Below are 56,585 nucleotides of genomic sequence, written 5' to 3' on the forward strand. Positions count from 1 at the left end.
GCCGATGCCCGCGACGATCGACGCCCGGTCGGCCACGGCCTCGCGGACGGCTGCGATCAGGGCCGACTTCTCGGCGTCCGTGGTGGTCGGTGACTCGCCCGTCGTGCCGGACAGGACGAGGCCGTCGCAGCCCTGGGCGACCAGGTGGGCGGCGAGGCGCTGGGCACCGTCGAGGTCCAGGGCGCCGGACGTCGTGAACGGGGTGATCATCGCGCACAGGGCGCGGCCGAAGGGGGGCGTCATGTGAGTAGTGTCGGCAGCGTGACTGTGTAGCTCCAGTTAATTCTGCTACCCGGTATTCGTAAGGGGTGCTTTCCGGTCGCGTCGGCTTCAGTGGTGGCACAGCAGGGGTGGCGCCGCAGGGCCGGCGCTGCAGGGCCGGCCCTGCAGGGGGAAGGGGTAGCGGGTGGCCGGCCGGGTACTCGGGGGTTCCTACGTCGAGAGGAGGCGGAACACCGTGACCGGGACCATCGATCATCGGGCCGTGCACGACGAGCGCCACTCCGTGGGCGAGCTCGTCTCACAGGCCGCGGAGCAGCTCTCCCGGCTCGTGCGGCAGGAAGTGGCTCTGGCGAAGGAGGAACTGGCCGAGAAGGGGCGGCGTGCGGGGCGCGGTGGTGGGCTGCTCGGTGCGGCGGGTGCCGTCGCCTACGCCGGGCTGCTCGCGCTGGCCGGGACGGGGGTCGCCGCCCTCTCGCTGGTGCTGCCCGTCTGGGCCGCTGCGCTCATCGTGACGGGGGTGCTGTTCGTGATCGCGGCCGTGCTGGGCGCTGCCGGCCGGGCGCAGTTGCGCCGGGCAACGCCTCCCACGCCCCAGGAGGCGCTCGGCAGTGTCAAGGCGGACGTGGAGGAGATCAGGGAAAGGGCGCATCGATGACGGACGCGACGGGCGCGACAGGCGCGACGGGCGGAGCCAAGGGGCCCGATGAGCTGCGGCAGCAGATCGAGCGGACCCGTGGTGAGCTCGGGAACACGGTGGAAGAGCTGGCGGGGAAGGCGGATGTGAAGGGGCGTGCGCGGGCGCGGGCGGCCGATCTCCGGGACAAGGCCGGGGCGATGACGGTGCAGTTGCGGAGCAGCGCCGCGCAGGCCGGTCACACGGTGCACGACAAGGCGACGCATCGCAAGCCGGTGTTGGTTGCCGGGGCGGCTGCGGGGACTGTGGGGGCCGTGGTGGTGACTGTCGGGGTGCTGCGACGCCGGCAGCAGGTTGCGCACGGACCTGTCTGGCGTCTCGTGCATCGCTGAGTGGGTGCGCGTAGCGCCTACTGGGATGCGGTGGGTCGGGGCCGCGCCGGGGGGTGTCCGTCCTCGGAACGGCGCGATGGGGTCCTACACCAACTAACTCCCGTTCACGCGCCAACCGCTGCGGGCGCCGTGGTTGCCTTGGCTGCGGGCAATCGTGCCTCCCCCATGCCTTAAGGGCCTGGGAGGTGCCCCCAGGCGGCACGGGTGGGCGCAGCGGCACCCCGCTTCGCCGGGCTGCGGACCCACCCGGCAGCGGCATCGACGCAGAGCACTTCCTGGAAGCGCACAGCTGCGCAGCAACCCGCTTGACCTCAAGCTTGGTCGAGGTTGAAAGGTGGGGTGTGCAGCAACCGGCGCATACGACTGGAGTGTTCCATGAGCCGTCGAACCGAGCAGCACCCCGACCCCACCGACCCCCGGATCGGTGCTCCCTTCTTCAGTACCTGGCGAGTCGGTACCCCGGAGCGGCAGCAGCAGACCGTGGAGGCGATCGCGCGGACGTGGGAGCGGCGGCCGTGGCCCGCCGGTGATCTGCTGGGGTACCACGTGTACGCGGGACACGACGGGTCCACGCTGATGCACTACTCGCAGTGGAGCGGCGAGCAGGCCTACGAGGCCTTCGTCAAGACGCATCGGCAGGAGCGGGTCGACGAGATCGACACCGCCGTGCCGGGGATCGAGCGGCTGGGGCTCGGGCGGTACCGGCGGTACCGCAGCCGGGAGCGGGCCATCGGGGATCTGCGGGTGCCGGAGCTGATCGTCACCGTGCGGATCGACTTCGAGGAAGAGGCCGGACAGCGGCGCGAGGAGTGGGTCGATCTCGTACTCAAGGCCCTGGCCGACGATCCGGAGGGGCACGCCGGGCTGATCTCCGCCCATTTCCATCTGAGTACCGACGGCGGGCACGTGCTGAACTACGCCGAGTGGGAGAGCGACCAGGCCTACGACAGGGCCTTGGCGGCGCCCGGGACCGACGCGTGGGAGCGGGTGCGGACGTACCCGGGGGTGCAGAAGGTGAGCGGGAGCCGGTATCGGCATGTCCTGGGGCTCATCCCCGGGTGAGGGGCCGGCTGGACCTTCGGGGCAGCCGGCCCCTGGCCGGGGTTACGGGCGGAAGCGCAGGACCTGCGGGTCGTGGTCGCTGATCTGGTCGTGGAACTCCGCGTTGACGTGCACGCTGTCGTACGCGAAGTCACAGTCGCGGCGGATCGACGGGCTGATCAGGATCTGGTCGAGGACCTGGCTGTTGCCCTGGTAGACGTACGAGTAACGCTCGCTCCTGGGCAGCGACTTGACCGCCGACCAGAGTTCGCCGCGGCCTTCGAGGACCTTCGTGGTCTGCGAGAACTCGAAGTCGTTGATGTCGCCCAGGGCGATGACGTCCGCGTTCTTCTGGGTGTCGAGGATGTCCTTGACGAAGGCGTTCACCAGCGTGGCTTGCCGGTGGCGCTGGGTCTCGGAGCTGCGGGCCGGCGGCTGGTACTGGGAGGTCAGGCCCTGGTCGCCGCCCTTGGAGTTGAAGTGGTTGGCGATCACGAAGACCGTGCGGCCGCGGAAGGCGAACTCGCCGGCCAGCGGCTTGCGGCTGTTCTTCCAGGCCTCGTCGGCGGGGGCGATCCGGCCGGGGCTGAGCGTCAGGTGCGCCTTGCCGCGGATCTTCGTCACGCCGGTCGCCGTCGTGGCGTCGCCGCCCGCGCGGTCCGCGAAGGAGACCCGCTCCGGGTTGAACAGGAACGCCTGGCGGATGTTGCCGCCGGGCTCACCGCCGTCCGTGTTGTCGGCCGGGTCGATCGAGCGCCAGTCGTACCTCGGGCCGCCGGCCGCGACGATCGCGTCGATCAGCTTGGTCATCGTCTGATCGGCGGCGACCGTACCGTCGTTCTTCGCGCCGTTGTTGTCCTGGATCTCCTCCAGGGACACGATGTCCGGCGACTTCAGGTTGTTCACGATCGCGGAGGCGTGCTCGGCGAAGGTGTCGTCGGCCGGGTCGAGGTTCTCGACGTTGTAGGTGGCGACCGCGAGTTCCGAGGAGCGCTGCTCGCGCGTCGTCTCGCGCTTCAGGCCCGCGGACTTGAGCGTGCCGAGTTCGCTCGCGACCAGGGTGTAGCCGCCGAACTGGTTGTAGTCCAGCGGGCCCGCCGTCGTGCCGGTGAGGGTGTCGCCGACGTTCGCCTTCGGGAAGTCCGCCGTAGCGCCGAGGGACTGGATCTGGAGGCGGCCGGAGTTCTGGGCGTCGTAGGAGCCGTAGACCGTGCCGCCGTGGCGGTTGCGGTTCTCGTGCGGCTTCACCGTCACCCAGAGTTCGGTGTACGGGTCGGTGGCGCCCACGACCCGGGTGTCGGTGACGCGGACGGTCATGCCCTCCAGCGCCTCGTAGTGGTCGAGGGCGTACGCCGAGGGCTTGAGGGGGAGGGCGTTGATCGAGCCGTTCGCCGTGGTGTCCCCGGCCGGCGCGTAGGCGGCGGGGACGGACTTCGCGTCGATCGTGGTGGCGGCGGGGAGCTGGTTGCCGCTGGAGACGACCGTGGTCGTCGGCTTGGTGATCTCCGTCAGGGACTGGTTGCCGGAGGCGGTGCCGCCGGGGACGTACTCCGAGACCGTGCCGCTGACCGTGACGGAGTCACCGACGGCGACCCCCTTCGGAGCGGAGCTGGTGAAGACGAAGACGCCCTCGCTGGTCGCCGGGTCGGCGTCCGGGTTCGGGTCCTGGATCCAGAAGCCGCGGGACGAGCCGTAGGTCCGGATGCCGGTGACGATTCCGGCCACGTCCGTGACCTGCTGGCCGGCGTACGGCGATATCCGGGTGCTGCCCTGGATGTCGTGGATGCGGACCGAGTCCGCGTGGGCGGGTGTGGTGAGGACGATCGTGGATGCCGCGGAACACACGGCGGCGACGGTGAGCGCGGCGAGGCGCGCGGACGACTTGCTCGGCAACGGGAATCCCTCCGGGGACGTGACAGGGCGCCGGGACGAGGGTGAAGCGTGGACTGTCTGCCGCTACCTGTGGGGCGGGCGGTGTGACGCGCGTAGAAGACGATGGACCGGCAGGCCTGTGGGGCTGGCCCGGTGAACAAGTGTCCGCAGACTTCTACGCGCGTCAATCTCCAGCCTGCTCAGGGCACTTGTCAAGGTTTCGGCCATGTACAACCCCTGACGGGGACATGAAGTAGGCGGCATGGGTGTAAATCCGTCTAGGCTGAGCGGCTGAGTCGTATGAGGCGCCGCTAGGAGAAACAGCCGATGTCAGACAGCTCCCCCCTGCCGCCGGTGCGGCTGACGTCCGAAGCGGAGCTGGCGCGCGACGCGCTGTCCACGCCGTTGCTGTCCCGTGCCGCCCGGCTGGCCCGCTGGGCCGGACCGCAGACCCGGGTCGACGCCGGAGGAGGGCTCGTCGACGAGCAGTTGCCCGCGGCCGCCGAGGTGCTCGGTCTGAGCGGGGACGACGCCGCCGCCGACGCCAGCGAGGCATGGCGGGTGGCCGTGGACACCGGGCTCGTCGAGATCGTCGACGAGGAGGAGGGCACCGTCACGGCGGGCGAGGACCTCGCGCTGCTCACCGGCGGTTCGCCGCAGGACGTGCTCGCGGTGTGGCTCGCGGCCCTGGAGACGGTGCTCGCCGACGCGAGCGTGCCCGACCTGGACGGTCTCGTGGCCGAGGACGGCGAGGTCGACCTCTCCGCCCTCGACTGGGATCCGGAGGCCGAGGCCGAGTTCCTCGACGGCGTGCTCGGCAACCTCTACGTGCTGACCGCCGGCGAGGACACGCCCGCCGAGGCGCCCGTGCCGCTGCCCGCGCTGGCCGCGTCGGTGATCGTGCCCAGCGACATGGGCGAGCCGACCAACGACGTCCTTGAGCAGGTGTCCGACGCGATGATGCGGCTGGACAACCAGTTCCGGATGCTGGAGCCGGTGGGCCTCGTGGCGTACCAGCCCGTCGACGAGGCGCTCATGGCCGAGGCCGACGAGGAGCCCGCGGCGCCCGTAGACGACACCGACGTCTCCCGGTACGGCATGGTCCGGCTCACCCCGCTCGGGCTGTACGGCCTGCGGGCCCGGCTGCTGGAGGCCGGGTTCGAGGCGCCGGCCGTCGGGGACCTCGCGGACAAGGGAGCCGACGCGCTGCTTGACGGCACGGCGGCGTTCCCGCCCGGTGCCGCGCAGGCCGAGACGGAGCAGTGGCTCCAGCGGCGGGAATCGCTCGACGCGGCCAGGGAGTTGCTGGCGGCGGCCCGGGGTTCGGACGCCGGGGCGCCGCTGCGGCGGTTGCGGTGTCAGCAGGCCTTGTCGCTGGTGGGTGCTTCGGCCGAACCGGCGTTGTGGGAGGTGCTCGATGACGCCGAGCTGGGCGGGCTCGCCCGGGTGTGGCTGACCGAGCACGGTGCGGTGGATGTGCCCGCGCCGTCGGAGGCGATGGTCTATTGGCTGACCATCGATACGGTGGCCGCGCAGCTGGCTGCCGAGGGGAACTCCGAGGAGTTGCGGGCGTTGGTCGAGGGGCTTGCTCGGCAGCACGGTGGGTTTTTCGAGGCTGTGTGGCGGGTCGAGCATCCCGCTACGGCTGATGTGCTGGAGGCGATGGGGCGGTTGCATCCGGACAAGAAGGTGGCGAAGGAGGCGCGGAAGGCCGCGTTCAAGGCGCGCTCGCAGCAGGGTGGTTGAGCCTGTTTTGCGCGTGCGGGGCTGTTGTGGCTTGTCGCGCCCGCGCGGCGGAGCCGCATATGAACACAGTCCCGCGCCCCTTAGGGCGGTGTTCAACCGGCGTTCATGGATGAGCGGGACGGTGGCCGTGATCGAGGTCCGCCACCCTCCACGGCATATCCACCGTCACAGGAGACACCCATGTCGCTCACCCGCAGGGACTTCGCCAGAAACTCCGCGATCACCGGTGCCGGTGTCGCGCTGGCGGGCAGTGTCGGCGCCCTCGCCACCGCGCCCAACGCCCTCGCGTCCTACGACACCGACAGTGCGGAGGGCGCGGCGGACGCCCGGCACGGGGTCGGCTACGGGCCGCTCGTACCGGACCCCGAGGGGATCCTCGCCCTGCCCGAGGGCTTCACCTACCGCATCATCACCCACAGCGGAAAGACCAAGCTGGAGTCCGGCGAGTTCACGCCGTCCAACCACGACGGCACCGCCACCTTCGACGGCCCCCGCGGCACCACCCTGCTCGTCAACAACCACGAGCTGAAGGGCCCGCGCGCCAACTGGAAGTACCCGGTGCCGCTCACCGAGGGCCTCGTCTACGACCCGGCCGCGGCGGGCGGTTGCACGGTCGTCGAGATACGCCCCGACGGACGGGTCGCCGAGTGGGTGGGCATCGCCGGTACCTCCACCAACTGCGCGGGCGGCCGCACGCCCTGGGGCACCTGGCTCACCTGTGAGGAGAACTCCGACAGGGCCGGCGTCAACGGCATGACCAAGGACCACGGCTACGTGCTCGAGGTCGACCCGAGCGACCGGCGCGCCAACCGGAACCCCAAGCCGCTGAAGTTCTTCGGCCGCTACGACCACGAGGCCGTGGTCATCGACCCCAAGCGCGGCCACGCCTACCTCACCGAGGACGCCGCCGGCCCCAACGGTCTCTTCTTCCGCTGGACCCCGCCCAAGGGATTCGCGTACGGCCCCGGAAAGTTCCGCGAGCTCGCCGACGACGCCGGTGTGCTCCAGGCGCCCAAGTGCTTCGACTCGGGCGGGAAGTTCGTCGACGACCTGTCCCGCGCCACCAAGACCGGCACCGTCTACGGCGTCGACTGGGTGGACGTGCCCGACCGTGACGCCCGTACCACCCCCGTGCGCAAGCAGTTCGCCGCCGACGAGGTCACCCGCGCCCGCAAGCTGGAGGGCATGTGGTGGGGCGACGGGGGCGCCTACATCGTCTCCTCGTACGCCCGTGAGGAGAGCCCCGTCCAGCATGACGGCCAGGTCTGGTTCTACGACCCCAAGCGCCGGACGCTGACCTTGAAGGTCCTGCTCGGTGTGAACCCCGACCCCTCGAAGGACGGCGCGTTCGACGGTCCCGACAACATCACCGTCTCCCCGTACGGCGGCCTCGTCATCGCCGAGGACGGGGAAGGGGTGCAGCACCTTTTCGGGGCCACCGACAGCGGCCGGACCTACCCGATCGCCCGCAACGAGCTGAACATCGGCACCGAAGAGGAGCCGGAGTACAGCGAGTTCGCCGGTGTCACCTTCTCGCCCGACGGCCGGACCCTCTTCGCCAGCATCCAGACGCCGGGCATCCTGCTCGCCATCACCGGCCCCTGGAAGCGGCAGAAGCGGTAGAAAACCGGGGTTCCCTCGTACGGGTGAGCCTGTGCGATTGCGAGGGATGGCTGACGATGCTGGACATACGGTTTCCATATGTCCAGCTCGTATAAGCGGTGTGGCACTGCGGCCTGGAAAGGCCTGGCCGAAGGAACCCCGATCTGGCTTCCGGATGGCACGGTTGCTCCTGTAGAAGATGTCGTGGCTGCGAGGCGCTCTGTTCTCGCGTACGACAAGGAGTGGGATCTCCGCGAAGCCAGGCCCGGACGCCCCTACCCCCCGAGAGACAGCGAGGTCGGCAATCTGGTAGCCATTCGGCCGGTGCGCTGGATCGATGGTGGTGTGCAACCAGTGTTCGCTGTGACCTTCGCATCCGGTCGCGTGATTGAAGCAACGGCCACCTCTCAGTGGGCCGTTCGAAGCCGTGAGGGCTCACGACGTCCGACTTGGAAGCCCACTGCCTGCCTGCTGCCGGGATGCGCGGCTCCTGCGCCGCTCACGGCTGGCCTCTTCGGAACGTTTGGTGATGAGTGGGATGGATGGTTCGTCGGGTCAATGCTCGGAGACGGCAACATGACCGGTCGTACCCCGACATGGGTTGGCCACGACGATGGAACGCTCCAACAGATCCGCGACTACGCGGCCAAGCATGGATGCCACGCCAACGTGGAGGACAACGGCACTTGGTTGCGTGTACGCCTCGTGGATCCGGAATGGCATTGCAACGCGCTTCGCGACCTGCTGATTGAGTATCGAGTGTGGGGGCTCAAAGGTGAAGGCAAGCGATTGGCTGCTCTTCCATACAGCCGTGAGTTTTCCTGTGGCCTAGTCGCGGGACTTATCGACAGTGACGGCTCGGTGGAGAGGCGGCAGGTGGAATTCGCCAACATTTCTGAGGAGCTTGTCCGCCAGCTTGGGGATGTCTTGCTGCGGCTCGGTATCCAGAGCAGTATCAGCAGCAAGAAGAACAATCAGAGTGACAAGCCGTTGTGGCGGCTTCGAGTGGCCGATGGCCGTTCAGTGACGCAGTTGTGTGAAGTGGTACGGCTTCGGGCAGATCACAAGGCGGCAGCGCTGGCTTCACTGGCCACGCGCAGCCTTGCTTCTCGCCGCTCCGCCGTTGGCCGCCGCGGATATGCGGAATCCATCGTGTGGGATCGCATTACTGCCATCGCGCCGGTCGGGGTCAAAAGGACCTACTGCGTCGATGTTGCGCCATCCCGCCTATGGGTCGCGAACGGTGTCGTGACCGGATGCGGTACCGCACCGTCCAAGGGACCATAGGTGTCCCGTGCGGCTGTGACCGCAAAGTGAACGGACGCGGTGCCGTCCTCCGCCTTGCCTGGCCCTCCATTGACATCTAACATTTTAGTTCATGGAGGCCATTCGGCCCGTGTCCCGGACCCTGCTCAGGGACCGGGCGTACGAGGCGATCCGGGACGCCATCGTGGCCGGGGAGATCGAACCCGGTGCGGTGGTGCGGGACGCCGAGCTCGCGGAGCGGCTGGGGCTGTCCCGGGCGCCGGTGCGGGAGGCGTTCTCCCGGCTCGTGGACGAGGGGCTGCTGGAGAGCAAGCCGCAGAGCTACACCCGGGTGACCCCGCTCGTGGCCTCCGACGTCAGGGACGCCGCCGCCGTGGTCGGCGCCATGCACGAGCTCGTGACGCGGATCGCCGTGCCCCGGCTGGGTGCCGCGGACATCGAGGCGATGCGCGCCGCCAACCAGCGGTTCGCCGCTGCAGTCGGCACCGCAGACGTGGACGGGGCCCTGCGCGCCGACGACGCGCTGCACGACGTCCTCGTCCGGGTGAGCGGCAACCGCGCCGCCGCCGCGACCGTCGCCCGCTACACCCCGCTCATCCGCCGTCTGGAGCGACAGCGCTTCGGCGAGGGCGGCAGCTGCCGTTCGGCCGGGCTGCACGAGCGGCTGATCGAGGCCTGCGCGGCCCGTGACGTGGCCGAGGCGGTCCGCGTCACGGCGGAGATCTGGCGCGGGCTCGAAGAGCTCGCCGACTGAGACCGATCGCCATCCCGTCCCGACCCCGGGAGGACCCATGTCCCTTTCGCCGTCCCCTTCTTCGTCTTCCTCGTCCCTCGCCTCGTACGAGCGTTACCCCCTGCTCTTCGGGCCCTCGCCCGTCCATCCCCTGGAGCGGCTGACCGCGCACCTCGGTGGCGCCGCCCTCTGGGCCAAGCGCGAGGACTGCAACTCCGGTGTCGCCTACGGCGGCAACAAGACCCGCAAGCTGGAGTACCTGGTCGCCGACGCGCTCTCGAAGGGCTGCGACACGCTCGTGTCGATCGGCGGAGTGCAGTCCAACCACACCCGGCAGGTCGCGGCGGTCGCCGCCCGGGCCGGGCTCAAGTGCGTGCTGGTGCAGGAGAGTTGGGTGGACTGGCCCGACGCCGTGTACGACAAGGTCGGCAACATCCTGCTCAGCCGCCTCGCCGGCGCCGACGTACGGCTGGTGAAGGCCGGGTTCGGGATCGGGTTCAAGGAGAGCTGGGAGCAGGCGCTCAGGGAGGTCGAGGAGGCGGGCGGCAAGCCGTACGCCATTCCGGCCGGCGCCTCCGACCATCCGCTCGGCGGCCTGGGTTTCGCCGGGTGGGCGTACGAGGTCGCCGAGCAGGAGCGTGAGCTGGGTGTCTTCTTCGACACCGTGGTCGTGTGCTCGGTGACCGGCTCCACCCAGGCCGGCATGGTCGCCGGGTTCGCCGCGCTGGAGGAGGCGGGCGGGCGGCCCCGGCGCGTGCTCGGCATCGACGCCTCGGCGAAACCCGCCGCGACCCGTGGCCAGGTCGCCCGGATCGCGCACAACACCGGGCGGCTCATCGGCCTCAAGCGTGAGGTGACGGAGTCCGACGTCGAACTCGACGAGCGGTACCACGCGGGCACATACGGCATCCCCGACGAGTCCACCCTGGCGGCGATGCGGCTCGCGGCCCGGACGGAGGGGATGGTCACCGACCCCGTCTACGAGGGGAAGTCCATGGCCGGGCTGATCGACCTGGTCTCCCGGGGCGAGATCGGTTGCGACTCCACGGTCCTCTATGCCCACCTGGGCGGACAGCCGGCGCTGAACGCGTACAGCGCGCTGTTCTGAGCAGTGACTGTGAGAACCCCGTCGTAGCGCTGCGCCGGGCTTCTCGTCTGCCGGGTCGCGGTGGTGGAAGGCTGCGGGTGCGTCGTGGTCGTTCGCGCAGTTCCCCGCGCCCCTGACGGGGCGCGGCCGGCCTCCTCCCGGCCGCGCGGGAATCACCCGGCCGGCACGTGGGTTGTCAGCGGTTGACCGAGCCCCCGGAGGAGCCTCCATGCCCGACGAACCAGCCGTGCGAGAACTCCGCCTGGTCGTGACCGCGGACGACTACGACGCCGCCCTGCACTTCTACCGGGACGTGCTCGGCCTGACCGAGCAGGGCGCGTTCGCCTCGGAGGACGGGCGGGTCACGATCCTGGAGGCCGGGCGGGCCACCCTGGAGCTGACCGACCCGAACCACGCCGCCTTCATCGACGAGGTGGAGGTGGGGCGGCGGGTGGCCGGACATGTCCGGGTCGCCTTCCAGGTGGACGACTCCGTCGCCGTCACGGCGAAGCTGGCCGCCGCCGGAGCCGAGGTGGTCGCCGAGCCCACCCGCACCCCCTGGAACTCCCTGAACTCCCGGCTGGAGGCCCCGGGCGCCCTCCAGCTGACGCTCTTCACCGAGCTCGACGACTGAGGGGCCCGCGCGGCCGCCCCTGCCGGGCGGGGTCCCCAGCCGGATAAAGTGCTCAGCATGTGGACCGACGATCAGCGGGCGGAGCCGGGTGCCGAGCGGCCCGAGGGCGCCCGGCGCCGGGCCACGATCCACGACGTCGCACGACTGGCCGGGGTGTCACGGCAGACGGTCTCCCGGGCGGTCAACGACAAGGGTGAGATCGACCCGGCCACCAAGGAACGGGTCCTGGAGGCGGCCCGGCTCCTGGACTACCGGCCCAGCCGTTTCGCGCGCGGACTCGTCCAGAAGGGCGCGGTGACGGCGGGCCTGGTCATCCCGGACCTGCGGAACCCCTTCTTCCCCGAGGTGGCCGCCGGGGTGCTGGAGGCGGCCGAGCAGCGCGGCTGGCAGGTGGTCGTCTGGGACTCCCGGATCGACGAGGCCAGGGAGCGGCAGGCGCTCGACGTGCTCTCCCACCAGGCGGACGCGGTCGTGGGCTACTTCAAGGACCCGGACGACGTCCTCACCAAGCACCTCGGAGGCGTGCCGCTGGTGCTGCTGGAGCGCGGCCCGCAGCAGACCCGGTTCGCGGCCGTGGGCATCGACGCCGCCACCGGAGTCGAGCAGGGCCTGAACCACCTGTTCCGCGCGGGGCACCGCAGGATCGGCATGCTGGACGGCGTGCACGGCCCCGGCCCGCGCAGGCTGGCCTTCCTGGAGCACGTGCGGCGGCTCGGACTGCCGGTCGACGAGGAGTGGGTCGTGGTGTGCCCGGAGCACAGCGTCGCCGGTGGCGAGGCCGGGATGGAACGGCTCCTGGCGGCGCGGCCCGGGATCACCGCGGTCTTCGGCTTCAACGACCTGATCGCGGTCGGGGCGATGCGCACCGCCCGCCGAAATGGCCGGAGCGTCCCGGACGATCTTGCGGTGCTGGGCTTCGACGGTCTCTCCCTGGGCGAGCTGGTGGAACCCGCCCTGACCACCCTGCACATCGACAAGCGGCAGCTGGGGCGGCTGGCCGTGGAACAGGTGGCCCGGCTGCGCGCGGAGGAGGAGCCGCTGCGGGGCGCGGACGCGTGGGTGGTGCCCGAGCTGGTGGTCCGCGCCTCCGCCTGACCCGTCACCCTCCAGGTCGCCTGGCAGATCTCAACGTCCTCTCCAACGGGCGGCGGGTGTGCGGACCTCCGGCCGCCTGCCGTTCTCGATAGGGTGCGGAGAGTGTCTCCGGTTCTTGAGTCCCCGGTTCGTGAGGAGTGGCTGCATGGCGCAGGTCAGGCCCATGCGGGCGGATGCTCGGCGCAACTACGAGCGGCTGCTGAAGGTGGCCGCCGAGGCCTTCGCCGAACACGGGGAGGGCGCGTCGCTCGACGACATCGCCAAGCGGGCCGGGGTCGGCTCGGGCACGCTGTACCGGCATTTCCCGACCCGGCACGCGCTGCTGGAGGCCGCGTACCTCGACCGCGTCGAGGCGATCGTGGCCCGGGCCGACGAACTGGCGGCCGAACTCCCGCCGGGCGAGGCGCTGGGGGAGTGGCTGTACGAACTCGGCGCCGGGATGGTCCAGATGCGCGGCCTGCGGGCGCTGCTCGGCCCGGCCGTCAAGCGGAGCGGCTCGAGGGTGGCCACGGCCTGCGGTGACTCCGTGAGGAACGCGGTGGGGCGTCTGGTCCGGGCGGCGCAGGAGGAGGGCACGCTCCGCCGAGACGTCGATCCGGTCGACGTCCTGCGACTGGCTCACGGCGTGTCGACGGCGGCGGAGCTGGCGGACGGGGAGGGCGGTCACCTCCGCCGCTATCTGACGCTGCTGATGGAGGGGCTGGGGACAGGGCGTCGCTGACCCGTCGGGTCGGACACCGGACGCCCCCCGAGCAGGGGGCGTCCGAGCCGGCGGTGCGTGCCTTACAGCGTCTGGGCCGCCGGCTTCACCATTCCCCTGACCGTGCGGGACTTCACGAAGTCGCCGATCGCCGTCATCTCCCACTCGCCGGAGAACTGGCGGATCAGCTTGGCCATCATCACGCCGGTCTGCGGCTCGGCGCTGGTGAGGTCGAAGCGGACCAGTTCCTCGCCGGTCGTGGCGTCCAGGAGGCGGCAGTAGGCCTTGGCGACCTCCGTGAACTTCTGGCCGGAGAAGGAGTTGACCGTGAAGACCAGGCCGGTGACCTCCTGCGGGAGGCGGCCGAGGTCGACCACGATCACCTCGTCGTCACCGCCGCCCTCACCCGTGAGGTTGTCGCCGGAGTGCTTGATCGCGCCGCCGACGATGGACAGCTTGCCGAAGTAGCAGCTGTCGATGTGGTTGCGCTGCGGGCCGTAGGCGATGACCGAGGCGTCCAGGTCGATGTCCTTGCCCCGGTACGCCGGCTCCCAGCCGAGGCCCATCTTGACCTGGGAGAGCAGGGGGCGGCCGCCCTTGATCAGGGAGACGGTCTGGTTCTTCTGGAGGCTGACGCGGCCCTTGTCGAGGTTGCTCTTCCCGGCGCCGGGGGCGGGCGGCGGAGGTGTGGCCGGAGCCGGGGGCGCCGCCGGCGTGGTGACGGGCGGGGCCGGGGGAGCCACCGGCGGCTGCATCGCCGCCGGCGGCGGGGTCGCCGGCTGGGCCGGGGCTGCCGCGGCCGGTTCCTCCACCGTGACTCCGAAGTCCGTGGCGATGCCCGCGAGGCCGTTGGCGTAGCCCTGGCCGACGGCCCGGGCCTTCCACTGGCCGTTGCGCAGGTAGATCTCCACGATCACCAGCGCCGTCTCGTCACCGAGCTGCGGGGGCGTGAAGGACGCCAGGACGGAGTTGTCGTCCGCGTTGCGGATCGTGGCCGTCGGTTCGATGCCCCGGAAGGTCTGGCCCGCGGCGTCCGGGCTGGCCGTGACGACGATCTTCTCGATGCCGGGCGGCACGGCCGCTGTGTCGACCACGATCGCGTCGGGCGCGGTACCGCCGCCCGAGCGGTACGTCACGCCCGCGCCCGAAGGCTGGTTGTAGAAGATGAAGTCGTCGTCGGAGCGCACCTTGCCGTCGGCGGTGAGCAGCAGGCCCGATACGTCGAGCCGCACCGGGGCGGCGACGTCCACCGTCACGCGGGCGGCGGACAGGGGGATGTTCGAGCCGGGGGTCATAGCTGTCATGCCGGGTGAACGAGCGAGGCGGTTTTGCCGTTCCCTTACCTTGCCGCCAATCGGGTCAGCGGCGATTGCGGGGGTGGTCCCGGGCCGTGCGTTCGTTGCCCCGCTTGTAGTTGCCGGTCCAGCGGGCCATGACGAGCTGCGGGTCGGAGGTCTCCACCTCGGCGAGGAACTGGGCGGCCCGGGGGCCGTTCAGGGTGGTGGCGGGGCGGCCGTGGTGGGTGATGCGGACGGTTCCGCCCGCGTGCTGCTCGTAAGCGAATCCGTGGGGTCGTGGCATGCCGTGAGCGTACGGGGGCGGGGGCAGGCGCCCCAGCGAATTTCGCCTGCCCCCGCCCGCAGCGGTCCGCCGCCCTACGGCACGACCACGATCTTGCGGCCGACCCCTGACGCGAACTGCTCCAGCGCCTGCGGGTACCGCTCCAGCGGGATGCGGTCGCTGATGAAGACGTCGGGGTCGAGGACACCGTTCGCGAAGAGTTCCGCCGCGCGCTCGAAGCTGTGCAGCACCGCCATCGAGCCGGTGATGGTGATCTCCTGGTTGTAGATGCGGTACGGGTCGATCGTCACGCGGGTCGCGTAGTCGGCCACGCCGAACTGGAGGAACGTGCCGGCCTTCGCCACCCGGTCCAGACCGTCCTGGATCGCCGCCGCGTTGCCCGTGGCGTCGACGACCAGGTCCCAGCCCTGCGGGCGGTCGAGTTCGTCCGGGCTCGCGGCCGACGCCGAGACGCCGAGGCGGCGGGCCGTCTCCAGGCGGGCCGGGTTCACGTCGACGACATCCACGCTCGCCGCGCCCGTGCGCTTGGCCAGCTCCAGCATCATCAGGCCCATCGTGCCGGAGCCGTAGATCAGGACGTGCGCGCCGAGGCGGGAGCGGAGCACGTCGTAGCCGCGTACCGCGCAGGACAGGGGCTCCACCAGGGCCGCGTCCTGGGTGCGGACGTGGTCGGGGAGCTTCACGCAGTTCGCCACCGGGGCGAGCGCGTACTTCGCCGCGCCTCCGGCCGTCGTGACGCCGATCGCCGCCCAGCGTTCGCAGAGGTTGTTGTGGCCGGTGCGGCAGTAGCGGCACTCGTAGCAGTAGAGGGAGGGGTCGACCGCGACCCTGTCGCCCACCGACAGTTCCGTGACCTGGGTGCCGACCCCGACCACCTCGCCCGCGAACTCGTGCCCGGGCACGATCGGCAGCTCGGGGGCGAACTCGCCCTGGAGGATGTGCAGGTCCGTGCCGCACAGCCCGCAGGCCGCGACCTCGACGACGACCTCGCGCGGCCCTGGCGTCGGGTCCGGGACCTCGGCGACGACGGCCTTGCCCACGGACTCGATGACGGCGGCCTTCATTTGACGGCTCCCAACGACAGGCCCTGGACCAGCTTGTCCTGGGCGGCGAACCCCGCGGCGAGCACCGGCAGGGAGATGACGAGCGACGCGGCGCACACCTTCGCCAGGAACAGGCCCTGGCTGGTGATGAAGCCGGTCAGGAAGACGGGGGCGGTCTCGGCGACCACACCCGTGAGCACCCGGGCGAACAGCAGCTCGTTCCAGCTGAAGATGAAGCAGATCAGGGCGGTGGCGGCGATGCCGGGGAGGGAGATCGGGGCGACCACGCGCGCGAGGATCGTGGGCAGCCGGGCCCCGTCCACCTTCGCCGCCTCGATCACCGCGACCGGGATCTCGGCGAGGAACGACTGCATCATCCACACCGCGATCGGCAGGTTCATGGAGGTGTAGAGGATGACCAGCAGCCAGATGTTGTCGAGCATCCCGGCGTTCTTGGCGAAGAGGTAGATCGGGAGCAGGCCCGCGACCGCCGGCAGCATCTTGGTGGAGAGGAAGAAGAACAGCACGTCCGTCCACTTGCGGACGCGGTTGATCGACAGCGCGTACGCCGCCGGGAAGGCCAGCAGCAGGACCAGCAGGGTCGAGGCCACGGACGCGACGGTGGAGTTGATCAGCGCCGGCCAGGGGCTCGCGCCGCCGCCCGCGCCGAAGAACTCGCGGTAGCCGTCCAGGGTCAGGGCGGCGGCGAAGGACGGCGGGTTGGTCGCCGCGTCCTGCTCGGAGTGGAAGGACGTCAGTGCCATCCACGCGATGGGCAGGAAGAAAGCGATGCCGAGCAGCCAGGCCAGCAGGCCGAGGCCCGCACCCTTGCCTCGGACACGGCTCACACGCAGGGCGTTCGTGCTCATGCGCCGGACACCTCCTCGCGGAACAGGGACGACACCACGCGCAGGGCGAAGGTCGCGATGATGATCGAGCCGATGACCACCAGGACGCCCGCGGCCGAGGCGAGGCCATTCTCGTGGGCCTGGTAGAAGCTCTGGTAGACGGTGTAGGGGAGGTTGGCGGTGCCCAGGCCGCCGGACGTGATCGTGAAGACGGCGTCGAAGTTCTGGACGATGTAGATCGAGCCCAGCAGGGCGCCCAGTTCGAGGTAGCGGCGCAGATGCGGGAGCGTCAGGTGGACGAAGATCTGCCAGTCGCTCGCGCCGTCGACCCGGGCCGCCTCGATCTGCTGGTGGTCACGGCTCTGCAGGCCGGCCAGCAGGATCAGCATCATGAACGGCGTCCACTGCCAGACGAGCGACGCCTCGACCGCGAGCAGCGGGGTGTTGGAGATCCAGTCGGGCTGTGGGCCGCCCACATAGTGCAACAACCCGTTGAACAGGCCGTATTCGGGGTTGTAGAGCACATGCTTCCAGAGCAGGGCCGCCGCGACCGGTACCACCAGGAAGGGTGCGATCAGCAGCGTCCGTACGATGCCCCGGCCGCGGAACTTCCGGTCCAGGAGCAGGGCGAGCACGAGTCCCAGCACCAGGCTGGCCAGGACCACCGCCACCGTCAGCAGGACGGTCGTCCACACCGACTGGCGCAGGTCCGCGTCGGTGAGGACCTCCTGGTAGTTGCCGAGGCCCGTGAAGTGCCGGGCGTCGGGATAGAGGGAGTTCCAGTCGAAGAAGGAGATCACCAGCGTGGCCACGAAGGGCAGCTGGGTGACGACGATCATGAAGATCAGGGCGGGGAGCAGCGGGGCGCGGGTGGCCCAGGCACGCAGGCGGGCGGAGGGCCGGCGGACCGGGGTGCGCGTCTCGGGAGCGGCCACGGGGGCCGTGGTCATGGCGGTCATCGTCCCTCGTACTCCTCGGAGATCTTCTCGGCGAGCGCCTGCGACTTCTTCAGGGCCGACTCGACTGACTGGCGTCCGGCGATGGCCGCGCTGATCTCCTGCGAGACCTTGGTGCCGAGGTCGGTGAACTCGGGGATGCCGACGAACTGGATGCCGGGCGCGGGCCGCGGCTGCACGCCGGGATCGTTCGGCCGGGCCCCCTCGATGGCCTCCTTGGTCATCTCCTGGAAGGCGGCGGCCTCCTTGCGGTAGTCGGCGTTGGCGTACGTCGACGCCCGCTTGCCGGCGGGCACGTTGGACCAGCCGATCTGGTCGCCGACCAGTTGCTCGTACTTCTTGCCGGACGCCCAGGAGACGAATTTCCAGGCGTCGTCGGAGTTGCGGGAGGCCTTCTGGATGCCCCAGGCCCAGGTGTAGAGCCAGCCGGAGGACTTCGTCTTCTCCACGGGGGCGGGGGCGTAGCCGACCTTGCCCTTGACCGGGGAGTTCGCCGTCTCCAGGGATCCGGCCGCGGAGGTGGCGTCGTACCACATGGCGACCTTGCCCTGGGTCATGTTGTTCAGGCACTCGGCGAAGCCGGACTGGGCGGCGCCGGACTCGCCGTGCTCGCGGACCAGGTCGACATAGAACTTCGTCGCCTTCTCGAACTCGGGGGAGTCGAGCCGCGCCTTCCAGTCCTTGTCGAACCAGGTGCCGCCGAAGGTGTTCACGACGGTGGTCAGGGGGGCCATCACCTCGCCCCAGCCGGGCAGTCCGCGCAGGCAGATGCCCTTCATGCCCGGTTCGGCGCCGTCCGCCTTCGCCGCGAGGTCCGCCACCTGCTGCCAGGTGGGGTGCGCGGGCATCGTCAGGCCCTTCTTCCGGAACACGTCCTTGCGGTACATCAGGAACGACGACTCGCCGTAGAAGGGCTGGCCGTAGAGCTTGCCGTCGTCGCCGGTGAGGGACTGGCGCATCGGCTTCAGGACGTCCTGCTCGTCGTAGGCCGGGTCCTTGGCCAGATAGCCGTTCATCTCGTGCAGCCAGCCGTTGCGGGCATAGATCGGGATCTCGTAGTTGGACAGCGTGGCGACGTCGTACTGGCCGGCCTGGTTGGCGAAGTCCTGGCTGATCTTGTCGCGGACGTCGTTCTCGGGCAGGACGGTGAAGTTGACCTTGATGCCGGTCTCTTTGGTGAAGTGGGCGCGGGTGAGCTTCTGGAGCTCGACCATCTGGGGGTTGTTGACCATCAGGACGTTGATGGCGTCACCGCCGGATCCGGCCCCGCCCGCGCCGACCCAGCAGCCGGAGAGCAGCGGGGCGAGCAGCGTCCCTGCGGCGGCCATGGCGAGCGTGGCTCGCGGTGGCCGTCGTCGGCTCTGGGTTCGCATGGATCGCTCCTGGATGTATGGGGAGATAAGGGGCATCGCAGGGCGTGAAGGTGCCCTGTGGGAACAAGGGGTGAAGGGGTGTAGGGGCGGTGGGTGGTCAGACCCGGATGACCTGCGGTCCGAGCAGGGAGTAGCGGTGGGCCTCGGCCGCGGGCAGCAGGGTGCTCGTCACGATCGTCTCCAGCGCGCCGACCTCGGCGAACCGGCAGAAGCTGACCGCTCCGAACTTGGTGTGCACCCCCGCGAAGACCGTGCGGCGGGCGGCCCGGATCGCCTGGGTCTTGACCTCGCTGACGGCCGGGTCGGGGGTGGTGAGGCCGTGCTCGCGGGAGATGCCGTTGGCGCCGATGTACGCGAGGTCGACCACGAAACCGGCCAGCATCTTCGTCGTCCAGTGGTCGACGGTGGCGAGGGTGCCGGAGCGGACCCGGCCGCCGAGCAGGAGGACGGACACGGTGTCGGTCCCGGCGAGGGCGCCGGCGACGGGGAGGGACGCGGTGACCACGGTCAGCGGCCGGTCCCGGGGGAGTGCCTCGGCGATGAGCTGGGGGGTGAAGCCCTCGTCGACGAAGACGGTCTCGGCGTCGCCGAGGAGTTCGGCGGCGGCGGTCGCGATGCGGCGTTTCTCGGGGACGTGGCTGGTGGCGCGGAAGGCGAGCGTCGTCTCGAAGCCGGCGCTCTCCACCGGGTAGGCGCCGCCATGGGTGCGGCGGAGCAGGCCGTGGTCCTCCAGGACACGCAGGTCCCGCCGTACGGTCTCCTTGGCCACGCCGAGTTCGGCGGCGAGGGCGGTGACATCGACCGAGCCGGCGCGCCGTGCGGCCAGCACGATCTCGCGCTGGCGTTCTTCCGCGGTTCTGGTCATGGCCGTCACCCGCCTTCCTGCTGTGCTGCCCGTTCGGGCCCTCGGTCGGGCCATGGGGGAAGTTCTACAGCGGGTGTTCCACGGCGACCAGGTCTGTTGCGGAAGTGTTCGTGCCCGTGTGTGCCCGTACGGTCCCGGACACGCGCCGCGTGCCGGAGGGGGCTCGTGGCCGTTCGCGGGTGCGTTGTGGCTGGTCGCGCAATTCCCCGCGCCCCTGAGGGAGCTGCCCGACCGTATCCGGGCCGTGCCCGGATGCCCGAGCGGGCGGGCCCGTTTCCTGCCCGCCCGCCCCTCTCGCGACGACTCTTTCCGGTCAGTACGGCCAGATCGGCGGGTCCGTCACGAAGTGGCCGCCGAGGTAGGCGTGCGCCTCGTTCTCCGGGTCCAGCTCGCCCTGCTCGGCGATGAGCTTCTCGGCCCACGGCTCGGAGTCGTCCTGCGGCTCGTAGCCGAGCGCCCGGGCGGTGGTGAGGTCCCACCACAGCCGGGTGTTGGCGGAGGAGCCGTGGACGACGGTGTGGCCGACGTGCTCGGCGGTCAGGGCCGCGTGGAAGAGGCGAGCACCGTCGGCGGGACTCATCCACACCGAGAGCATGCGCACGCTGGTCGGCTCGGGGAAGCAGGAGCCGATCCGCACCGAGACCGTCTCCAGGCCGTGCTTGTCCCAGTAGAGCTGCGCGAGGTCCTCGCCGAAGCACTTGGACAGGCCGTAGAAGGTGTCCGGGCGGCGGGGGGTGTCGACCGGGATCAGAGGGTCGTCGCCCTGGGGGCGCGGGGTGTAGCCGACGGCGTGGTTGGAGGAGGCGAAGACGATCCGGCCGACGCCCTCCTCGCGGGCGGCCTCGTAGAGGTGGTAGGTGCCCTCGATGTTCGCCTTGAGGATCTTCTCGAACGGGGCTTCCAGGGAGATGCCCGCGAGGTGGATGATCGCGTCGACGCCGCGGACCGCCTCGCGCACGGCGTCCTGGTCGGAGAGGTCGGCGGTGATCGCGTCCGGAGCGTCCTCGATCGGCCGCATGTCGAGCAGACGCAGCTCGTAGCCGTAGTCCGGGAGCAGGCCCCGCATCAGGGTGCCGAGGCCGCCGGCGGCGCCGGTGAGCAGGACGGTGCGGGGAGCGGGCATCCTCGGTCTCCTTGAATCTCCCGCCGTGCAGATCAGTGCACGGTACCCGTGCAGATGGGTGCACGGCATTCATATGCGTGGACACGCTAAGGATCTGGGGCGGAGCCCGTCAAGTATGCCGCGGAAAGAGCGAATCCGCTGGTGCGTGGCGGGTTCGCGCGCTTGACCGGCGTCGAGGGGGCGCTTTAGCGTGGGGTGGTTCAGAAATGTAGACGGCAATCATGAATATGGAACCGGGAGAGCTCGTGACGTCAGCCCCTCTCGCCGCTCGGCTCAACATCCCCAGCGGACCGCTGTTCTTCCCGGTCACCGCCTACGGCCCCGACGGCTCCGTGGACCTCGACACCTACCGCACGCACGTGCGCCGCGGCGTCGAGGCCGGAGCCGCCGCCGTGTTCGCCTGCTGCGGCACCGGCGAGTTCCACGCGCTCACGTCCGAGGAGTTCGAGGCCTGCGTACGGGCGGCCGTCGAGGCGGCTGAGGGGCGCGTGCCGGTCGTCGCGGGCGCCGGGTACGGCACCGCGCTCGCCGTGCGCTACGCCCGGCTCGCCGAATCGGCCGGGGCGGACGGGCTGCTCGCCATGCCGCCGTACCTCGTCGTCGCCGGGCAGGAGGGCCTGCTGCGGCACTATCGGGAGATCGCCGCCGCGACGCCCCTGCCGGTCATCGTCTACCAGCGGGACAACGCCGTCTTCACGCCGGAGACCGTCGTCGAACTGGCCCGTACCGACGGGATCATCGGCCTCAAGGACGGGCTCGGCGACCTCGACCTCATGCAGCGCGTCATCAGCGCCGTGCGCGGCGAGGTCCCCGGCGACTTCCTCTACTTCAACGGCCTGCCGACCGCCGAACAGACCCAGCTCGCCTACCGCGCCCTCGGCGTCACGCTCTACTCGTCCGCCGTGTTCTGCTTCGCACCGGAGATCGCCCTTGCCTTCCACCAGGCGCTCCGCGCCGGAGACGACAGCGTGGTGGAGAAGCTGCTGGACGGCTTCTACCGCCCCTTCGTCGAGCTGCGGGCCCAGGGCCGCGGCTACGCCGTCGCCCTCGTCAAGGCCGGCGTCCGGCTGCGCGGACTGGACGTGGGGGAGGTGCGGCCCCCGCTGCACGAGCCGACCGGGGATCATGTCAAGCAGCTCGCCGAAGTGATCGAGCGCGGCTACGCGCTGCTTGAGGAGGCCAAGTGAAGGCGTCGGCATTCGTCTACCCCTGGGACGTCAACGGGGACCCGGAGGCGCCCGCGCGGATCGCAGCGCTCGGAGTGGAGCAGGTGACGCTCGCCGCCGCCTACCACTCCACGCGCGCGCTCACGCCCCGCCATCCGCGCCACCGCATCGTCACCGCCGAGCACGCCGCCGTGCTCTACCCGGCGGGCGACCGCTGGGACGGGCGGGAGCTGCGCCCCTACCCGGCCGGTGACTGGGCCCCCGGGGACGCCTTCGGCCAGGCCGCCGCGGCGCTCACGGACGCAGGCCTCGAGGTGCACACCTGGGTCGTCCTCGCGCACAACTCCCGCCTGGGCGCCGAGCACCCGGACACCTCGGTCGTCAACGCCTACGGCGACCGCTACCCCTGGGCGCCCTGCATCGCGCAGCCCGCCACGCGCGCGTACCTGACCGACCTGGCGGCCGAGGCGGCCGTACGGCCCGGGGCGCGCGGCACCGAGCTGGAGTCCCTCGGCTGGTACGGCCTCCAGCATCTGCACGCCCACGACAAGACCGGCGGCGTCGGCCTCGGCGACGCCGGGCAGTACCTGATGGCGCTGTGCTTCTGCCCGTCCTGCCGGGAGGGTTACGGCCGGCACGGCCTGGACGCCGACGAGCTGGCCGCCGCCGTACGGACCGCGCTGGAGCCGGTGTGGCAGGGGGTGACGCCCTCCGACGGCGGCTGGACGGGCGTCGAGAAGCTCCTCGGCGAGACGCTCGCGAACACCACGCGCGCGTACCGGGACGAAACCGCCCGCACGCTCCAGGAAACGGCGGTCCGGGCCGTGCGCGATGCAGCACCCGACGGCTTCCAGGTGCTGCTGCACGCGGACCCGGTGTCCTACCACGTCGGTGCGAACCCGGGGGTCGACCCGGCGCACATCCTGTCCGTCGCGGACGGGGTGGTCGTGCCCTGCGCGGGCGGCACCGGCACGCTGACGCCGTTCGCCCGGCAGGGCAGGCAGGGCGCGGTCATCGCCGCCAACTTCACCGTGGTCTCCGGCATGGGCGGCAGCCCCGGCACCCTCGCCGCCGACGCGGCCGAGGCCCGGCGGCTCGGCGCCACGGAACTGCGGCTGTATCACGCCGGGTTGGCGTCCGACGGCGACCTGGACACCGTCCGCTCCGCTCTCGCCGGGCTCTGAGACAGCGGCACCGCCGTCACCAGCAGGGCCACGCCCAGGGCGACCAGCGTCAGCTGGTGGCTCGCCGGCTCGGTCAGGGCCCGTACCGGCGGCTCGGCGCAGGGCGACCAGCGTCATCCGGTGGCTCACCGGTTCGGACAGGGTCGCCCCGGCGGCTCGGCGCTACGGAACTGCGGCTGATCACGCCGGATCGGCGTCCGACGATGACCTGGAGATGGTCCGCTCAGTCCTCGCCGGGCACTGGAACAGAGGCACCGCCGTCACCAGCAGGGCCACGCCCAGGGCCACCAGTACCGGCCGGTGGCTCACCAGCTCGACCAGGGCCGCCCCGGCGGCCAGCCCGGCCACGTTCGGCGTGTACACGAGCGTGTGGGCGGTGGCGGTGACCCGGCCCAGCAGCGGGCCGGGTGTCTCGCGCTGCACGGACGTCAGCGTGGCGATCAGCACCGCGGGCAGCCCCGCGCCGATCGCCGCGCTGCACACCAGCGCCAGCGGGTCGGACGGCACCGCGCGCAGGGCCACCGCGAGAGCCAGCAGGGCGATGCCGTACGCCGCGAAGCGCCGCTCGCCCAGGCGGCGCAGGGCGGTGCCGGAGAGCAGGCCGACCGCGACCGACCCGGCGCCCTGTGCGGCGTACAGCACACCGGCGTACGCCGGGGAGCGCCCGAGGTCGTCGACGACGGCGTAGAGCATCGCGCCGTTCAGGCCGGCGCACAGCATGGTGGCGCCGCCCGCCAGCACCAGGGGGCGCAGCAGAGGGTGCGCCCATAGATGGCGGGCGCCCGCGGCGGTGCGCTCCCGGCGGCTGCCGGTGGGCGGCGCGGGCTTCTCCTCCCGCACCCGCAGCAGCGTGTACACGCCCGTGGCCAGGGCGAACGTCGCCGCGTCCAGGAGGACGACGCTCGCGCCGCCGTACGCCGCGTACAGGCCCGCACCCGCCGGCGGGGCCAGGAGTTTCATGCCCTCCATGGCCGTCATGCGCAGGCCGTTGAAGTCGCCGAGCAGGGCCGGGTCGACGGCGGTCGCGACCAGTGCCGACTCGGCCGCGTCGTGGACGACGCCCGCCGCGCCGTATACGAACAGCACGGCGTAGAGCAGCCAGAGATCACCCGGGGCGTCGACGGCCACGAGGGTGGGCAGGAGGGCGCCCAGGAGCAGGTTCACGCCGATCAGCAGGGGTTTGCGGCGGCCCCGGTCGGCGAGCGTGCCCAGCAGCGGTCCGGCCAGGGCCGGCAGCCACATGGCGAGCAGGCACAGGGCGGCCAAGCCGTCCGAGCCGGTGAGGTCCTTCACCCACACGCCGGACGCCAGCCACAGCGCCGAGGTGCCGAAGCCGGAGACCACCACGGCGGAGAGGCACAGCCCCGCGTCGCGGTCGCGCAGGACACGCACCACGGGCCAGGCCGTTCTGTTCGTCATGCCTGGTCATCGTGGTTCTAAGGCCCGCGAGCGGGGATCGGGCAAGTGTCGTGGAAAACGGGCGGCCGGGCGATGACTTCCGCGGTCGCCGTCGGTCTACCTCCCAGGAAACGAAACCAGGAGGAACAGCGGATGACCGACACCACCCCGACCCTCGACCTCGGCCCGCAGACGGCGGTCCTGGCCCGCCTGGCCGAAGGCGTCACCGACGAGCACCTGGCCGCCCCGACGCCCTGTCCTCAGTACGCGGTGCGCCACCTGCTGGGCCACCTGGTCGGGCTGACCGTCGCCTTCCGCGACGCCGGCCGCAAGGACCTGGGCGCCACGACCGACACCAGCCCCGACTCTGCACTCCCGGACCTCGGGCCCGGCTGGCGCGAGGCGCTGCCCAAGGTCCTCGCCGAACTGGCCGAGGCCTGGCGCGACCCGGCCGCGTGGACCGGCATGACCCGGGCCGGGGGCGTCGACCTGCCCGGCGAGATCGCGGGGCTCGTCGCCACCGACGAGCTGGTGATCCACGGCTGGGACCTGGCCCGCGCGACCGGCCAGGCGTACACCCCCGACCCGGCCGCGCTCCAGGTCTGCCACGACTTCCTCGCCGCGTCGGTCGACGACCCCAGCCGGGGCGAGATCTTCGGCCCCGTCGTCCCCGTCCGGCCGGACGCGCCCCTGCTGGACCGGGCGGTGGGGCTGAGCGGGCGGGATCCGGGGTGGACGCCCAGGTCGTAGAGGGGTGGAAACCCAGGTCGTAGAACGGTGGAAATCCAGGCCCTAGAAGGCTGGAAGCCCAGGCCGTAGAAAGCGATTGCTACTTCTTGCGTCAGAAGCATTGACGAAACAACCGCGCCCTCCTACCGTCATCGCGTCGTACTTCGTACGTCATATATGAGACGCGATACGCGAGATCCGATACGCGATCCCCACCGGGGACGCGAGATCCGAGAGGCGCGCATGACCTCTGTGCCCACGCCGATCCCCTCCCGCACGCAGTACGTGCTGGAAGGGATCAAACACCGCATCCTCACCGGGCAGTTGACGCCCGGCCAGGCGCTGGTCGAGACCGAGCTCGCCGCGCAGTTCGGGGTGTCGAAGACCCCGGTGCGCGAGGCGCTCAAGACCCTCGCCGGGACCGGACTGGTCGTGATGAACCAGTACAAGGGCGTCACGGTGCGCATGGTGGACGCGGACATGGCGCGCGAGGTCTACGACGTCCGGCTGCTGCTGGAGCCCGAGGCGCTGAAGCGGGCCGTGCACCGCGGGGCTTCCCTGGAGGCCGCCCGCTCCGCGCTGACCCGGGCCGACGCCGCCACCGACACCGCCGAACGCTCCCTGGCCAACCGGGAGTTCCACCGCGCCCTGTACCTGCCGTGCGGCAACCCGCTGCTCGGTCGGATGCTCGACGAGGTCCGCGACCAGGCCGCCCTCGTCTCCGCCGTCGCGTGGGCCGCTTCCCCCTCCTGGGAGCGGGAGGCCGGCGAGCACCGCGAGATCCTCCGCCTCGCCCTCGACGGCGACGCCGACGGCGCGGCCCGCGCCCTGCACTCCCACATCGCGTCCTTCGTGCAGCGTGCTTTCCCCCAGGCGGAACTGGAACAGGAAGGTCAGGAATGAGCAGCGTGGCGTTCGAGATCCAGCGGGCGGCCCTGGCCGACGTGGTGGCGATCCCGGTGACGCCGTTCGCCGAGGACGGCTCCGTCGAGCAGGACACCTACCGGGCCCTGCTGCGCCGCCTGCTCGACGGCGGCATCACCACCCTCACCCCGAACGGCAACACCGGCGAGTTCTACGCCCTCACCCCCGAGGAGCGCCGGCTCGTCACGGAGCTGACGATCGACGAGGCCGGGGAGCGGGCCGTCATCCTGGTCGGTGTCGGGCACGACGTCCCGACCGCCGTCGCCTCCGCCCGGCACGCCCGTGATCTCGGCGCCCAGATGGTGATGGTCCACCAGCCCGTCCACCCGTACGTCTCCCAGGCCGGCTGGGTCGACTACCACCGGGCCATCGCGCAGGCCGTGCCGGAGCTGGGCGTCGTCCCGTACATCCGCAACGCGCAGCTCCCCGGTGCCCGGCTCGCCGAACTCGCCGACGCCTGCCCGAACGTCATCGGCGTGAAGTACGCCGTCCCGGACGCCGCCAGGTTCGCGGCCTTCGCCCGCGACGCCGGGCTGGAACGGTTCGTGTGGGTGGCCGGCCTCGCCGAGCCCTACGCGCCCTCCTACTTCTCCGCGGGCGCCACCGGCTTCACCTCCGGGCTGGTGAACGTCGCCCCGGCCGTCTCCCTGAACATGATCGAGGCGCTGCGCTCCGGCGACTACCCGGCCGCCATGAAGGTCTGGGAGGAGATCCGCCGCTTCGAGGAGCTGCGTGCCGACAGCGGTTCCGCCAACAACGTCACCGTCGTCAAGGAGGCCCTCGCCTCCCTCGGCCTGTGCCGCCGCGAGGTGCGCCCGCCGAGCAGGCAACTGCCCGAGGACGAGCGGGCCGAGGTCGCCGCCATCGCCGCGGGGTGGTCGATATGACCGGCCGGCTGTCCTCCGAGGACCTCAGAAGCCACCAGTGGTACGGCGCCGAGGGGCAGTTGCGCACCTGGTCGCACAACGCCCGTATGCGGCAGCTCGGTTATGAGGCGGAGGAGTACCTGGGCCGCCCGGTGATCGCCGTCCTGAACACCTGGTCCGACATCAACCCCTGCCATGTTCATCTGCGCGAGCGCGCCGAGGCGGTCAAGCGGGGTGTGTGGCAGGCCGGCGGTTTCCCGCTGGAGTTCCCGGTCGCCACGCTCTCCGAGACGTACCAGAAGCCGACCCCGATGCTCTACCGCAACCTGCTCGCGATGGAGACGGAGGAGCTGCTGCGGTCGTACCCGGTCGACGCGGCGGTGCTGCTCGGCGGCTGCGACAAGTCGACGCCCGCGCTGCTCATGGGCGCGGCCTCGGCCGACGTACCGGCCCTCTTCGTGCCCGCGGGGCCGATGCTGCCGGGCCACTGGCGCGGTGAGACCCTCGGGTCCGGCACCGACATGTGGAAGTACTGGGACGAGCATCGCGCGGGCAATCTGACCGACTGCGAACTGCGCGAGCTCCAGGGCGGGTTGGCGCGTTCACCCGGCCACTGCATGACCATGGGGACCGCGTCGACGATGACCGCGGCGGCGGAGGCCCTCGGTATGACGCTGCCGGGCGCCTCCTCGATCCCGGCCGTCGACTCCGGGCACGAGCGGATGGCCGCCGCCTCCGGGCGCCGTGCCGTGGAGCTCGCCTGGACCGCGCTCAAGCCGTCCCGGATCCTCACCCGCGAGGCCTTCGAGGACGCCGTCACCACGGTGCTCGGGCTCGGCGGCTCCACCAACGCCGTCATCCACCTGATCGCGATGGCGGGACGCTGCCGGGTCGAGCTCACCCTCGACGACTTCGACCGCATCGCCCGCACCGTACCGGTGCTCGCCAACGTCCGGCCCGGCGGACAGACGTACCTCATGGAGGACTTCTACTTCGCCGGTGGTCTGCCCGCCTTCCTCTCGCGGATCACCGATCTGCTGCACCTGGAGCGGCCCACCGTCAACGGCACCCTGGGAGAGCAGATCGAGGGCGCCGTCGTCCACAACGACGACGTCATCCGCACCCGGGACAACCCGGTCGCCGCCGAGGGCGGGGTCGCCGTGCTGCGCGGAAACCTCTGCCCGAACGGCGCCGTCATCAAGCACGTCTCCGCCGAGCAGCACCTGCTCAAGCACACCGGGCCCGCCGTCGTCTTCGACGACTACAAGACGATGCAGCGCACCATCAACGACCCGTCGCTCGGCATCACCCCCGACCACGTACTCGTGCTCCGCAACGCCGGTCCCAAGGGCGGCCCGGGCATGCCCGAGTACGGGATGCTGCCCCTGCCCGACTACCTGCTCAAGCAGGGCGTGCGGGACATGGTCCGCATCTCCGACGCCCGGATGAGCGGCACGAGTTACGGCGCCTGCGTGCTGCACGTCGCGCCCGAGTCGTACGTGGGCGGACCGCTCGCCCTCGTCCGCACCGGCGACTCCATCACCCTCGACGTCGAGGCGCGCACCCTCCATCTCCACGTGGACGACGAGGAGCTGGAGCGGCGCCGGGCGGACTGGACGCCGCCGCCCACCCGGTACGAGCGCGGCTACGGCGCGCTCTACAACGAGCAGATCACGCAGGCCGACACCGGCTGCGACTTCGAGTTCCTGGCCCGCACGGGCAAGGTGCAGGACCCGTACGCGGGCTGAGCCGCCGCACCACCCCGGCACCACCTTTTGCTCCTCAGCACGACCCCGCACAGCGAGAAAGCGCTTCCTGCGCACGCACGACGTACCACGACGTACTGAGAACGGAGAACAGTCATGGCCCAAGCCGCAGCCGTGGCGAAACCGCCCGCGCCACCCCGGCGGCGCCGTGCCTCCGCCACCCCGCGCAAGCTCCCGTACCTGCTGATCGCACCGGCCGCCCTGCTGATGCTGGGCTTCATCGCCTACCCGGTCATCAGCGTCTTCTACTACAGCCTGCAGAACTACAACCCCACCAAGCCCTGGCGGAACGGATACGCGGGCTTCGACAACTTCGTCCACGCCTTCACGAAGGACCCGGTCTTCTGGGACACCCTGGTCTTCAGCGCCAAGTGGGTCTTCGTCGAGGTCGGCCTCCAGCTGCTGTTCGGTCTCGCGCTGGCCCTCATCGTCAACCAGACCTTCGTGGGCCGGGGCCTGGGACGCGCGATGGTCTTCTCCCCGTGGGCCGTCTCCGGCGTGCTCACCTCAGCGATCTGGGTGCTGCTCTACAACTCCCAGACGGGCATCACCCGTTACCTCGCGGACATGGGCATCGGCTCCTACGGGACCAGCTGGCTGTCGGACACCTCCACGGTGTTCCCGGCGGCGGTCGTCGCCGACCTGTGGCGCGGGGTGCCGTTCTTCGCGATCCTCATCCTCGCCGATCTCCAGTCCGTCTCGAAGGACCTCTACGAGGCCGCCGAGGTCGACGGGGCCAGCCGCCTCAAGCAGTTCTGGCACATCACGCTGCCTCATCTGAAGGACGCCATCATCCTGTCCACGCTGCTGCGTGCGGTCTGGGAGTTCAACAACGTCGACCTGCTCTACACGCTGACCGGCGGCGGTCCGGCGGGGGAGACCACGACCCTCCCGCTCTACATCGCCAACACCTCGGTCGACGCCCACAACTTCGGCTACGCGTCCGCCCTGACCACGGTCGCGTTCGTGATCCTGCTCTTCTGCTCGATGGTCTATCTGCGGCTGAGCAAGTTCGGAGGCGAGAGCAAGTGAGCGTCAAGGAAGCCACCAAGGCGGCGCCCGCTCCGGTGTCCACGGCCCCCGAACCACCGCGTCCCGCCACGGGGAAGCGCGCCTGGGACGAGGTGCCCCGCTGGCAGATCTACCTGCCCCTGGGGATCTACCTGGTCTTCACCCTCATCCCCTTCTACTGGATCCTGCTGTTCGCCCTGCGTCCGGCCGGCTCGACCTCGCTGGTGCCCTGGCCGATGACCTTCGACCACTTCGAGAAGGTCTGGACGGAGCGCAGTTTCGGCACCTACTTCGCCAACAGCGTGCTCGTCGGCGTCGCCACCCTGGTCATGACGACCCTCGTCGCCCTGGCCGGCGGCTACGCCCTCGCCCGGTTCGACTTCAAGATCAAGCGGGCGTTCATGCTGGGCCTGCTGTGCTCCCAGTTCGTACCGGGCGCGCTGCTGCTGGTCCCGCTGTTCGAGATCTTCGCCGAACTCCAGATGATCAACAGCCTCGGCAGCGTCATCCTCGCCGAGACGGTCTTCCAGCTGCCGCTGTCGATGATCCTGATCAGCAACTTCATCAAGAACGTGCCGTACTCCCTGGAGGAGGCGGCCTGGGTGGACGGCTGCAACCGCATGACGGCCTTCCGGATCGTCGTGCTGCCGCTGCTGCGACCGGGCCTGATCGCCGTCGGCTCCTTCGCCTTCGTGCACTCCTGGAACCACTTCCTGTTCGCCCTGATGTTCCTCAACAACCAGGACAAGCAGACCATCCCGGTCGGCCTGAACACCCTGATGAGCGCGGACAGCGTGGACCTGGGCGCCCTCGCCGCGGGCGGCATCATCGCGGCCGTGCCGGTCGTGCTCGTGTTCGCCTTCATCCAGAAGTGGCTGATCACCGGGTTCAGCGCGGGGGCGGTGAAGGGATGAGACTGCGCCAACTCGCCGTAGCGGCAGGGCTGGTGGGCGTGCTCTGCGTCCCCGCCCACGCGGAGGACCGCGCCCGTGCCGACGACCGTGACATCAGCCGCGACACCCTGCCCGCGAACGACGGCTGGGCCTCCGCCGGTGAAGGCACCACCGGAGGCGCGGCCGCCGACGCCGACCACGTCCACACCGTCACGGACCGCGCGGAACTCGTCCGCGCCCTGGACGGCGCCAGCGACACCCCGAAGATCATCAGGATCGCCGGGACCATCGACGCCAACACCGACGACGACGGCGACCGTCTCGACTGCTCCGACTACGCCACCGGCGGCTACAGCCTCAAGAAGTACCTCGCCGCCTACGACCCCCGCACCTGGGGCACCGCCAAGCCCAGCGGCCCGCAGGAGGAGGCCCGCCAGGCCTCCGCCGCCCGGCAGGCCGAGCGGGTCGTGCTGCCCGTCGGCTCCAACACCACGATCATCGGGCTCGGCGACTCGGCCGTGCTGAAGGGCGCGAGCCTCCAGGTGCGGAACGCGGACAACGTGATCATCCGTAACCTCGACATCCGCGACGCCTACGACTGCTTCCCCGTCTGGCAGCCCAACACCGGCGGCCTCGGCGACTGGAAGACGGCGTACGACACGATCTGGCTGGCCGGCGCTACCCATGTATGGGTCGACCACGTGACGTTGAGCGACAAGGGCCACCCGGACGCCAAGGAGCCCACCCACTTCGCCCGCAACTACCTGCGCCACGACGGACTGCTGGACATCACCAACGGCTCCGACCTGGTGACCGTCTCCTGGAGCCGGTTCGCCGGCCACGACAAGGCGATGCTCATCGGCAACGGCGACACCGCCACCGGCGACCGCGGAAAGCTCCGGGTCACCCTCCACCACAACCAGTTCGAGTCGGTCGTCCAGCGCGCCCCGCGCGTCCGCTTCGGCCAGGTGCACCTCTACAACAACCGCTACGAGATCACCGGCGACGACTACCGCTACTCCCTCGGCGTCTCCACCGAGTCGAGGATCTACGCCCAGAACAACGCCTTCCACGCCCCCGGCCATGTCGAGGTCGCCGACCTGGTCAAGAGCTGGAACGGCAGCGCCCTGCACCAGAGCGGCACGCTCTTCAACGGCTTTCCGGTCGACCTGCTCATGATCTACAACGCCTACAACTCGGGCAGCGAGCGCGACCTGACGGGCGACGTCGGCTGGACGCCCGCCCTGCACGGGCGGATCGACATCGCCGCCGAGGCCGACCGGGCGGTGGCCCGCGGCGCGGGTGCGGGGAGGATCCCATGACCGGTCGCATGATCGACTCCATGAACACACCTCTGCCCGTCGTCCTCGCCGGCGCCCGGGGCCACGGCCGCTGGCACGTCCAGAACATCCGCCGCCTCCAGCAGCAGGGCCTCGTCCGGCTGGCCGGCGTCTGCGAACTGACGCCGCTGACCGAGGCGGAGCTCGACGGCCTCGGCACGCCCGAGCAGTCCGCCGACTTCGGCGCCCTGCTGGACTCCACCGGCGCCCGCATCGCCGTGATCTGCACACCGATCCCGACCCACACCGACCTGGCGCTCACAGCGGCCGAGCGGGGCGTGCACCTCCTGCTGGAGAAGCCGCCCGCCCCCTCGTACGCCGAGTTCCGCCGCATGGCCGACGGGGTCGCGGCGGCCGGGGTCGTCTGCCAGATCGGCTTCCAGTCGCTGGGCTCGCACGCCCTGCCCGCCATCCGCGAGTTGATCGCCGAAGGGGCGATCGGGCAGCTGGCCGGGATCGGCGGGGCCGGTGCCTGGGTGCGGAACGAGCACTACTTCCGCCGGGCGCCCTGGGCGGGCAAGCGGCGGATGAACGGCGTCGACGTGATCGACGGGGCGCTGACCAACCCGCTCGCCCACGCCGTCGCCACCGCACTCGCCCTCGGCGGCAGCACCCGCGCCGAGCACGTCACCGGCATTGAGACCGAACTGCTGCGCGCCAACGCCATCGAGTCCGACGACACCTCCTGCGTCCGGATCACCACCGCCCAGGGCCACCCGGTCACCGTCGCCGCGACCCTGTGCGCCGAGCGGGCGGACGAACCGTACGTCCTGGTGCACGGCGGCACCGGCCGCATCACCTTCTGGTACAAGCAGGACCGCGTGCTGCTCCAGCGCGCGGGGCACGGCCCGGAGGAGTTCGAGCACGGCCGCACCGACCTGCTGGAGAACCTCGTCGCACACCTCACCACCGGCGCCGACCTGCTGGTCCCGCCGGAGGAGACCGGCGCCTTCATGAAGGTCGTGGAGGCCATCCGCACGGCCTCCGACCCGGTGCCGCTGCCGGACACCGCCTGGCACCGGATCCCCGGCGAGAACCGCCGGGTGGTGCCCGGCATCGACGGGCTCGTCGCGGCCGCCGCCGACACCCTCTCCCTCTACTCCGAGCTCGGTGCCCCCTGGGCGCTGAACGCGGAGCACCTGTCGAAAGAGGTGAGCACCAGATGACCAGCAGCAACGACACCGCGGTGCTGCGTGTCGCGGGGCAGCCGGTCGGCCGGTACGTCACCCGGCCCGAGCTGCCCGCCCGACTCTCCCCGCGCCCCTATCTGCACCCCGTCACCACCCTGGCCGGCACGGCGGTCACCGAGCTGTCCCCCGCCGACCACGCCCACCACCTCGGCGTCGGTGTCGCCGTTCCCGACGTCGAGGGGTTCAACTTCTGGGGCGGGCGCACCTACGTCCGCGACCAGGGCCCGACCGAGCTGGACAACCACGGCTCCCAGCGGCACGTCGCCTTCCAGCTGCGCGACCCGGACGGCTTCGTGGAGGAGCTGCGCTGGGTCGCCGCGGGCGGTGAGCTGCTGCGCGAGCGCCGCACGGTCGCGGCCACCGAACTCACCGACCAGGCCTGGGCCCTGGACCTCACCTTCTCCCTCACCAACGTCACCAAGGAGCCGCTGTCGATCGGCAGCCCCGCGACCAACGGGCGGCCGGGCGCGGCCTACGGCGGTTTCTTCTGGCGGGCCCGCAAGGAGTCCGCCGCGCCGGAGGTCTTCTCGGCCGGGGCCGAGGGCGAGGGGCAGGTCCACGGCCGGCCTGCCGACTGGCTCGCCTTGCGGGGCGGCACCTGGACGCTGGTCTTCGCCGGCGCCACCGAACAGACCCGCCGCGACCCGTGGTTCGTGCGCACCGAGGAGTACCCGGGCGTCGGCTCCTCGCTGGCGTACGACGAGCGGCTGTCCATCCCGCCGGGCGAGACCGTCGTCCGCCGGGTGGTCACCGTCGTCGCCGACGGCCGTCTCGACCGGGACGCCGCCGCGGCCCTCGTCCGCAAGGCGGTGAGCCCGTGACCACCGAGACCTACCGCAACCCGGTCCTCGACGCCGACTGGTCCGACCCGGACGTCGTCCGCGTCGGCGACGACTTCTATCTGACGGCCTCCAGCTTCGGCCGCGTCCCCGGACTGCCGTTACTGCACTCCCGCGACCTGGTGAACTGGACCCTGGTCGGCCACGCGCTTGACCGTCTGGAACCGGCGGAGGAGTTCGAGAAACCCCGCCACGACTGCGGCGTCTGGGCCCCGTCCCTCAGGTACCACGACGAACGCTTCTGGATCTTCTGGGGCGACCCCGACCAGGGCATCTTCCAGGTCAACGCCCCCGAGATCAGAGGCCCCTGGACCCGTCCGCACCTGCTGAAGGCCGGCAAGGGCCTGATCGATCCCTGCCCCCTGTGGGACGACGACACCGGCGAGGCCTATCTGGTCCACGCCTGGGCCAAGTCCCGCTCGGGCGTCAAGAACCGCCTCACCGGGCACCGGATGCGCCCCGACGGCACCGAAGTCCTCGACGAGGGCAAGGTGATCGTCGACGGCGACCGCATACCCGGCTGGTTCACCCTCGAAGGTCCCAAGCTGTACCGGCACGACGGCTGGTTCTGGATCTTCGCCCCCGCCGGGGGAGTGGAGACCGGCTGGCAGGGCGCCTTCCGCTCGCGCGGTTTCTTCGGGCCGTACGAGGAGCGGATCGTCCTGGAGCAGAAGGACACCGACGTCAACGGGCCGCACCAGGGCGGCTGGGTGCGCACCGCGTCCGGCGAGGACTGGTTCCTGCACTTCCAGCAGCGCGGCGCCTACGGCCGGGTCGTGCACCTCCAGCCGATGCGCTGGGGTGCGGACGGCTGGCCGGTGCTCGGTGACGACGGCGCCCCCGTCGCCGTGCACAGGAAGCCGGACCTGCCGCCGCAGCCGCCCGCCGCGCCCGCCACCGACGACGACTTCCCCGGCGGACGGTACGGCCGCCAGTGGCAGTGGACCGCCAACCCGGGCGACGGCTGGGCCACCCAGCACTCCGGGGACGGGCTCCGGCTGACCTGCGTCCGCTCGGCCGACGCGCACGACCTGCGCAAGCTGCCGAACGTGCTCACCCAGCGGCTGCCCGGCACACCCTGCACGGTCGAGGTCGAACTGCGGCTCGACAGCGACGAGCCCGGGGCCCGGGCCGGTCTCGCGGTCCTCGGGGACGCGTTCGGCTGGATCGGGCTCCAGCGGGGCGCGGACGGGACCGCGCACCTCGTGCACCGGTTCGCCGAGGCGGCCGCGGAGGCCGAACGCGACGCCGCGCACCCGCGGCTCGCGCCGGAAGGCCGGGCCCGGCTGCGGATAGAGATCGGCGCGGGAGCCCGCTGCCGCTTCTCGGCCGACGTCGGCGACGGCTTCCGGCCGTCGGGCCCGGTCTTCGCCGCCACCCCGTGGCGCTGGGTCGGCGCCCTGCTCGGCCTCGTCGCCCTCGCGCCCGCCGGTCAGGGACACGCCGGCGCGGCCACCTTCACCCAGTTCCGGATCAGCGCCTCGTAAAGCACCTGAAGCCGTAAGCCTGTTGGGAGCCGCAATGACGCACCTCCGTAGCAAGCGCTTGTCGAGACCGGGGCACGGCAAGGTCGTGGCCGCCGTGCTCGGCCTCGTCGCCGCGCTGAGCCTCGGGACACTCGGGGACGCACAGGCAGCCCCGCAGTCCCGGAAGACCGGGCCCGCCGCCGACCGCTGGACGGACCGGCCGCACGGCTTCGCCTCCCTCGCCGGCGGCACCACCGGCGGGGCGGGCGGCAAGGTCGTCACCGTCACCGACCAGGCCGCGCTCGCCAAGTACGCGGCGGCCGAGGAGCCGTACGTCATCCGCGTCAGGGGCTCCCTGGACATGGACCCCTTCGGCACGGAGATACCCGTCGCCTCCGACAAGACCATCATCGGCGTGAGCGACACCGCCGAGATCGTGCACGGCGGCTTCACCCTCGACCCCGGCACGCACAACGTCGTGATCCGCAACCTCACGATCCGCGACACTGCCATCGACGGCAACTGGGACTGCAAGGACACCGACTACGACGGCATCCGCCTCGACACCGCCCACCACGTGTGGATCGACCACATCCGCTTCTCGCGGATCTGCGACGGCCAGCTCGACATCCGCAAGGACAGCGAGTACGTCACCGTCTCCTACAACCAGTTCACGAACAACAACAAGACCTTCGGCATCGGCTGGACCCCGAACGTCAAGACACAGATCACCGTCGACCACAACTGGTTCCGCGCCACCAAGCAGCGCAACCCGTCCGCCGACAACGTCGCCTACGCCCACCTCTACAACAACTACCTGTCCTCGCAGCTGTCCGACGGCGACCCCGTGTGGACGTACGGCAACTGGTCGCGCGGCCGGACGAAGATGGTCATCGAGAACAGCTTCTACGACGGCGTCCAGCACCCCTACCAGGCCGACGCCACAGCCGAACTGGTGCAGCGCGGGTCGATCCTGCGCGACACCACGGGCCGGCACGACGCGTGGGGCACGGCGTTCGACCCGCGCGCGTTCTACGCCTACCGGCTCGACCCGGCCGCCGCCGTGCCCGCGCTGGTGAAGCGGTTCTCCGGGCCGCAGAAGCGGATCGGCGGGCCTGTCACTCTGCACGTCCCGGGCGACTACCCGACCGTGCAGGCCGCCGTGAACGCCGTGCCGGAGGGCAACGACACTCCGCTCACGATCGCCGTCGCGCCGGGCACGTACCGCGAGAAGGTGTTCATCCCGGCGAGCAAGCCGAACCTCGTGCTGCGGGGTACTGGACAGGACCGCTCCGACACCGTCATCGTCTTCGACACGCCCGCCGAGTACGGGGGTTCGACGGGGAGCGCCACCGTCCGGATCGCCGCGAACGACGTCACCGCACGCAACCTCACCTTCAGCAACGACTTCGACGAGGCCGCGCACGAGCTGAAGGGCGAGCAGGCGCTGGCGATGAAGACGACCGGCGACCGGATCGTCTTCGAGGACACCGCCTTCCTGGGCAACCAGGACACGCTGATGACCGACAGCCCCAAGCTGACCACCCTCAGCCGGGTCTACGTCCGCGACTCCTACATCGAGGGCGACGTCGACTTCATCTACGGCCGGGCCACCACGGTGATCGAACGGTCGGTGATCCGGGCGTTGAGCCGGGGCTCGGACACGAACAACGGCTACATCACGGCGGCATCGACCTGGAAGGGCAACCCGTACGGGTTCCTGATCACCCGGTCGAAGATCGTCAGCGACGCCCCCGCCGGGAGCTTCCACCTGGGCCGCCCCTGGCACCCGGGCGGCGAGCCGGACGCGATCGCGCAGGTGCTGATCCGGGACACCGCGCTGCCGGCCGCGATCAAGTCCTCGCCGTGGACCGACATGGGCGGGTTCTCGTGGAAGGAGGCGCGGTTCGCCGAGTACCGCAACCACGGCCCGGGCGCGACGGTCACCGCCGACCGTCCGCAGTTGAGCGACCAGGAGGCGCGGCTCCACACCGTGGCCGCCTACCTCAAGGGCACGGACGACTGGGCACCCCACGCCCGCCACTGACCCCCCACACCTTCAAGTTCCGCTGGATCCAGAAGAAGAGAGCCGACCAATGAAGATCAGCAATCGCAGAAGCAGGCGCGCCGCCACGGCCGTCGCCCTGGGGGCCGTACTCGCGCTGACCGTCACCGCCTGCGGCGACGACGGCAGCGGGGCGGGCGGCGACAAGGGCGCCGACGGCAGCGGCAAGGGCAAGATCGTCTTCTGGGACAACAACGGTGGTGTCCGCACCGAGATCTGGAAGGAGGTCATCGCCGACTTCGAGAAGGCCAACCCGGACATCAAGGTCGAGTACGTCGGGATCGCCTCCACCGAGTACCAGTCCAAGGTCGACACCGCCCTCCAGGGCGGCGGTCTGCCGGACGTCGGCGGTGTCGGCGCGGCGATGCTCGCGGGGTTCGCCGCGCAGGGCGCGCTGGAGCCGCTGGACGAGCGGCTGGAGAAGTCCTCGCTCAACGGCAAGCTCAACAAGGACATGGTCGAGTCGCTGAAGGCAGCCGGCGGTGGCGACGACAAGCTGTACTCGATCCCGACCTCCGCCAACAACGGTGTGCTGTACTACCGCACCGACTTGTTCAAGAAGGCGGGGCTGGAGGAGCCGACGACCTGGGAGCGGTTCTTCACGGCCGCCGACAAGCTCACGAACAAGGGCAAGAACGAGTTCGGCTACACCATCCGTGGTGGCGCGGGTTCCATCGCCCAGGCGCTCGACGCGATGTACGGGCAGTCCGGGATCACCTCGTTCTGGGACTCCAGCGGTGAGAAGACCACCGTCAACGACCCCAAGAACGTGGCGGCACTGGAGAAGTACGCGGCGCTGTACAAAAAGGTCACCCCCGCGGCCGACCTCAACAACGACTTCACCAAGATGGTCGCGCAGTGGGACTCCGGCACGATCGGGATGCTGAACCACAACCTCGGGTCGTACCAGGATCATGTGAAGGCGCTCGGGGTCGACAAGTTCCGCGGTATTCCGCAGCCGACCGGGCCCGGCGGGAAGCGGGTCCAGGTCTCCAACCCGGTCGACGGCCTCGGGCTGTTCAAGAGCTCCAAGAACAAGGCCGCCGCCTGGAAGTTCATCGAGTTCGCCACGTCCAAGGCGGAGAACTCGAAGTTCAACGAGGCGGCGGGGCAGGTGCCGGCGAACACGGACGCGGCGAAGGATGCGTGGATTTCGAAGGCCGAGCCGACGAAGCTGGCCGCTGACGCGTTGTCGGACGGGTCGACGACGATTGTGCAGCTGCCGTACTACCTGCCGGACTGGAACACGATTTCCAAGGCCGACAATGAGCCGAACTTCCAGAAAGTGCTGCTCGGGAAGATGAGTGCGAAGGAATTTCTGGACACGTTGGCTGAGCAGCTGAACACCGCGCAGGAGGAGTGGAACCAGCAGAAGGGTTAGTTGCTGGTTTCTGGGTTTCGCCGTGGGACGGCCTGTGGTGTGCAGGGTGTGGGCCGTCCCGTGGCTTGTCGCGCAGTTCCCCGCGCCCCTAAGGAGTTTCTCGCATGTCTCTTAGTCGAAGACAAGTCGCCGTTGCCGCTGTCGCCTCGGTGCCCCTCGCGCTCTCTGTAACCGGTACGGCACAAGCTGCCGGTAGCCGAAATCGCACCCTCTACATCGCCGGTGACTCCACCGCAGCCCAGAAGTATGCGAACGCCGCGCCCGAGACTGGCTGGGGTATGGCGCTTCCGTTCTTTCTCGGCAAGAACCGGCCGGTCGCCAACCACGCCGTGAACGGGCGGAGTTCCAAGAGCTTCGTCGACGAAGGACGGCTGGAGGTGATTCTGTCCGCGATCCAGCCCGGCGATTTCCTTCTCATCCAGTTCGGTCACAATGACGAGAAGACCGAGGACCCGACTCGGTACACCGAGCCCTGGACGACGTACCAGGATCATCTGCGGATGTACGTCGAGGGGGCCCGGGCCCGTGGTGCGCGGCCCGTGTTGGCCACCTCCGTCGAGCGGCGGAGGTTCGACGCCGGCGGGAAGGCCATGACGACGCACGGTGAGTACCCGGCGGCCATGCGGGCGCTGGCCGCCGAGGAGCGGGTCGCGCTGCTCGACGTGCAGGCGCTGTCGCTCGCCCTGTGGCAGGAGCTCGGGGTCGAGGAGACGAAGAAGTACTTCAATTGGACCGCCACCGAGCAGGACAACACGCACTTCAATCCGCCGGGCGCGATCGCCGTGGCCCGCCTCGTGGCGAGGGAGCTGCTCCGCACCTGGGTGCTCGGGCCGCGCGATGTGCGCCGGCTGGACGAGCCGATTCCCGAGTCGTGGATCACCTGGCCGCAGGCCGCCGTGTAACACACCCCAGGCAGAAGGAGAGAGAGCCGCACCATGAACGTTCGGAAGTGTCATGATCATGCCAGAACGGGCGCAGTGAAGGTCGCCGCGGTGGTCGGGTGTGCCGCGCTCGTGCTGTCCGTCAGCGGTACCGCCGCGCAGGCCGGGCCCCGGGACGTGGCCCGCCAGACGCTCGGGGCCGACGACGGGTGGGGCGCGTACGGCACCGGTACCACGGGCGGTGCCGCCGCCGATGCCGCGCACGTCTACACCGTCACCACCTGGGAGCAGTTCCGGGCCGCCCTGAAGGACGGCGGGACCGCGCCCAGGATCATCAAGGTGAAGGGGATGATCGACGCCGTCTCCCAGGGCTGCGAGGCGTTCGAGGCCGAGGGGTACGACTTCCAGAAGTACCTCGCCGCCTACGACCCCGCCGTCTGGGGGCACGGCAAGCCGGTCAGCGGTGAGCAGGAGGACCTGCGGGCCGCCTCCGCCGCCCAGCAGGACAAGACCATCAAGGCGATCGTCCCCGCCAACACCACCATCATCGGCGTGGGCAAGAACTCCGGGATCCTCGGCGGCAGCCTCCAGATCAAGGGCGTCGACAACGTCATCGTCCGGAACCTGACCATCGAGGCTCCGGTCGACTGCTTCCCGCAGTGGGACCCGGCCGACGACAACAAGACCGGCGCCTGGAACAGCGAGTACGACGGGGTGGTCGTCTACGGCTCCACGCATGTGTGGGTCGACCACAACACGCTGACCGACGGCCGCCACCCCGACAGCGCCCTGCCGTCCTACTTCGGCAAGACCTACCAGCAGCACGACGGGCTCCTCGACGTCGTGCGCGGCTCGAACCACGTCACCGTGTCCTGGAACTCCTTCAAGGACCACGACAAGACCATGCTGATCGGCAACAGCGACAGCGCCACCGCCGACGACACGGGCAAACTCAAGGTCACGCTGCACCACAACCGCTTCGAGGGCATCGTCGAGCGGGCGCCGCGGGTGCGGTTCGGGCAGGTCGACTCGTACAACAACCACTTCGTGGTCACCAAGGGCCAGAAGTGGGGCTACGTCTACGGCATCGGCAAGGAGTCCCGGCTCGTCGCCGAGCACAACGCGTTCACGCTGGCACAGGGCATCAGCCCGGCGAAGATCCTCAAGAAGTGGAACGAGGCGCCGGTCACCGCGAACGCCAACGTCGTCAACGGCAAGGCCGTCGACCTGATCGCCGTGCACAACGCGGAGATCCCCGGGGAGACGCTCCAGTCGGGCGCCGGCTGGACGCCGACGCTGCGGGCCGGCGTCGATCCGGCGAAGGCGGTCCCGGGCATCGTCGACGCCCGCGCGGGCGCAGGCCGCGTGTGCTGACCTACCCGACCTGAACGGCACGTGAATCGGCCGGGGCGGACCGCATCGCACCCCCGCCCCGGCCTTTTCCCCACTCGTGAGAACCCCGCACCAGCCGCACCGCGAAGGAGCAGCCGTATGCTCTCGCAGCCCCATGTCTCCCTCTCCCGCCGGACGTTCCTCGCCGCGAGCGCCGCAGCGGGTGCCGTCGTCGGTCTCGCCGCCGTCCCCGCGCGGGCCGCCGGCGCCCGGCCGCGCCCGTTCGGCCGGTACGGCTCACCGGCCGCGCGCCGCGATCCGAAGACCCTGTACGTCCACCCGGGCGGCGCCGGTGACTTCACCACCGTCCGGGACGCCGTGGCCGCCGCGACCGGCAGCGGATACACCCTCGTCATCGCCCCGGGCGTCTACCGGCAGACCGTCGCCGTCGACCCCGGCCGTACCGGGATGACCTGGATCGGGGCGAGCGAGAACCCCCGTGACGTCGTCATCGTGTACGACAACGCGGCCGGGACGCCCAAGCCCGGCGGCGGCACCTACGGCACCACCGGCTCCGCCACCGCCACTGTGCAGGCCGACGGCTTCACAGCCCGCTGGATCACCTTCGCCAACGACTGGCTGCGCGCCGACCACCCCGGCATCACCGGCACCCAGGCCGTCGCCCTCAAGGTCCAGGGCGACCGGTCCGCCTTCCACCACTGCCGGTTCCTCGGCCACCAGGACACCCTGTACGCCGACTCGATGGCGCTGGGCACCTTCGCCCGCCAGTACTTCGCCCACTGCTACGCCGAGGGCGACGTCGACTTCGTCTTCGGGCGGGCGACTGCCGTCTTCGAGCAGTGCCGCTTCCGGACCCTGAACCGGACCGACCTGTCGGCGGCCCCGTACGGCTTCGTCTTCGCCCCGTCGACGGCCGCCGCCATCCCGCTCGGGTACCTGGTGACCAGGAGCCGCGTCGACAGCGAGGCTCCCGACGGCTACTACAAGCTCGCCCGCCCCTGGGTGCCCAGCTCCGACACCACCGCCCGTCCCATGCTCACCGTCCGGGACACCTGGCTCGGCCCGGGCATCGACGCGGTCGCGCCCTACACCAACATGTCGGATTCCTTTCCGTGGCAGGCCCAGCGCTTCGCCGAGTACCGCAACACCGGACCGGGCGCGGACATCTCCGTCCCCGCCAACCGGCCCCAGCTCACCTCCCGGCAGGCCCGCTCGGCGACCCGCACCGCCTGGCTCGGCGACTGGGAGCCGTGGAAGGAGGAGTGCTGAGTGCACCGGCGCACCCTGCTCACCGGATTCGCCGGCGGCCTCGTCGCCACCGGCGCCGCACCCGCCTTCGCCGCACCCGCCCGTCGCCGTGTCCTGCGCGTCCGCCCCGGCGAGTCCGTGCAGGCCGCCGTGGACGCCGTGGAAGGCCCGGGCTGGACCGTCGTCGTGCACCCGGGGACGTACCGCGAGGTCGTCAGCGTCCCGGCGGGGAAGGCCGGCCTGACCCTCAGGGGCGCCACCCGGGACCCGCGGGACGTCGTCATCGTCTACGACAACGCCAACGGCACCCCGAGGCCCGACGGCTCGGGCACGTACGGCACGGCCGGCTCCGCCACCTTCACCTCGGCGGCCCCCGGGCTGACCGTCCGCGACCTGACCCTGGCCAACGACTGGCTGCGCGCCGACCACCCCGACATCACCGGCACCCAGGCGGTCGCGGCGTACACGTACGGCGACCGCACCCGCTTCGAGAACGTCCGGCTCCTGGCCCACCAGGACACCCTCTTCGTCGACACCACCGCGCTCGGCACCTTCGACCGGCAGTACTTCCGGCACTGCTACGTCGAGGGCGACGTCGACTTCGTCTTCGGGCGGGCGACCGCCGTGTTCGAGCAGTGCCACTTCCGCACGCTGGCACGTGACGTGGACTTCGCCCCCAAGGGCATGGTCTTCGCGCCCTCCACGGCCCGGGCGAACCCGTACGGGATCCTCGCCGTGCGCTGCCGCATCACCTCCGGCGCCGAGGACGGGGCGTACAAGCTGGCCCGGCCCTGGGTGCCGTCGTACGAGACCACGGCTTGGCCGTCGCTGGTGGTGCGGGAGACCCGGATCGGGCCGGGCATCGACGCGGTGGCCCCGTACACCAACATGCGCGAGGCCTATCCCTGGCAGTCGATGCGGTTCGCCGAGTACCGCAACACCGGGCCGGGCGCCACCGTCTCCGTGCCGGAGAACCGGCCCCAACTCGGCCGGGCGCAAGCCGCGCTGCACACCAAGGAGACGTACCTCGGCGACTGGCGGCCCCATGCGTAGGGCGGCTGTTCTCCTCCTCGGTCTCTGCCTGCTCTGGCCGGCCTCACCGGCCACCGCCACCGAACGCGCCCCCGTCGGCTGGGCCTCGGCCGGCTCCGGCACCACCGGCGGGGCGGGCGGCAGGACCTGGACGGTGGACACCCGCGCCGAACTCAGGACCGCCCTGGCGAACGACGGCGATCCCACCGCGCCCAAGGTCATCCGAGTCGTCGGTGACATCTCCGGGCACGAGGCGGACGACGGTTCCCTGCTCGGCGAGCAGGACTACGCGCCCGGATACGACCTCGGAAAGTACATGTCCTGCTTCGGCGAGGACGGCGCCGTCTGGTCCGACACCCGCTACGACCACTGCAAACAGCAGCGGCAGCTGCGCCAGACCGGGTCGAACAAGGAGAAGGCGCAGATCCAGCTCACCGTGCCGAGCAACACGACCCTCGTCGGCGTGGGCCGGGACGCCCGGCTGCTCGGGGTGTTCCTGACGGTGAACACCGGCAGCAACATCATCGTGCGGAACCTGCGTCTGGAGGCGCCCGTCGACCACTTCACCAGCTGGTCCCCGGGCGACGGCGCACGCGGCAGCTGGAACGCCCGCTTCGACGCGCTCACCGTGATCACCGGCAAGAACATCTGGATCGACCACTGCACTTTCACCGACGGCCGGTTCCCCGACCGCGAGGCGCCCCTGGGCTTCCACGGCGAGCGCGTGCAGCGGCACGACGGACTGCTGGACATCGAGGACGGCTCCGACTTCGTCACGGTCTCCGACAGCCGGTTCGTCGATCACGACAAGGCGATCCTGATCGGGTCGGGCGACGGACGCGGCGACCGGGACCGACCTCAAGGTGACCTTCGTCCGCAACCTGTTCAGCGGCATCGTGCAGCGCGCCCCGCGCGTCCGCTTCGGGCAGGTGCACGTCGTCAACAACGTCCACCGGGGGCAGGAGCCGCTCTACGCCCTGGGCGTCGGCGTGGAGTCCGCGATCTTCTCCGAGCGCAACGTCTTCCGGTATCCGGGGGGAGGACCGTCCCTCGCCGTCGCGGACTACGGGGGCGATCGGTTCCGTGACACCGGCTCCTGGTTCAACGGCCGGCCCGCCCGGCTGAACGCCGTGGCGAGCGGACTCGGGCTCGGGACCGACGTGGGCTGGGATCCCGCCGATGTGTACGACTACCGCGCCCTGACGTCCCCGTCGGCGGTCGAGAGGTACGTGCTGCGGCACGCCGGGACAGGGAGGTCGTATGGGCACCCATGAGCCGCTCGGCCGGCGGACGTTCGTGGTCGGGGCGAGCACGGCCCTGCTGGCCGGGGGAGCGGTGGGCGGGGCGGAGGCCGCGGTCGTGGACGGCCCGCTGCCCGACTTCCACCCGGCGCTGAAGGACGCCCTGACCTTCCCGCTCGCCTGGGGACGTTCCCCGATCCGTGACTTCCGCACCTGGCGGCGTGCCGCCCGGGCCACGGTCGAGGAGCACCTGCTCGTCGAGCGGCAGGACGGGACGCCGTACGCCCCGGAGGTCGCCGGTCGTGTTCAGGGGGAGGGATACACAAGGGAGTTGGTCACCGTCTCTCTCACCCGCTACGAACGCGTGCGCGGCGCCCTGCTCACCCCGCACGGCCGCGGGCCCTTTCCCGCCGTGCTGCTCCTGCACGACCACGGCGCCAGGTTCGACATCGGCAAGGAGAAACTCGTCCGGCCCTGGTACGACGACACCCGTCTCGCCTCCGCCCGGTCCTGGGCGGACAAGTACTTCAGCGGGCGGTTCGTCGGCGACGAACTGGCGCGGCGCGGCTATGTGGTGCTGTGCCTGGACGCGCTCGGCTGGGGCGACCGCGGGCCGCTCGCCTACGAGCAGCAGCAGGCCCTCGCCGCCAACTTCTACAACCTCGGCTCCTCGCTCGCCGGGCTCATGGCCCGGGAGGACCAGCGGGCCGCCGCCTTCCTGGCGGGACTGGACCGGGTGGACGCCCGGCGGGTCGCGGCCGTCGGCTTCTCCATGGGCGCCTACCGCGCCTGGCAGGCCGCCGCCCTCAGCGACCACGTCGCGGCCGCCGCGAGCGTGTGCTGGATGACCGGACTGAAGGAGATGATGGTGCCCGGCAACAACACGCTGCGCGGGCAGTCGGCTTACTACATGCTGCACGCCGGTCTCGCCCGGCACCTCGACATCCCCGACGTGGCGAGCATCGCCGCGCCCCGGCCGATGCTGTTCTTCAACGGCGGGCTCGACACGCTGTTCCCGGCCGAGGGCGTACGGGTCGCGCATGACAAGCTGCGTGCCGTCTGGCGGTCGCGTCACGCCGAGGAGCGGATTCGGACGAAGACGTGGCCGGAGCTCGGCCACGTCTTCACCCGCGAGATGCAGGACGAGGTCTTCAACTGGCTCGACGACGTCCTGTGAGACTCATCGCCGTACCGGCTTGATGCCCTCCAGCGTCGGCACCACCGGCTTGATGCTGCCGTCGGCCGCGAACTCCATGCGGTCGATGGTGGTCTCCCGGTGCATGCCGTCGCCGCCCGGCCTGCCGGGGCCGTTGAGGGCGAAGCGGTGGTAGACCATGTACCAGTCGTCGGTGCCCGGCGTGTTCACCACCGAGTGGTGACCGGTGCCGAGGATGCCGTACTCGGGCCGCTTCTCGAGGATCGTTCCGCGCTTGGTCCACGGGCCGAGCGGGGACGGACCCGTCGCGTACGCCACGTGGTAGTTCTCGCTGCGGGTGTCGTCCTCCGACCACATGAAGTAGTACGTGCCCTTCCGCTTGATCACGAAGGAGCCCTCGCGGAAGTTGTCCGGGGTGATGTCCTTCACCTTCGACGCGTCGAACGACACCATGTCGTCGTTCAGCGGCACGACGTACCCGCGGCCGTTGCCCCAGTACAGGTAGGCCTGGCCGTCGTCGTCCGTGAAGACCGCCGGGTCGATCATCTGACCCTTGAGCGCCCCGCCCTTGGCGACCAGCGGCTTGCCGAGTGCGTCCTTGAAGGGGCCGGCGGGGGAGTCGGCCACCGCCACGCCGATCTGCTGCTCGGCGCAGAAGTAGAAGTAGTACTTGCCGTTCCGCTCGGCGATCGCGGGTGCCCAGGCGTTCTTGTCTGCCCAGGTCACGTCGGGCCCGAGGTCGACGATGACGCCGTGGTCCTTCCAGTGGACCAGGTCCTTCGACGAGTACGCCTTGAACTTGGTGCCGCTCCAGCCCTGGAAGCCGTCCGTCGTCGGGTAGATCCAGTATCTGCCGTTGAGATAGTGGACGTCCGGGTCGGCGTTCAGGCCGGGCAGGAGCGGGCTGCGGGTGCGGACCGCCTCGAGCGTCCAGGTGCGCTTGGTGCCGTCGGCCGCTGTCACGGTGTACTTCTGCGGCGTGCGGAAGTCGCGTCGGGTGCCGGACTTCGGGCTCAGCGTGGCGCCCTCACCGACCCACAACTTCGGGGCGAGGCCGCGCAGATCGGCGTCCGGTTCCATCGGGAGGACGACCTTCGAGGCGCTGTCCGTGACGATGGAGTAGCCCTTCTGGTGCTTGGCGGTCGCGTCCACCACGGAGGCGGGAGAGCTCGGGTAGGCCGCCAGCAGCCGGTCGTACTCCTGCTGTGTCACCGGCAGCACCGTGCCATGCCGGGGGCTCGCCGGGAGCTGGTAGTCGGTGGACGGGGCCCACTTGCCGGAGGCGAGGTCGGTGGTCTCGAAGGGGACGTAGCCGCGGCCGCCGTACTCGTCGATGAACAGGTACCACTTCTTCTCGGTGTTCGACTTGAACACCGTCGGGCCCTCGCCGCGGTCCATCGCGCCCTTGCCGATGCAGTCGGCCACGAAGTCGTACTTCGTCGAGGTCAGGGACGTCGACTTCTCACCGGTGATGAACTTGGAGCAGGGGCTGGAGGAGCTGGGGTCGCGCTCGTCCTTGGTGTAGCGGTAGTACTCGTCCTTGTACTTCACGACCGTGGAGTCGATCACCGAGTAGCCCGGGTCGTTCCAGACCTTCGGCTCGCTGAAGGTGCGGAAGTCCTTGGTCGTCGCGTACATCATCTTGTTGTACGTGTTGCCCTTGTGGTCCGGGTCGTCGTCGGCGTACAGCTTCGACGCCCAGAACACGACGTACTCACCGAGCTCGTCGTCCCAGTAGGCCTCCGGGGCCCAGGTGTTGCCCGCGTTGTCCGGGGAGACCTTCACCAGACGCTGATCGGTCCAGTGGACCAGGTCGGTGGACTCCCAGACCATGATCGACTTGCTGCCGTGCCGCTGCACCTGGTCCCAGCTGCCGCTGGAGTTCTGGTACATCCGCAGGTCGGTGGCGATCAGGAAGAACTTGTCGCCCTCGGGGGAGCGGATCACGAACGGGTCGCGCAGGCCCTTCTCGCCGATCGTCGACGTCAGGACCGGCTTGCCGGCGTTCAATTCACGCCAGTGCAGCGCGTCGTTGCCCCGGCTGAGGGCGTAACGGATCTGCTCGCCGTCGGCGGTGCCCTCGCCCGTGAAGTAGGCGAAGAGATAGCCGGCGTACTTGGAGTGCTTCACGGGTGGTGCTCCGGAGTCCGCGGCGCCCGGTGGCGCCGCGAGAAGGGTCAGGAGGAGGCCGGTCAGGGCCAGGAACGGCAGCAGGAGCGTGCGGGGGCGCATGACACTTCCTGTCGGAGTCTGGGGGATTCTGTTGGATAGCGGCCCTCGGAGTTTCACCGGCCGGGGACAGGGCGTCAACGGGTGTGCATGAGGCCGGTGGTTCCGAAACTTTCGGAGACTCGGCCACACCCGTGCACATGACGGCGGCAACCCTTTCGGTACGCAGCGGCGACTGCTGCTCGGAAACGGTCCGGAGCGGGCCCCTCGCGGACCGTTTCCGTCCCCGTCGCCTAGGAAAGGAACGCTCCGTGCTGCTCAGCCCCGGACGCCACCGCAGGACCCGCACGCTCGCCATCGCCGCCGCGGTGGTCTGCGCCTCGGGGGCGGGCGGCGTCTGTCTCGGGCTCTCGGGCGGCGGCGCGCGGGCCGCCTCGTCGACGGTCACCGTCTCCACCACGGCCCAGCTCGAAGCGGCCGTGAAGAACGCCACCGCCGGTACGGTCATCCAGGTCCGCGGCGGCACCTACCATCCGGCCGCGACCCTCAAGTCCACGGCGAACGGCACGAGTTCCGCCCGCATCACGCTGCGGGCGTACGAGGCCGAGAAGGTCCGGATCGACGGGTCGAAGCTGCCCGACGGCTCCTGGCTGGCCGGCATCCACGGCGACCACTGGACCGTGGAGAACCTCGCCTTCGTCAACTCCCCGGCCCAGGGCTTCGTCGCCACCTCCTCGGCCGGCGGTGTCTTCAGGAACCTCGTCACCGCGGACAACGGCGACTCCGGCTTCACCCTGCGTGGCGACGGCACCACCGGCAACCTCGTGCAGAACCTGGACAGCCACGGCAACTACGACGCGACCGGCCATGGCCAGAACGCCGACGGCATCGCCGTCAAGTTCGGCTCCGGCACGGGCAACAGGATCACCGGCGCCCGGCTGTACGACAACTCCGACGACGGCCTCGACCTGTGGCAGTTCTCCTCACCGGTCACCATCGAGCACTCCTGGGCCTTCGGCAACGGCGAGAAGCGCTGGAGCGGCCCGGCCTTCGAGGGCAACGGCAACGGCTTCGAACTGGGCGGCGGGGGAGCGTCGGTCGCCCATGTCGTCAACAACAACGCCGCCTGGGACAACACGCTGCACGGCTTCACCGAGAACTCCAACACCGGCGCCATCGCCGTGAACCGCAACACCGCGTACGCCAACGCCCACAACGGCTTCTCCTTCGCCACAGGCAAGGCCCGTCTCGGCAGGAACCTCGCCGTGAGCGACAAGGGCGGCCCCGCGAAGCTGGGCTCCGCGGCCGTCTCCGCCGGCAACAGCTGGGACAGCGGCGTCGCCACCCCGCCCTTGAAGTCGACGGACGCGAACAGCGCGTACGCCGCGCGCGGGGCGGACGGCTCCCTCCCCGCGACGACGTTCCTGACGACCGGCTCCACGGCCATCGGGTCGGCGATGGACTAGCGCGTGTCTCTCCGGCTGGTCACCGGCAGGTATCCAGCCAGCGGGTGACCAGGGAGGTGTCGTTCTTGTCGGCGTCACGAGCCGGACCGCACAGGAACGGGCCGAAGCGGGTGTCGGCACGCAGCCACAGGCTGAAGAACGACACGATCCACTTGCCCTGCCTAGTCTTGTCGCCGTAGCCCGTCATCGGGCACAGATGGTCGCCCGGTACCTCGATGTAGAGCTTCTCGGCCCGGGACATGGAGTTGTACCAGGGCACCGCGAAGGTGTCGCCGTGGGCGACGGGGTCGCTCTGACAGGTCAGGAAGAAGGTGGGTTCGGTGACAGAGGAGAAGTTCCCGTTCGGGTGGTACGGGGCAGTCGGCACGCCCGCCCGGAAGCGGGGGTCGTCCCGGAGGGCCGCCATGACGCCACCGCCGCCCATCGAGTGACCGGCCGCGCCCAGGGTGCCGTTGAGCTTCCCCGACAGCGGGGTGCGGGGGGCCTTGCCGAGCGCGAGCAACTGGGTGCCCGCGGCCCTGATCTGCCGGCCGCGCGATTCGGGATCGTCGGTGAGTGTGTTCGTTCCGACGTTGATGACGACGAAGCCCCAGGAAGCGAGACGGGGTGCCAGCCACCGCAGGTTCTCCTGGGTGCCCTGGTAGCCCGGCATCAGCACGACGCCCGGGTACGAGCCCCTGGCCGAGGGATACGTGACCGTGCCCGAGCCGTACCCGCTCGGGCGGGGAACGGTGTAGGTGGCGGTGGCCAGCGGCCCGTCGGCGGCCTCCAGGGAGGCGGTCGTCGGGGACGGGATGCCGGCGGCGGTCGCCGGCGCGGCCGTGGCCGTCAGCAGGGTCAGCGCCAAGCCGATGGTGGTTGCCCATGCGACCAGCGCCCTCATGGGACGGGACCGGGTGTGTAACGGCGCGCTGGTGCCGGTGGAACGACTGCGGGAACGCATTGCTCTACCTCCGGATGCGATGAGAGCGGCCGGCTAGCGGGACTGAGCGAAGAGCCAGTCGATGACCACGTCGTTCTCGTACGTCTGGGCCCACGACAGATGCGGGCTCACCGGTGTCGTTCCGGCCGTGTAGCTCGTGAACAGCACATGGCTGCGCGCGTCACGGGCCTGCCGCAGGAGGGCCCGTGACCGGGCCTCGAACTCTGTCTTCGGCAGGTCGTTGGCCCACTCCCCGCGGGTGACCCGCGCACCTGCGGTCTCCAGTGCGTTCATCAGGGTCCAGGTGCCGGGGTTGCCGAACCGGCCCTCCCGGTAGGGGACGACCGGGTCGTCGACCGAGTGGTCGGCCCAGATCGGGATGTGCGTGATCCTTTCCATGGCGGCAGCGTCGCCCCAGCCGGCCGTGGGCAGGGCGGCCGCGAACACGTCGGGCCGTTTGGCCAGCAGGCTGTAGATGCCGCGACCGCCCGAGGACAGGCCGACCAGATACAGCCGGCCGGTGTCGACGTGGCCCGAGTGCTCCCGCACGAAGGTGTCGATGAGTTCGATCAGCGCGCCCTGCACCTTCGCGTCGGTCCAGTCCGTGCCGTCGGGTCCGTCCATGGGACGCGGCAGGGGAATCTGCGGAGAGAGGACGAACGCGGGGTTGCGTCGCTGTCGTTCCGGCTTGGCGAACGTGACCGCGATCTGGTTGGAGGTGAGCTGGGTCATGTTGTTGTCCGCGACCTCGCCACCGCCGTGCAGGGTGACGACGAGCGGGTACCGGGTGCGGGTCCGCGGGTTCCGTCGGAATCCCGCGGGCTGGTACAGCCGGAAGTCCAGTTCGAAGCCTGCGGAGTCGGTGAAGGAGCCGGCGGTGAAGTCGTCGGCCACGGGCGTGATGACGTCGTCGTTGCGGTGCGCGAACGGACCGGCCTGCAGGACCGTTTCACCCTCCGGGCTGCGCACGTCCGCCACCTGTCTGACGGAGTAGGCGCGGTCCAGCGGAAGGGGATCGGTGGTGCCGACCGCTCTCGCGTTGGCGTCCTTCGGATCGAGCTCGACGATCAGGCGGTCCCCCGGTCGTCCCGGGCGGGAGCGGTCGTCCACTTCGGCGGAGGTGTTGGAGTAGACCCGGGTCACCGTACGGGCCGCTGTCCGTCCGCCCACGGTGGCCTGCACCTGGAAGGCGGTGGGCGGGACCGTCCCGCCGCGTAAGTCGATGCGGTGCGCGTACTGGAGGGCGACCGCCGTCACCAGCCAGTTGTTCCTCGGCGTCACCTGCGTCAGGAGGTCCGTCCGCAGGACCGGACCGGGTCCGGAGGCCGCTTGCCGTCCGTCGGACGGGGCTGCCGTGGCCGACGTGCTCACTGCCGGTGCCGCGACCGCACCCGCGGTGACGGCGAGCACCGTACGTCTGGGGATCGATCTCATGGGTCCTCGTCTCGGTCATGGTGCTGGGGGGCGGGCCGAGGTATTACGCGAGAGTTTCGGAGCACTGCCGGATCGCTGTCCAGCATCAAACCGAGATCTGTCCATGCGATACGCGCATCAATGCGAGGGGCGCGCCCTGAAGGCACGACGACGCCCCCGCCGGTTCGCACCGGCGGGGGCGTCCTGCCGACCGGCCGAGGGGGGCTCGGCCAGGGCTGTCCGGCCGTCCGGAGGGGGGCTCCGGAGGGCCGGGGTGCCGGAACGTCCGGCTGGGGGCCCGGACACCCGGCATCCGGCCGGCCCAAGGGGGGATCAGGGCCGGCCGGAGTTCACACGTGCTGCGGCATCACTGGTAGCTGATGTCCGAGGCCTTGAACTTGCAGGTCTTGCCGTCCGGGCCGGGCGGGGTCAGCTCCTTGGGCTCCTTGCCCGTGTTGTTGCCCTCGAAGCGCACACACGTCTTGATCTTCTTCTTGCTGTCGCCGTGGATGCGGATCTTCGACAGCGTGGCCGTGTCGCCGTAGTTGGCGTTCACGCCGACGATCGAGTTCATCGGCGCCGTCACGTCGATGTCGTTCAGCACGACCGTGCGCTTGTACTGCGTCTTGCAGTTGCCGCAGGAGCGCACCAACTTCCCGGCGTTCTGCACCTGGAAGCCCGACACGTTCAGCGTCCCGGCGCCGTTGAACTGCAGCACCTTGTCGTCGGCGTTCTTCGCGCCACCGCCGATCACCTTGTACACGGCCGACGACGACTTGCCCTTGAAGCTGGCCGCGTCCTCGCCGACATCCGTCCACCACACGTTCTGCAGCGTGCAGCTGCCCTTGCAGTGCACGCCGTCAGCGGCCGGGGTGCCGATGATGACGTTCTTGAGGACCGCGCCGTCCGCCAGTTCGAAGATGGGGTCCTGGCCCTCGTCCTGGCTGTCACCGCCGAGCGCGCCGGTGCCGTAGAACATCTTCATCCCGCCGTCGCGGACACCGGAGACCGCGATGGTCTCCGACACGGGCGTCTTGCCCTTGTCCGTCGGCCAGGAGGTCGCGGCGCCCGCGGTGGACAGCAGCGACGTGGTGACGACCGCCGCTCCCGTGATGCCGAAGGCGGCTAACCCGGCGGTCACCGCCCGTCGCTTGGTGACCCGGCGGCGGTGGCGGACGCGCTGTTCTGCTGGTGCAGTCATGTACCGATTCCTCATTGGGGGGTGAATCTTGCGTCTGGTGGTCGCCACCCGCGAGGAAAGGGTTGCCGCGTCTTCAGGAATTTTTCACGAGTCGTCGTCGGCGTCGTCCACGGCCGCGAAACCGCCGCCCACGGACAGCCGCTGCGCGCCGGCGGCGCCTGTCACCGCGTAGCGGTCGGCGCCGGCGTCACGGCCGCCGCGCTCGTGGTCGAACTGGCCCGCGAACACCCACTCGCCCGCCGGGACCTTGCGGCCCTCCTTCAGTGTCCAGGTGTAGACGAGGAAGCCGTCCTGCTCGCCGACCGTGAGCGTGAAGTCCTGCTCGGGCAGCGACCGCCAGGCGCCCGCGTCGGAGACCCCGCCGGTCTGCGCGACGCTCAACCGCACGGTCAACGCGGTCAGTTCCTCGCGGGTCTTGATCGTGACGTTGCTCTGCGCCCAGAAGTCGTTGCTGTGCGGGTCGACCGAGCCGTCCGACCACAGCGGCCCGTCCTCGGTGGCGGCCGGCGGGCGCCCGGTGACGGAGGTGCTCGGCGTCCGCGAGGGCGGCGGAGCGGACTCGCGGCGCTCCGGCGGGGCCGACGGCGTGGGATCCACCGGCGGCGCGGGGGCCCGGCTCGTCGCCTCGGGCGACGGCGTGGGCGTCGGGGAGGTCGCCACGTCCTGCTGCTGCGGGGCGGTGGTCTCCTCCTTCACCGCGGACGCGACCGCGTAACCGCCCACGGCCAGCACACCCGCCACCGCGGCCGTCGCACCGGCCACCCGCATCCACCCGAACACCGGCGGACGCGTCGCCCGGTGGCCGGAGCCGGCCGGACCGGCCATGCCGCGCTCTACCCGGGCCAGGATCTGTTCCCTGTCGGGCTGGTGCGTCCCGGCCGCCTCGTGCAGCCGGGCGCGCAGCTCCTCGTGCACGTCCCGCCGCATGGTCATCGGTCCCTTCCTCCGCCCTCACCGGTGCGCGCCCGCAAGCTTTCCACGACCGGCGAGCAGCGGGGAGCGCCCACCGCCGCGTGCATCCGCTGCGGCACTCCCTGTGTGCCCAGCAAACGCTGGAGTTCGGCCATTCCCTTGGAGGTCTGGCTCTTCACCGTACCCACCGAGACGCCGAGGGCGAGCGCGGTGTCCTTCTCCGAGAGGTCGAAGGCGTGCCGCAGCACCACACAGGCCCGCTTGCGGAACGGCAGTCTGCGCAGCGCCTCCTGGACGTCGACGACGCCCGCGATGTCCGGGTTCTCGGTGTTCTCCTCGCGCTGCGACCAGAACAGGGCGATGCGCCGCCGCTCGCGCACGGCGCTGCGGATCCGGGTGCGGGCCAGGTTGGCGACCACACCGCGCGCGTACGCCGCCGGATGGTCGGCCGCGCGCACCCGGTCCCAGCGGTGCCACAGCGCCAGCAACGCGTCCGCCGCCAGATCGTCGGCGGTGTCCGACTCGCCCGTCAGCAGATGGGCCAGGCGGGACAGTTCGGCGTAGTGACGCTCGAAGAAGGCGTGGAACTCCACGGAGGCGGCGTCGTCGACGACTGTGCCCACGGGCGACCTCTCCTCGCAGCGGCTTCGGGCACTCCGGGCTGGGGTGCCGGTGAGTGTCATGTAGATGACATGTGATCATCCGGGGGAGGTCCGGACGAGATCGGGAAGCGTAGCAGCGTTCTCAGGACGGTTCGTACGGAGCTTCGAACAGCGTATGGCCGGCCGGACTCTGATTCCGTAACACGAAGAAAACCTGAACGTGGTTCAACGCGGGAACAATCCAGCCAGCATCCGCACACCGATCACCCAGGCACCGAGGAGCACTCGCCATGTCCGAAACGCAGAAGGTGGCCGACCGGCCCGACGCCGCACCACCGGCGGTGAACAGCGTCGACCGGTTCTTCAAAATCTCCGATCGGGGATCCACCTTCGGCCGCGAGATACGCGGCGGCTTCGCCACGTTCTTCACGATGGCCTACATCCTTGTCCTGAATCCCATCATCCTGGGCAGCGCGAAGGACAAGTTCGGGCACCAGCTGGACGCCGTCCAGCTCACCACCGCCACCGCCCTGGTGGCCGCCGTCATGACGATCATCATGGGCGTGGGCGGCAATCTGCCCCTCGCCCTCGCCGCCGGACTCGGCCTGAACGCCGTGGTCGCCTTCCAGATCGCCCCGCTGATGAGCTGGGACGACGCGATGGGCCTGATCGTCCTCGAAGGCCTGCTGATCTGCGTGCTGGTGGTGACCGGTCTGCGCGAGGCCGTCATGCACGCCATACCCCAGCCCCTCAAGCAGGCGATCAGCGTCGGCATCGGCCTGTTCATCGCCTTCATCGGCTTCGTCGACGCCGGGTTCGTCAGCCGCATCCCGGACGCCGCGAACACCACCGTGCCGGTTCAGCTGGGCGGCACGGGAACGCTCACCGGCTGGCCGATTCTCGTCTTCTGCCTCGGCGTTCTGCTGACGATCGGCCTGCTCGCCCGCAAGGTCAAGGGCGCCATCCTGATCAGCATCGTCACCATGACGGCGCTGGCCATAGTGATCAACTCCATAGCCGACATCAAGACCTGGGGCCTGACCACGCCCTCTTGGCCCGACCAGCTCGTCGACGCCCCCGACTTCGGACTCATCGGCCACTTCGACCTGTTCGGCGCCTTCAGCGCCCCCGGCGTCGGCGTCATCACCGTCGTCCTGCTGGTCTTCACGCTGATCCTGTCCGACTTCTTCGACACCATGGGCACGGTCGTCGGCATCAGCGCCGAGGCGGGCCTGCTCGACGAGGAGGGCAAGGTCCCGAACCTCGGCCGGGTGCTGCTGATCGACGGCGCCGCGGCCGTCGCGGGCGGCGCGGCCTCGGCCTCCTCGGCGACCTCCTACATCGAGTCCGCCGCCGGTGTCGGCGAGGGCTCGCGCACCGGCTTCTCCAACCTCGTCACCGGCGGCCTGTTCGGCCTCGCGCTGTTCCTGACCCCGCTGCTCACCATCGTCCCGCTCCAGGCGGCCGCCCCCGCCCTGGTCGCCGTCGGCTTCCTGATGATGACCCAGGTCAAGCACATCGACTGGGACCGCTACGACATCGCCATCCCCGCGTTCCTCACCATCGCCGTGATGCCGTTCACCTACTCCATCACCAACGGCATCGGCGCCGGCTTCCTCGCCTACGTCGTCATCAAGACCGTGCTCGGCAAGGCCAAGGAGGTCCACTGGCTGCTGTGGGGGACCTCGGCGCTGTTCCTCGTGTACTTCGCGATCGACCCGATCGAGCAGCTCCTGGGCGCCAAGTAGCAAGAAGGGCCGCCCCCGGGGGGAGGGGGGCGGCCCTTCTCGTCTCTACAGACGGATTGTCGGCAGCTGAGGTTCAGTCCTTGAGCGCCGCTTCCATCATCGCCTTCGCGACCGGCGCCGCCAGGCCGTTGCCGCTGACCTCCGAGCGGGCCGCGTTCGACTGCTCGACGACGACCGCCACGGCGACCTCCTTGCCCGACGAGTCGGACT

At 70.5% G+C, this 56,585-nt stretch carries 50 protein-coding genes and 1 pseudogene (2 of these 51 cut by a window edge); 33 read left to right on the forward strand and 18 right to left on the reverse strand.

Annotation, left to right across the window (positions count from 1 at the left end; all coding sequences use genetic code 11):
* Positions 1-243: the beginning of a 4-hydroxy-tetrahydrodipicolinate synthase gene (dapA, locus tag ACIBL4_RS15930; protein ID WP_399410295.1), read on the reverse strand. Its footprint begins 642 nt before the window's first position; only the first 243 of its 885 coding nucleotides appear in the window; its start codon is at positions 241-243; the stop codon falls past the left edge of the window.
* A 214-nt stretch (positions 244-457) separates the two neighbouring features.
* Between dapA and ACIBL4_RS15935 the strand changes: the two genes are divergently transcribed.
* The 3 genes from ACIBL4_RS15935 (at position 458) to ACIBL4_RS15945 (ending at position 2,310) form a co-directional block, all read left to right on the forward strand.
* On the forward strand, positions 458-877 hold the full coding sequence (locus ACIBL4_RS15935; RefSeq protein ID WP_399410297.1) for a phage holin family protein: 420 nt from the start codon (positions 458-460) through the stop codon (positions 875-877).
* The gene (locus tag ACIBL4_RS15940) at positions 874-1,248 is read left to right on the forward strand and encodes a DUF3618 domain-containing protein (protein WP_399410299.1); all 375 of its coding nucleotides are present in this window, start codon (positions 874-876) and stop codon (positions 1,246-1,248) included. Before ACIBL4_RS15935 ends, ACIBL4_RS15940 begins: the two co-directional genes overlap by 4 nt.
* 375 nt (positions 1,249-1,623) lie before the next feature.
* Positions 1,624-2,310: an antibiotic biosynthesis monooxygenase gene (locus ACIBL4_RS15945; protein WP_399410301.1), complete on the forward strand. Its 687-nt coding sequence runs from the start codon at positions 1,624-1,626 to the stop codon at positions 2,308-2,310.
* A gap of 42 nt (positions 2,311-2,352) precedes the next feature.
* Here the strand turns inward: ACIBL4_RS15945 and ACIBL4_RS15950 are convergent, their stop codons facing one another.
* On the reverse strand, positions 2,353-4,182 hold the full coding sequence (locus ACIBL4_RS15950; RefSeq protein WP_399410303.1) for an endonuclease/exonuclease/phosphatase family protein: 1,830 nt from the start codon (positions 4,180-4,182) through the stop codon (positions 2,353-2,355).
* A gap of 306 nt (positions 4,183-4,488) precedes the next feature.
* Between ACIBL4_RS15950 and ACIBL4_RS15955 the strand changes: the two genes are divergently transcribed.
* The 8 genes from ACIBL4_RS15955 to ACIBL4_RS15990 all read left to right on the forward strand — a co-directional run bounded on the left by ACIBL4_RS15955 (position 4,489) and on the right by ACIBL4_RS15990 (position 13,045).
* Positions 4,489-5,907, forward strand: a complete 1,419-nt coding sequence (locus ACIBL4_RS15955; RefSeq protein WP_399410305.1) for a hypothetical protein — start codon at positions 4,489-4,491, stop codon at positions 5,905-5,907.
* Between the two features lie 180 nt (positions 5,908-6,087).
* Positions 6,088-7,530: an alkaline phosphatase PhoX gene (locus tag ACIBL4_RS15960; protein ID WP_399410307.1), complete on the forward strand. Its 1,443-nt coding sequence runs from the start codon at positions 6,088-6,090 to the stop codon at positions 7,528-7,530.
* Positions 7,531-7,608: 78 nt separating this feature from the next.
* Positions 7,609-8,796: an LAGLIDADG family homing endonuclease gene (locus ACIBL4_RS15965; RefSeq protein ID WP_399410309.1), complete on the forward strand. Its 1,188-nt coding sequence runs from the start codon at positions 7,609-7,611 to the stop codon at positions 8,794-8,796.
* A 91-nt stretch (positions 8,797-8,887) separates the two neighbouring features.
* The gene (locus ACIBL4_RS15970; RefSeq protein WP_399410311.1) at positions 8,888-9,529 is read left to right on the forward strand and encodes a GntR family transcriptional regulator; all 642 of its coding nucleotides are present in this window, start codon (positions 8,888-8,890) and stop codon (positions 9,527-9,529) included.
* A 37-nt stretch (positions 9,530-9,566) separates the two neighbouring features.
* Positions 9,567-10,616, forward strand: a complete 1,050-nt coding sequence (locus tag ACIBL4_RS15975; protein WP_399410313.1) for a 1-aminocyclopropane-1-carboxylate deaminase — start codon at positions 9,567-9,569, stop codon at positions 10,614-10,616.
* A 208-nt stretch (positions 10,617-10,824) separates the two neighbouring features.
* The gene (locus tag ACIBL4_RS15980; RefSeq protein WP_399410315.1) at positions 10,825-11,229 is read left to right on the forward strand and encodes a VOC family protein; all 405 of its coding nucleotides are present in this window, start codon (positions 10,825-10,827) and stop codon (positions 11,227-11,229) included.
* A gap of 57 nt (positions 11,230-11,286) precedes the next feature.
* Positions 11,287-12,324 (forward strand): LacI family DNA-binding transcriptional regulator, encoded by a 1,038-nt coding sequence (locus ACIBL4_RS15985; protein WP_399410317.1) that lies wholly within the window; start codon positions 11,287-11,289, stop codon positions 12,322-12,324.
* Positions 12,325-12,469: 145 nt separating this feature from the next.
* Entirely contained in the window at positions 12,470-13,045 is a 576-nt protein-coding gene (locus ACIBL4_RS15990; RefSeq protein WP_399410319.1) for a TetR/AcrR family transcriptional regulator, read from the forward strand.
* Between the two features lie 62 nt (positions 13,046-13,107).
* On the opposite strand, the gene ACIBL4_RS15995 is transcribed toward ACIBL4_RS15990, so the two are convergent.
* The 8 genes from ACIBL4_RS15995 to ACIBL4_RS16030 all read right to left on the reverse strand — a co-directional run bounded on the left by ACIBL4_RS15995 (position 13,108) and on the right by ACIBL4_RS16030 (position 20,813).
* On the reverse strand, positions 13,108-14,319 hold the full coding sequence (locus tag ACIBL4_RS15995; protein WP_399410598.1) for a TerD family protein: 1,212 nt from the start codon (positions 14,317-14,319) through the stop codon (positions 13,108-13,110).
* A 64-nt stretch (positions 14,320-14,383) separates the two neighbouring features.
* The gene (locus tag ACIBL4_RS16000; RefSeq protein WP_306968023.1) at positions 14,384-14,605 is read right to left on the reverse strand and encodes a hypothetical protein; all 222 of its coding nucleotides are present in this window, start codon (positions 14,603-14,605) and stop codon (positions 14,384-14,386) included.
* A gap of 74 nt (positions 14,606-14,679) precedes the next feature.
* The gene (locus ACIBL4_RS16005; protein ID WP_399410322.1) at positions 14,680-15,669 is read right to left on the reverse strand and encodes a zinc-dependent alcohol dehydrogenase family protein; all 990 of its coding nucleotides are present in this window, start codon (positions 15,667-15,669) and stop codon (positions 14,680-14,682) included.
* Positions 15,666-16,517, reverse strand: coding sequence for a carbohydrate ABC transporter permease (locus ACIBL4_RS16010; protein WP_399410324.1), 852 nt, complete (start codon positions 16,515-16,517; stop codon positions 15,666-15,668). The genes ACIBL4_RS16005 and ACIBL4_RS16010 overlap by 4 nt, the downstream gene beginning before the upstream one ends.
* On the reverse strand, positions 16,514-17,455 hold the full coding sequence (locus ACIBL4_RS16015) for a carbohydrate ABC transporter permease (RefSeq protein WP_399410326.1): 942 nt from the start codon (positions 17,453-17,455) through the stop codon (positions 16,514-16,516). Before ACIBL4_RS16015 ends, ACIBL4_RS16010 begins: the two co-directional genes overlap by 4 nt.
* Complete coding sequence (locus tag ACIBL4_RS16020; protein WP_399410328.1) at positions 17,452-18,825, reverse strand: ABC transporter substrate-binding protein; 1,374 nt, start codon at positions 18,823-18,825, stop codon at positions 17,452-17,454. Before ACIBL4_RS16020 ends, ACIBL4_RS16015 begins: the two co-directional genes overlap by 4 nt.
* 97 nt (positions 18,826-18,922) lie before the next feature.
* Positions 18,923-19,690, reverse strand: coding sequence for a DeoR/GlpR family DNA-binding transcription regulator (locus ACIBL4_RS16025; protein ID WP_399410330.1), 768 nt, complete (start codon positions 19,688-19,690; stop codon positions 18,923-18,925).
* A gap of 313 nt (positions 19,691-20,003) precedes the next feature.
* A complete protein-coding gene (locus ACIBL4_RS16030; RefSeq protein WP_399410332.1) occupies positions 20,004-20,813 on the reverse strand; it encodes an NAD-dependent epimerase/dehydratase family protein in 810 nt (269 codons plus the stop codon).
* 245 nt (positions 20,814-21,058) lie between these two features.
* On the opposite strand from ACIBL4_RS16030, the gene ACIBL4_RS16035 reads away from it, so the two are divergent.
* Both ACIBL4_RS16035 and ACIBL4_RS16040 read left to right on the forward strand, forming a co-directional pair.
* Positions 21,059-22,000 (forward strand): 5-dehydro-4-deoxyglucarate dehydratase, encoded by a 942-nt coding sequence (locus ACIBL4_RS16035; protein ID WP_399410334.1) that lies wholly within the window; start codon positions 21,059-21,061, stop codon positions 21,998-22,000.
* Positions 21,997-23,163: a hypothetical protein gene (locus tag ACIBL4_RS16040; RefSeq protein WP_399410336.1), complete on the forward strand. Its 1,167-nt coding sequence runs from the start codon at positions 21,997-21,999 to the stop codon at positions 23,161-23,163. The genes ACIBL4_RS16035 and ACIBL4_RS16040 overlap by 4 nt, the downstream gene beginning before the upstream one ends.
* Before the next feature lie 180 nt (positions 23,164-23,343).
* Here ACIBL4_RS16040 and ACIBL4_RS16045 read toward each other — a convergent pair whose 3' ends face one another.
* The gene (locus ACIBL4_RS16045) at positions 23,344-24,582 is read right to left on the reverse strand and encodes an MFS transporter (RefSeq protein ID WP_399410338.1); all 1,239 of its coding nucleotides are present in this window, start codon (positions 24,580-24,582) and stop codon (positions 23,344-23,346) included.
* A 132-nt stretch (positions 24,583-24,714) separates the two neighbouring features.
* Between ACIBL4_RS16045 and ACIBL4_RS16050 the strand changes: the two genes are divergently transcribed.
* The 18 genes and pseudogenes from ACIBL4_RS16050 (at position 24,715) to ACIBL4_RS16135 (ending at position 45,963) form a co-directional block, all read left to right on the forward strand.
* Positions 24,715-25,311, forward strand: a complete 597-nt coding sequence (locus ACIBL4_RS16050) for a TIGR03086 family metal-binding protein (protein WP_399410340.1) — start codon at positions 24,715-24,717, stop codon at positions 25,309-25,311.
* Positions 25,312-25,533: 222 nt separating this feature from the next.
* Positions 25,534-26,193 carry a GntR family transcriptional regulator gene (locus ACIBL4_RS16055; protein WP_279546672.1) on the forward strand — a complete coding sequence of 220 codons (660 nt, stop codon included), beginning with the start codon at positions 25,534-25,536 and terminating at the stop codon, positions 26,191-26,193.
* Positions 26,190-27,101: a dihydrodipicolinate synthase family protein gene (locus ACIBL4_RS16060; RefSeq protein ID WP_399410342.1), complete on the forward strand. Its 912-nt coding sequence runs from the start codon at positions 26,190-26,192 to the stop codon at positions 27,099-27,101. The genes ACIBL4_RS16055 and ACIBL4_RS16060 overlap by 4 nt, the downstream gene beginning before the upstream one ends.
* The gene (araD, locus tag ACIBL4_RS16065) at positions 27,098-28,828 is read left to right on the forward strand and encodes an L-arabinonate dehydratase (RefSeq protein WP_399410344.1); all 1,731 of its coding nucleotides are present in this window, start codon (positions 27,098-27,100) and stop codon (positions 28,826-28,828) included. The genes ACIBL4_RS16060 and araD overlap by 4 nt, the downstream gene beginning before the upstream one ends.
* A gap of 114 nt (positions 28,829-28,942) precedes the next feature.
* A complete protein-coding gene (locus ACIBL4_RS16070; protein ID WP_399410346.1) occupies positions 28,943-29,878 on the forward strand; it encodes a carbohydrate ABC transporter permease in 936 nt (311 codons plus the stop codon).
* Entirely contained in the window at positions 29,875-30,771 is an 897-nt protein-coding gene (locus ACIBL4_RS16075) for a carbohydrate ABC transporter permease (RefSeq protein WP_399410348.1), read from the forward strand. The genes ACIBL4_RS16070 and ACIBL4_RS16075 overlap by 4 nt, the downstream gene beginning before the upstream one ends.
* Positions 30,768-32,072 (forward strand): polysaccharide lyase family 1 protein, encoded by a 1,305-nt coding sequence (locus ACIBL4_RS16080; RefSeq protein ID WP_399410350.1) that lies wholly within the window; start codon positions 30,768-30,770, stop codon positions 32,070-32,072. Before ACIBL4_RS16075 ends, ACIBL4_RS16080 begins: the two co-directional genes overlap by 4 nt.
* A complete protein-coding gene (locus tag ACIBL4_RS16085) occupies positions 32,069-33,256 on the forward strand; it encodes a Gfo/Idh/MocA family protein (RefSeq protein WP_399410352.1) in 1,188 nt (395 codons plus the stop codon). The genes ACIBL4_RS16080 and ACIBL4_RS16085 overlap by 4 nt, the downstream gene beginning before the upstream one ends.
* The gene (locus ACIBL4_RS16090) at positions 33,253-34,101 is read left to right on the forward strand and encodes a PmoA family protein (RefSeq protein WP_399410354.1); all 849 of its coding nucleotides are present in this window, start codon (positions 33,253-33,255) and stop codon (positions 34,099-34,101) included. Before ACIBL4_RS16085 ends, ACIBL4_RS16090 begins: the two co-directional genes overlap by 4 nt.
* Complete coding sequence (locus ACIBL4_RS16095) at positions 34,098-35,606, forward strand: family 43 glycosylhydrolase (RefSeq protein ID WP_399410356.1); 1,509 nt, start codon at positions 34,098-34,100, stop codon at positions 35,604-35,606. Before ACIBL4_RS16090 ends, ACIBL4_RS16095 begins: the two co-directional genes overlap by 4 nt.
* 34 nt (positions 35,607-35,640) lie before the next feature.
* Positions 35,641-37,632 (forward strand): pectinesterase family protein, encoded by a 1,992-nt coding sequence (locus tag ACIBL4_RS16100; RefSeq protein WP_399410358.1) that lies wholly within the window; start codon positions 35,641-35,643, stop codon positions 37,630-37,632.
* 49 nt (positions 37,633-37,681) lie between these two features.
* On the forward strand, positions 37,682-39,031 hold the full coding sequence (locus tag ACIBL4_RS16105) for an ABC transporter substrate-binding protein (protein WP_399410360.1): 1,350 nt from the start codon (positions 37,682-37,684) through the stop codon (positions 39,029-39,031).
* A 104-nt stretch (positions 39,032-39,135) separates the two neighbouring features.
* Positions 39,136-39,933 carry a rhamnogalacturonan acetylesterase gene (locus ACIBL4_RS16110; RefSeq protein WP_399410362.1) on the forward strand — a complete coding sequence of 266 codons (798 nt, stop codon included), beginning with the start codon at positions 39,136-39,138 and terminating at the stop codon, positions 39,931-39,933.
* Between the two features lie 33 nt (positions 39,934-39,966).
* A complete protein-coding gene (locus ACIBL4_RS16115) occupies positions 39,967-41,286 on the forward strand; it encodes a polysaccharide lyase family 1 protein (protein WP_399410364.1) in 1,320 nt (439 codons plus the stop codon).
* Positions 41,287-41,403: 117 nt separating this feature from the next.
* Positions 41,404-42,534 carry a pectinesterase family protein gene (locus ACIBL4_RS16120; RefSeq protein WP_399410366.1) on the forward strand — a complete coding sequence of 377 codons (1,131 nt, stop codon included), beginning with the start codon at positions 41,404-41,406 and terminating at the stop codon, positions 42,532-42,534.
* A complete protein-coding gene (locus ACIBL4_RS16125) occupies positions 42,535-43,566 on the forward strand; it encodes a pectinesterase family protein (protein WP_399410368.1) in 1,032 nt (343 codons plus the stop codon).
* A gap of 295 nt (positions 43,567-43,861) precedes the next feature.
* Positions 43,862-44,819: pseudogene (locus tag ACIBL4_RS16130) on the forward strand (polysaccharide lyase family 1 protein).
* Positions 44,806-45,963 (forward strand): dienelactone hydrolase family protein, encoded by a 1,158-nt coding sequence (locus ACIBL4_RS16135; RefSeq protein WP_399410370.1) that lies wholly within the window; start codon positions 44,806-44,808, stop codon positions 45,961-45,963. The pseudogene ACIBL4_RS16130 and the gene ACIBL4_RS16135 overlap by 14 nt, the downstream one beginning before the upstream one ends.
* Before the next feature lie 3 nt (positions 45,964-45,966).
* On the opposite strand, the gene ACIBL4_RS16140 is transcribed toward ACIBL4_RS16135, so the two are convergent.
* The gene (locus tag ACIBL4_RS16140) at positions 45,967-48,174 is read right to left on the reverse strand and encodes a family 43 glycosylhydrolase (RefSeq protein ID WP_399410372.1); all 2,208 of its coding nucleotides are present in this window, start codon (positions 48,172-48,174) and stop codon (positions 45,967-45,969) included.
* 248 nt (positions 48,175-48,422) lie between these two features.
* Here ACIBL4_RS16140 and ACIBL4_RS16145 point away from each other — a divergent pair, with 248 nt between their 5' ends.
* A complete protein-coding gene (locus ACIBL4_RS16145) occupies positions 48,423-49,577 on the forward strand; it encodes a right-handed parallel beta-helix repeat-containing protein (protein WP_399410374.1) in 1,155 nt (384 codons plus the stop codon).
* Between the two features lie 19 nt (positions 49,578-49,596).
* On the opposite strand, the gene ACIBL4_RS16150 is transcribed toward ACIBL4_RS16145, so the two are convergent.
* The 5 genes from ACIBL4_RS16150 to ACIBL4_RS16170 form a co-directional block, all read right to left on the reverse strand.
* Complete coding sequence (locus ACIBL4_RS16150; protein WP_399410376.1) at positions 49,597-50,460, reverse strand: triacylglycerol lipase; 864 nt, start codon at positions 50,458-50,460, stop codon at positions 49,597-49,599.
* A gap of 93 nt (positions 50,461-50,553) precedes the next feature.
* Entirely contained in the window at positions 50,554-51,933 is a 1,380-nt protein-coding gene (locus tag ACIBL4_RS16155; RefSeq protein WP_399410378.1) for a prolyl oligopeptidase family serine peptidase, read from the reverse strand.
* Positions 51,934-52,279: 346 nt separating this feature from the next.
* Positions 52,280-53,113 (reverse strand): pectate lyase, encoded by an 834-nt coding sequence (locus tag ACIBL4_RS16160; protein ID WP_399410380.1) that lies wholly within the window; start codon positions 53,111-53,113, stop codon positions 52,280-52,282.
* Positions 53,114-53,197: 84 nt separating this feature from the next.
* Positions 53,198-54,046, reverse strand: coding sequence for a hypothetical protein (locus tag ACIBL4_RS16165; protein WP_399410382.1), 849 nt, complete (start codon positions 54,044-54,046; stop codon positions 53,198-53,200).
* Positions 54,043-54,648: a SigE family RNA polymerase sigma factor gene (locus ACIBL4_RS16170; protein ID WP_399410384.1), complete on the reverse strand. Its 606-nt coding sequence runs from the start codon at positions 54,646-54,648 to the stop codon at positions 54,043-54,045. The genes ACIBL4_RS16165 and ACIBL4_RS16170 overlap by 4 nt, the downstream gene beginning before the upstream one ends.
* A 269-nt stretch (positions 54,649-54,917) precedes the next feature.
* On the opposite strand from ACIBL4_RS16170, the gene ACIBL4_RS16175 reads away from it, so the two are divergent.
* The gene (locus tag ACIBL4_RS16175; protein ID WP_399410386.1) at positions 54,918-56,375 is read left to right on the forward strand and encodes an NCS2 family permease; all 1,458 of its coding nucleotides are present in this window, start codon (positions 54,918-54,920) and stop codon (positions 56,373-56,375) included.
* 73 nt (positions 56,376-56,448) lie between these two features.
* On the opposite strand, the gene ACIBL4_RS16180 is transcribed toward ACIBL4_RS16175, so the two are convergent.
* Positions 56,449-56,585: the end of a peptidoglycan D,D-transpeptidase FtsI family protein gene (locus ACIBL4_RS16180; protein ID WP_399410600.1), read on the reverse strand. The gene runs 1,321 nt beyond the window's last position; the window shows 137 of its 1,458 coding nt (coding positions 1,322-1,458); its start codon lies off the right edge, out of view; it ends in the stop codon at positions 56,449-56,451.

Origin of the sequence: Streptomyces sp. NPDC050416, from assembly GCF_044458845.1 — a bacterium.
In the GTDB taxonomy this organism is placed as follows: domain Bacteria; phylum Actinomycetota; class Actinomycetes; order Streptomycetales; family Streptomycetaceae; genus Streptomyces.

Excerpts from the sequence above, each read along its gene's own strand:
- ACIBL4_RS16010 (WP_399410324.1), bottom strand. The coding sequence starts at position 16,517 with ATGAGCACGAACGCCCTGCGTGTGAGCCGTGTCCGAGGCAAGGGTGCG.
- ACIBL4_RS16115 (WP_399410364.1), top strand. The coding sequence starts at position 39,967 with ATGAACGTTCGGAAGTGTCATGATCATGCCAGAACGGGCGCAGTGAAG.
- ACIBL4_RS16000 (WP_306968023.1), bottom strand. The coding sequence starts at position 14,605 with ATGCCACGACCCCACGGATTCGCTTACGAGCAGCACGCGGGCGGAACC.
- ACIBL4_RS16070 (WP_399410346.1), top strand. The coding sequence starts at position 28,943 with ATGGCCCAAGCCGCAGCCGTGGCGAAACCGCCCGCGCCACCCCGGCGG.
- ACIBL4_RS16140 (WP_399410372.1), bottom strand. The coding sequence starts at position 48,174 with ATGCGCCCCCGCACGCTCCTGCTGCCGTTCCTGGCCCTGACCGGCCTC.
- ACIBL4_RS16105 (WP_399410360.1), top strand. The coding sequence starts at position 37,682 with ATGAAGATCAGCAATCGCAGAAGCAGGCGCGCCGCCACGGCCGTCGCC.
- ACIBL4_RS15995 (WP_399410598.1), bottom strand. The coding sequence starts at position 14,319 with ATGACCCCCGGCTCGAACATCCCCCTGTCCGCCGCCCGCGTGACGGTG.
- ACIBL4_RS16100 (WP_399410358.1), top strand. The coding sequence starts at position 35,641 with ATGACGCACCTCCGTAGCAAGCGCTTGTCGAGACCGGGGCACGGCAAG.
- ACIBL4_RS16050 (WP_399410340.1), top strand. The coding sequence starts at position 24,715 with ATGACCGACACCACCCCGACCCTCGACCTCGGCCCGCAGACGGCGGTC.
- araD (WP_399410344.1), top strand. The coding sequence starts at position 27,098 with ATGACCGGCCGGCTGTCCTCCGAGGACCTCAGAAGCCACCAGTGGTAC.
- ACIBL4_RS16090 (WP_399410354.1), top strand. The coding sequence starts at position 33,253 with ATGACCAGCAGCAACGACACCGCGGTGCTGCGTGTCGCGGGGCAGCCG.
- ACIBL4_RS16150 (WP_399410376.1), bottom strand. The coding sequence starts at position 50,460 with ATGAGGGCGCTGGTCGCATGGGCAACCACCATCGGCTTGGCGCTGACC.
- ACIBL4_RS16030 (WP_399410332.1), bottom strand. The coding sequence starts at position 20,813 with ATGCCCGCTCCCCGCACCGTCCTGCTCACCGGCGCCGCCGGCGGCCTC.
- ACIBL4_RS15965 (WP_399410309.1), top strand. The coding sequence starts at position 7,609 with ATGTCCAGCTCGTATAAGCGGTGTGGCACTGCGGCCTGGAAAGGCCTG.
- ACIBL4_RS16015 (WP_399410326.1), bottom strand. The coding sequence starts at position 17,455 with ATGACCGCCATGACCACGGCCCCCGTGGCCGCTCCCGAGACGCGCACC.
- ACIBL4_RS15945 (WP_399410301.1), top strand. The coding sequence starts at position 1,624 with ATGAGCCGTCGAACCGAGCAGCACCCCGACCCCACCGACCCCCGGATC.
- ACIBL4_RS15985 (WP_399410317.1), top strand. The coding sequence starts at position 11,287 with ATGTGGACCGACGATCAGCGGGCGGAGCCGGGTGCCGAGCGGCCCGAG.
- ACIBL4_RS16085 (WP_399410352.1), top strand. The coding sequence starts at position 32,069 with ATGACCGGTCGCATGATCGACTCCATGAACACACCTCTGCCCGTCGTC.
- ACIBL4_RS15970 (WP_399410311.1), top strand. The coding sequence starts at position 8,888 with ATGGAGGCCATTCGGCCCGTGTCCCGGACCCTGCTCAGGGACCGGGCG.
- ACIBL4_RS16060 (WP_399410342.1), top strand. The coding sequence starts at position 26,190 with ATGAGCAGCGTGGCGTTCGAGATCCAGCGGGCGGCCCTGGCCGACGTG.
- ACIBL4_RS16160 (WP_399410380.1), bottom strand. The coding sequence starts at position 53,113 with ATGACTGCACCAGCAGAACAGCGCGTCCGCCACCGCCGCCGGGTCACC.
- ACIBL4_RS16080 (WP_399410350.1), top strand. The coding sequence starts at position 30,768 with ATGAGACTGCGCCAACTCGCCGTAGCGGCAGGGCTGGTGGGCGTGCTC.
- ACIBL4_RS16120 (WP_399410366.1), top strand. The coding sequence starts at position 41,404 with ATGCTCTCGCAGCCCCATGTCTCCCTCTCCCGCCGGACGTTCCTCGCC.
- ACIBL4_RS16110 (WP_399410362.1), top strand. The coding sequence starts at position 39,136 with ATGTCTCTTAGTCGAAGACAAGTCGCCGTTGCCGCTGTCGCCTCGGTG.
- ACIBL4_RS16045 (WP_399410338.1), bottom strand. The coding sequence starts at position 24,582 with ATGACGAACAGAACGGCCTGGCCCGTGGTGCGTGTCCTGCGCGACCGC.
- ACIBL4_RS15990 (WP_399410319.1), top strand. The coding sequence starts at position 12,470 with ATGGCGCAGGTCAGGCCCATGCGGGCGGATGCTCGGCGCAACTACGAG.
- ACIBL4_RS15980 (WP_399410315.1), top strand. The coding sequence starts at position 10,825 with ATGCCCGACGAACCAGCCGTGCGAGAACTCCGCCTGGTCGTGACCGCG.
- ACIBL4_RS15955 (WP_399410305.1), top strand. The coding sequence starts at position 4,489 with ATGTCAGACAGCTCCCCCCTGCCGCCGGTGCGGCTGACGTCCGAAGCG.
- ACIBL4_RS16135 (WP_399410370.1), top strand. The coding sequence starts at position 44,806 with ATGGGCACCCATGAGCCGCTCGGCCGGCGGACGTTCGTGGTCGGGGCG.
- ACIBL4_RS16005 (WP_399410322.1), bottom strand. The coding sequence starts at position 15,669 with ATGAAGGCCGCCGTCATCGAGTCCGTGGGCAAGGCCGTCGTCGCCGAG.
- ACIBL4_RS15975 (WP_399410313.1), top strand. The coding sequence starts at position 9,567 with ATGTCCCTTTCGCCGTCCCCTTCTTCGTCTTCCTCGTCCCTCGCCTCG.
- ACIBL4_RS16025 (WP_399410330.1), bottom strand. The coding sequence starts at position 19,690 with ATGACCAGAACCGCGGAAGAACGCCAGCGCGAGATCGTGCTGGCCGCA.
- ACIBL4_RS15940 (WP_399410299.1), top strand. The coding sequence starts at position 874 with ATGACGGACGCGACGGGCGCGACAGGCGCGACGGGCGGAGCCAAGGGG.
- ACIBL4_RS16165 (WP_399410382.1), bottom strand. The coding sequence starts at position 54,046 with ATGACCATGCGGCGGGACGTGCACGAGGAGCTGCGCGCCCGGCTGCAC.
- ACIBL4_RS16020 (WP_399410328.1), bottom strand. The coding sequence starts at position 18,825 with ATGCGAACCCAGAGCCGACGACGGCCACCGCGAGCCACGCTCGCCATG.
- ACIBL4_RS16175 (WP_399410386.1), top strand. The coding sequence starts at position 54,918 with ATGTCCGAAACGCAGAAGGTGGCCGACCGGCCCGACGCCGCACCACCG.
- ACIBL4_RS16155 (WP_399410378.1), bottom strand. The coding sequence starts at position 51,933 with ATGAGATCGATCCCCAGACGTACGGTGCTCGCCGTCACCGCGGGTGCG.
- ACIBL4_RS15960 (WP_399410307.1), top strand. The coding sequence starts at position 6,088 with ATGTCGCTCACCCGCAGGGACTTCGCCAGAAACTCCGCGATCACCGGT.
- ACIBL4_RS16055 (WP_279546672.1), top strand. The coding sequence starts at position 25,534 with ATGACCTCTGTGCCCACGCCGATCCCCTCCCGCACGCAGTACGTGCTG.